We start from the raw sequence: 57,671 nt of genomic DNA on the forward strand, positions 1-57,671 counted from the left end.
GGAAGCTGGCTCATCAGGTTGGCGTGTTCCGCCGTGCTGGTAGGGGCGCATTATAGGGAGCCGCGCCGGGATGACAATAGTTTTTTTGAAGAAAATCACGAAAATTTCAAATTATTCAATTAGAAACAGCTTATTCAGTGTATATATACAATGTTATCCACAATCCGGTTATTCCACTCCCATTTTAGCGTCATTTATGTCGCCTTTAGTGACCTTGGGAATGCCATACTGGAGCCGATAACCTCTCCCGAGTGGTCCATGGTAGCGCCAATCAGGAAAGCTGGTTACCATGGAGGTGAATATAGTGTTGCACCTTTTTTGCTTTCATTTACAAAAGGTCTTTTAAGATGAATTTATCCAAGTTTCCCGTATATATGCAGGCCGCAATCCTTGCTCTGGTATTGGCAGTGGTTGGCTACCTGGTTGCCCAGGCCCTGCAGTTCTCTTTGAAAGCGGAAGTGATTTTTGCAGCAGGTCTGGCCATCGGCGGTTTCGTGGTACCGCTGTTCCTGAAGCGAACCCCGGCCAATGTCGCCGAGTCGATCGCCAATCAGGAGACTTGCACCTTATATGTAGGCAACCTGCCCTATCGCGCCAATGAGATTGCAGTGCGCGAGTTGTTTGCCGAACAGGGCCAGGTCATTTCCGTGCGGTTGATGAAAGACAAGGCAACCGGCAAGCGCAGAGGTTTCGGTTTCGTGGAGATGCCCGCCGCCGATGCCGCCAAGGCGATTGCCGCTTTGAATGATAAAGAGTACCAGCAGCGCACCCTCAAGGTGCGTGAAGCAAATGACAAACGTGATAAAGAGGAAAGAGAAGGTAGCGAAACTGACGCCTAACCGCTCGTCAGTACTTCACCTCTTCCAGTGATGACAGCCCCCATGCTTGCAAGGGGGCTGTCAGTTTTTGGGCCTCCCCATCCAGCCGGGTACAGTAGGCCCTGGCAATCACCTCTTCTATATGTACAGGCTGCATGACAGCATGCCCGCCATTGCTCAGCAACCAGGCCACCCGTTTGGCAACGGCACTGCCCGAGTCAATAAGCTGACATTGCGGCATCAGTTGCCCAATCTCTTCATTAAGTAGCGGGAAGTGAGTGCAACCGAGCACCAGCGTATCCGGCTGCTCTTCCCCATCCAGCCAGTCGGCCAATACCTCGCGCAGCAACGCCATATTGACCGGCAGGCCCGCCAGCTTGTGTTCGGCTTCTATGACCAGCTCGGTGGTGCCCTTAAGCAGCACCCGCTTGCCCGGGGCAAACTGGGCGATCAGCTCGTGGGTATAGTCGCGGCTAACGGTGCCTGGCGTAGCCAGCAGACCGATACAACCGTTGCGAGTCTGCGCAGCTGCGGGCTTGATGGCTGGCACCACCCCCACCACGGGAATATCCAGTGCCTCGCGCAGGGCCGGCAGCGCTATGGTGCTGGCCGTGTTGCAGGCAATCACCACCAGATCGATATGATGACGGGCCACCATGGTGGTCACCAAGCGGGTGCAGGCAACAATCAGGGCGGGCTCGCTCAATTCACCATAGGGGAAGTTGGCATTATCGAAGCAGTAGAAATAGTTGTGTGCCGGCAGGACGCGGCGGATCTCGCGGTAGATGGTCAGGCCACCCATACCGGAATCAAACACGAGAATATTGGCCACTTGAGCTCCCCTTTGGTGCAAGGCGGCGATCATACTCCCGCCTGCCGCCAATAGAAAAGGCCCTGCCAATGGCAGGGCCCCTGATTTTTCCACTTGGCCGGCTCCGGCTTAGAGTGAGTAATCCATCGTCACGTAGTATGCGCGCTCATCGGCTGGATACCCCACTGCAGTCTGATACTCCTTATCCAGCAGGTTGTTGATCTTGCCAGATACCTTGAGCGCCGGGGTGACCTTGTAGCCGACAGCCAGATTCCACACGCTGTAGCCACCGAGTTTGGTGGTGTTGGCCACATCGCCATAGCGCTCACCCTGATAGATCCAGCTCAACGAGCCGTCAAACTGCTGCCACTGCGCCTGCGTAATCCACTTGGCCCCTTTGCGGGAGATCAGCTGCAACTGTTTATCGGTCACCTTGTCTTTGGGATCCTTGTACTCGGCAGAGACCCTATGACTCAACCAGCCAGTGTCGAACTCCCCTTCCAGCTCGATCCCTTCAATGCGCGCCTTGCCAACGTTTTGTGGTGTCCACATCCCCTGACTGTTGGGAGCCCACTGGATCATCTGTTCGAAGTCATTGCGATAACCGGTGGCTCGCCACTCGACACCCGCAGTTTGACCATCCAGCATCAGCTCGCTGCTCTTAGACTCTTCCGGCTTCAGGTTGGGATTGCCAGAGCCCGGATAGTAGAGGTCATTAAAGGAGGGGGCGCGGAAACCGGTGCCGTAGCGGGCACTCAGGCGGTAATCCTCGACAAAACGCCAGCCTGCGCCGGTTTGCCAGGTGTTGTGACGACCAAACTGCTCGTTGTCATCACTGCGGCCGCTCAGCTCACCCTGCCATGTCTGGTTGTCGAACTGGACCAGGGCATAGACCCCGGTATTGTCCCGCTCCTTGGCCCCTGCCGGATAGGGGGAGCCAGAAGATCGCGAGCGATCGTCCAGCATGTCGCGCTGCCAGTCAGCACCGCCGCCGAGCGTCCACAGCTCGTTCAGCTTGAGGCTGTTGACCCAGTTCAGGCTGTACTGGCGGGTGTAGGTCCGGTTATTGGCCTGATCGCGGCCACTGTTGTCCTGATAGTCGTACGCATCCTGTTTGGAGAAGGCGCCACGCAACTCACTCAGATAGCGATCATCGTGATAGCGCGACCCCAGCTGATAGCTCTGGTTTTCAGTCCAGGTCTCGTTGCGTTGATGGGTGGCAGGCCCCCAGGCGGAAGCCGCAGAAGAGCGGTCGTACTGGGCGACATTGCGGAACCAGCGGGTCGTACCGAACAGATCCCAGTTGCTGCCGAGCGCCTGCTGGTAGTCCAGCATGGCGTTGTAGCCCTGATGCCCGTGACGGTCACCATCGTTGATGCCGGGCAAGGGGTGTACATTGTAACCCTCTTCATCATCAAAACCGCCAGCCACCTTGAGCTGACCCGCCTCACCTACCTGGCTGGCACTACTGAAAGCGGCCTGACGCTGTTGATGGGAACCGGCACCGATATTGAACTTGTGCTGATTTGTCCCCTTGTCGGGACGGGTAATGATGTTGATCACCCCGCCGATGGCATCAGAACCATAAATGGTGGCGCGTGGGCCACGAATATATTCGATGCGCTCCACCTGATTGAGCGGCAGGTTATTCAGTTCGGTCATCCCGGCGGTCAGGGAGGCACTGCGCACCCCATCCACCAGCACCAGCGTCTGGGAAGAGGTGCCACCACGCACCCGCAGCGAGCTGAGTTGGCCGCGGCCACCATTGCTGACCACTTCCACACCGGGCAGGGTCTTGACCACATCGGTCACGGTCTGGGCTTGCAGGCGATCGATCTCATCCCGGGTCACCACATTGACCGGGGCAAGCACGCTGGAGGCAGGTTGGGCGACGCGGGTAGCGGTCACCACCATGGTGGGATTGACGGGAATGGTCAGCTGCTGGGCAAACGCCGCCGTCGGCAACAGGGCAGCCGCCAGAAATTTCTTCGACATGAGAGATCCTTAAGTTCGCGTAAGTATCTACTTCGTGGCCGGTTTCTCTCGGCCCGAAATACGAACTCTGGCAGGTCTTCGGGCTCGGGGGCTGATAGCCTACGGCGACGGCTTCCCGCCTGATGGCAGTGCCCTGATGTCGCTTCGTTCCCCCTTACCGCTGCGCGCCAGCTCCGGATTTTCACCGGATTCCCTATTAAGCATGATGCGCCAAAGCGGGAGGATTATAGGCAGAGCTAAGCTGGATGTATAGCCATCCAGATTTCTATTTCTTGTCAGCCAGCGCTGCCAGCCGCTGCTGTGCCCCCTCCATCACCGCCTGTACCCCTGGATGGGAGAGATGGCGCCCTGCCGAGACCAGATAATAAGAGAGGGTAACGTCGGTGAGGGTCGCAATCCGCTCCACTCCGTAGAGGCGACCAATCTCGTCAGCCATCGCCAGCGGCGCCGGGAAAATCCCCATCCCCGCCTTGCCGAACGACTTCATCAGGGTGGAGTCATCAAACTGCCCCACCAGATGGGGATGAATACCCTGCTGGCGATACCACTCCAGCAGCCGATCGTGGGTGGCAGACTTCTCTCCGGGGATCAGCAGCGGCAACCCCTCCAGCGAGGCGGGAAAGCCGTCCCGCGCCCGAGCCGCCAGCTCTGGGCTGGCAAACAGCGCCAGCGGGCTGCGCCCCAGCTCGTGGTTGTAGCCGCGCACGCCGCTGTCGGGAGGAAGCGGGCGATCGATCAGCACCATGTCGAGCTTGTGACGGGCCAGCTCGCTGAACAGCTGCTCGGCCCGCTCCTCGTGGCACACCAACCGCAGCGGGGTCGCCAGCGCCATGGCGGGAGCCAGCAGCTCGAACGCCAGGGTGCGGGGTACCGAATCGGCGATCCCCACCTGCATGGTCAGCTCCTGACTGGCGTGGCGCAGGGTGTGCTCCAGCTCGGCGCCGAGCGAGAAAATCGCCCCCGCCTGCTCCTGCGCCTGCCGACCCGCAGCGGTCAGCACCAGACGCCGCCCCACCCGGTTGAACAGCGCCACCCCGAGGGACTGCTCCAGCTCGGCCACCTGACCGCTGATGGTCTGCGGCGTGAGATGCAGCTGTTCGGCGGCCTGCGTCACGCTGCCGCTGCGCGCCACATGCCAGAAGTAGTAGAGCTGTTTGTAGTTGAGCATGCCGTTCCCTATCAGTTTTTTCCGAACAACCATCAGCGAGAATCTGATTTTATCGAAACATTGCGGGCTCTAGCATGCAACCATTATCTGAACTGCCCTGCGAACCATCATGCTGGACGTTGTTGTACTCTTCTTTCTGTTTGGTCTGCTGGCCGGTCTGGTGCGCTCCGAGCTCAAGCTGCCGCCCGCCCTCTACGACACTCTCTCCCTCTTTTTGCTACTGGCCATCGGCCTCAAGGGCGGCGTCGGTCTGGCCCAGCAATCCCTGCAACCCCTGCTGCCGCAACTTGCGCTGGTGATCCTGCTCGGCGTGGTGCAGACCCTGCTCGGCTTTGCCGTGCTGCGCCTCAAGATGAACCGGGTGGATGCCGCCGCTACCGCCGCCCACTATGGTTCGGTCAGCGTCGCCACCTTTGCGGTCGGGGTGAACTGGCTCACCGAGCGGGGCATCAGCTTTGAATCCCAGCTCTCCATCTACTTGGCTGTAATGGAGATCCCGGCCATTCTGGTGGGCATAGTGCTCGCCCGCGGCATCAGTCGCGAGACCCGCTGGCGCATGCTGGCCCACGAGACCTTCCTCGGCAAAGGGGTAACCCTGCTGCTCGGCGGCATGGCCATCGGCTATCTGGCCGGGCCGGACGGGATTGCCCCGCTCAAACCGCTGTTTGTCGACCTGTTCAAAGGGGCGCTGGCGCTGTTCCTGCTGGAGATGGGCCTTATTGTCGCCCGTCAGTGTCAGGACTTACGCAAGCATGGCTTCTTCCTGCTCGGCTTCGCCCTCTTGATGCCGCTCGCCTCGGCGGGACTGGGATTGGCAGCTGGCCAGCTGATGGGCCTCTCCCTCGGCGGACTAACCCTGCTGGCGACCCTGGCGGCCAGCGCCTCCTATATTGCCGTGCCGGCTACCATGCGCATCGCCGTGCCTCAGGCCAACCCGGGGCTGTCCCTCAGCGCCGTGCTGGGGGTCACCTTCCCGTTCAACATCATGCTGGGGATCCCGCTCTACCACAGCTGGGCCCGCCACTTCACGGAGTAGCCACATGCAGACCGAGACCCGCACCCTGCTGACCGTCATTACGGAAGCCAATCTGGAGCCGACCCTGCTGCGCACCCTCACCCGCGAGGGGCTGCGCGGCTACACCATCACTGATGCCCGCGGTCGTGGCGATCATGGCGAGCGCAACGCCAGCTGGAGCGAGAGCGGCAACATCCGGCTGGAGGCCATCTGCAGCCGGGAGCAGGCGGAGCGGCTGCTGGCCCATCTGCAGAGTCGTTACTACCCCGATTACGCCATGATCGCCTTTCTGCAACCGGTCGAAATCGTGCGACCCGAAAAATTCTGAGCCGGCTTGCCGGCTCTTTTTGTTTACCAAAAGCAAACGTTTAACAGCAAGGAACCAATACACATGAACACCCCTCCCCTGATCGGCTTGGTAATGGGCTCCGACTCCGACTGGCCCGTGCTGCAGGCCGCCGCCCGCATCCTCAAGGAGCACGGCGTGCCCTACGAGGCACAGGTGGTATCGGCCCATCGCACCCCGGATCTGCTGTTCGAGTATGCCGCCACTGCCCGCGAGCGCGGTCTGCGCGCCATCATCGCCGGGGCCGGTGGCGCCGCCCACCTGCCGGGTATGGTCGCCGCCAAGACCACATTGCCGGTGCTGGGGGTGCCCATCCCCTCCCGTCATCTCAAGGGGATGGACTCCCTGCTCTCCATCGTGCAGATGCCTAAAGGCGTGCCGGTCGCCACCTTCGCCATCGGCGAGGCGGGGGCTGCCAACGCCGCCCTGTTTGCGGTCTCCCTGCTCTCGGTCGCCCGGGATGACGACGCCCCCCGCTACCGGCAGCAGCTCGACGACTTCCGCACCCGCGAGCGCGACCGGGTGCTTGCCCTCACGCTGGAGGAGCCGACATGATCCTGCCTCCCGCCACCCTCGGCATGCTGGGGGGCGGCCAGCTCGGCCGCTACTTCGTGATGGCCGCCCACCGCCTCGGCTACAAGGTGGTGGTGCTGGATCCCGATCCCGCCAGCATCGCCGGTGCCGCCGCCGATCATCATATTGTCGCCCCCTATGACGACACTGGGGCACTGGTCGAGTTGGCCAGCCGCTGCGAAGCCATTACCTGCGAGTTCGAGAACGTGCCCGCCGCCACCCTCGCGCTGCTCGAAAAACAAAAACCGGTACGCCCGGGCGCCAGCGCGGTGCGAATCTGTCAGGATCGCCGCGAGGAGAAAGCCTTTCTGCGCGGAGCTGACATCCCGGTCGCCCCCTATCTGGCGCTACTTCCGGAAGAGCCTATCCCCGCACAGGCCAGCGAACTCTTGCCCGCCATTCTCAAGACGGCCCGCGAAGGGTACGACGGCAAGGGACAGTGGCAGGTGAGTAATCTGGATGAGCTGGCGACGGCGCTGGCTGCTAGTGGCGTGCCCTGCGTGCTGGAACAACGGCTGGCGCTGGAGGGGGAGTTTGCCCTGACCCTGGCCCGCAGCCCGAGCGGCGCCATCAGCGCCCTGCCGCTGGTGCAGAACTGGCACAGCGGTGGCATTCTGGACCAGACCCGCTCCCCGGCCAATGTGCCAACGCTGGAGCGCGAGGCCAAAGGGATCGCTGAGCGACTGATTGCCGCCCTCGATTACGTCGGGGTACTGACGGTGGAGTTCTTTCTGGTGGAGGGGCGCCTGCTGGTCAACGAGCTGGCGCCCCGCCCCCACAACTCGGGTCATCCCAGCCTCGACAACGCTGCATGCAGCCAGTTCGAGTTGCAGGTGCGGGCCCTGTGCGATCTGCCGCTGCCGGAGCAAATCGCCGTGCGCCCCGCCCTGTTAATCAACCTGCTGGGGGATCTCTGGCAGAAGGGCACGCCAGACTGGGCCGCCCTGCTGGCGCTGCCCGGCCTGCATCTGCACCTCTACGGCAAGGGCGAACCCCGCCCCGGCCGCAAGATGGGCCATATCACGGTAACCGGTGATGAGTGGCCAACGGTGGAGGAGCGCTGCCGTCAGGCCCGCCAGCTGCTGGGGCTGGCGCCGTGCTGATCGACCATCGGAAATGCAAAGACCCGGGCATGGCCCGGGTCTCTGTTTTTGCTTGCTCTGGCAGGGAGCCTTATCAGGCCCGCTCCACCGCTACCGGTGCCGGCAGGCGAATGGTGAGGGAGAGCACCAGCGCTACCAGCAGCAACACCAGAATCAGGTTGAAGGTCGCCATGAAGCCGCCAAACAGGGAGGCCACGATGGAGCCGATGATGCTGCCCAGACCAAAGCCCAGATAGATGACGCCGTAGTTCTTGGTCAGGTTGTTGAGACCGAAGAAGTCGCTCACCAGCGAGGGGTAGACGGTGATGGTGCCGCCGAAACTGAAGGCCACACAGGCCACCGCCACGAAGAACAGGTTGGCATTGAGCGGCACGAACAGCAGCAGCGCCATGCCCGCCAGGGTAATCAGCTGGGCGATGGTGATGACCCGGATGCGGGACATCTTGTCGGAGAGGATACCCAGCACCAGACGGCCACCCAGGTTTGCCATAGCGATGATGGCGACGGCATTGGCAGCCACCACTGCTGGCAGACCCACCATCTTCTCGCCGATATCCTTGGCCACGCCGATGACGTAGAGGCCACTCATGCAGGCGGTGAGGAACATCAGCGCCAGCATCCAGTACTGCGGCTTGCGCATCGCCTCGGCCAGAGTGAAGTCACGGCTCTCGCTCTGCTGCACGGAGGCGGCCTGCTTGGGCGCATCCTTCATCAGCATGCCGCCCACCAGCACCATGGACATGGCGATCAGCCCCCACAGCTGGAAGGTGGTCTCAAGGCCGGAGCTGGAGAGCAGCAGCAGGTTGATATATTTGAAACCGAGACTGCCGAGGCCATAGGCACCGATGGAGCAGGCGGAGATCAGCCCCTTGCGCTCCGGGAACCACTTCACGCAGTTGGAGAGGGTCATCAGGTAGCCGGTACCGTCGGCAAAACCGACCAGAATGCCCGCGCAGAGGTAGAGCATCGCCAGATTGCTGGCATGGGCAGTGAGGAAGAAGCCGATGCCGAGCAGCACACCAGCGCCCAGGGTCACGTTGCGCACACCGAATCGCTCCTGCAGCTTGCCCGCCATGGAGGAGGCGACTGCCAGCGACAGGCTGAGCAGGCCGAAGGCGAAAGCCACCTGACTCACCGGCTCGTCCAGCTTGTCGGAGAGCTGGGCGTTGAACAGGCTCCAGGTGTAGACAGAACCCAGTGCGAACTGGGTGATGATGGTACCGATCAGTGTCAGGTACCGGGTGCGGTTCATCTCTTTGGTCATGATGCGTCTCGGTCGATGGCCTTAAGGAAATTGAGGCCACTATAGGCAAGACGCAGTTCGCGCCGATCGATTAAGGCATGAAATGCAGATCGGCGGGAATGAATGACAATCAGAGCCGCATCAGCTGACGGAACGCCTTGATGTTGCTGCGACTGACCGGTACCTCGAACGGCAGATCATGGAGCCGGATGAGATAGGTGCTGTTAAACCAGGGGACTATTTCGCGGATCTTGTTGATGTTGACGCAGTAGGAGCGGTGGCAACGGAAGAACCCCTCGGCAGGCAGGCGGCTGACAAACTCGCTGATGGTCATGGTCATCACGTAGCGGTCATCACGGGTGTAGACATAGGTGAGCTTCTCGTCGGCCTCGGCGTAGTAGATCTGCTCGCAGGGGGTGACGATGATGCGCTCCCCCTTCACCAGATTGACGGTGCGATTGTGCGGGCTGTTCCCCTCGCCGCTCGCCTCCCCCGTGGTGGCTGGCTGCGACTTGCCCGCATGCTCTAGCTTTTGCAGCAGATTGATGAGGCGCGGCTCGTTGTAGGGCTTGAGGATATAGTCGAACGCCTCCAGCTCGAACGCTTCCACCGCAAACTCCTTGTAGGCGGTGACAAAGACGATGTGGGGCGGATGGCTCGACTTGTGCAGGTTCTTGGCCAGCAGCAGGCCATCGATGGAGGGGATCTGGATATCCAGAAACACCACATCCACCTCGTGATCCTGCAGGTATTTGAACGCCTCCAGCCCATCCTCGAAGCTCGCCACTATCTCGATGGTGCTGTGCTGATTCACCAGATAGATCAACTCCTCGCGGGCCAGATACTCATCTTCGACAATAATGGCTTTCAGCATGACAACACCTCTCGCGGCACACACTTATCCTCAACCATGATGGCACTCAGCATGGCATCGACTCCTGATCCGGCAGATAGAAACTCACCTCGGTACCCGGTTCCAGCCGCTTGAGATGCAGGCCGTCGCCATAGAGCAGCTTGACCCGCTGATGCACGTTCATCAGGCCGATGCTGCGGCTCTCCACCCGCCCGGCGGCCACCCCGTCGATCACCGCCTGACTGATGCCATAACCGGTATCCCGCACCGCAACCCGGATGCCCCCCGCCAGCTGTTTCACCTCGATGGTGACCCGACCCGGCGCGCTGCGGGGCTGGATGCCGTGCAGGATGGCGTTTTCCACCAGCGGCTGCAACAGCAGGCTCGGCACCTGAATGTGCACATCGTCCACCTCGAACACCACCTCCAGCTTGTCGCCGAAGCGGGCCTGCTCGATGGCCACGTAGTCACGCACCTGTTGCAGCTCCTCCTGAATGTCGATCAGTTCATCCCCCTTGTTGAGGTTGTAGCGCAGATAATCCGCCAGATTGGCGATCAGCTGGCGCGCCTGCTGGGGCCGGATGCGGATCAGCGACGAGATGGCGTTGAGGGCATTGAACAGGAAGTGCGGGTTGATCTTGCTCTGCAGCGCGGTGAACTCCGCCTTGCGGGTCATCTCCTTGAGCTGCTCGATGCGCGACACCTCCATCTGGGTGGAGATGAGCTGGGAGAGGCCCACCGCCATCTCCCGCAGGGAGCTGGTGATGCTGTGGGTGCGGCGGTAGTAGATCTTGAGGGTGCCGCTCACCGAGCCGTTCTCCCGCAGCGGAATAATGATGACCGAGTGGAAATCGGAGAGGTGATACTGGCGCAGATCGTTGTTGATGATGATCTGGTCGAGCAGCACCGCCTGCTGGGTCATGCCGCTGATGGCGTGGTGCTCATCCAGCTCGTAATAGTCCTTGCCCACCCCGACATAGGCCAGCACGTCATGGGTATCTGTGATGGCCACCGCATCGGCGCTGATGTCGCGCCGGATCACATCGCACACCTGACTGAGGGAGTGGCGATCGATGTTCTGGAAGAAGGGCAGCGTCTTGTTGGCGATATCGAGCGCCAGCTTGGCCTGCTTGGCGGCAATCAGCTCCTTCTCGTCATCCAGATCCTGCACCAGCTTGATGATGAGGCCGATGCAGAGCGCCCCGGCGATCATCGGATAGGCGATATGGTTGACGATCTCCACCCCGACTTCATGGGGCTCGGTCAGCAGCCAGATCAGCAGCATGGTCAGCCCTTCGCATAGCATCCCCGCCAGAATGCCGTAGAGCCAGAGCCGCGACTTGCGACAGCGCAGGTGCAGCCAGGTGGCGAGCAGACCGGCAATGATGCTGGCGATAAGACAAGGGATGGAGGTGTGGCCATCCATGTCGATGAGATAGCGATGCAGGCCGGAGATGACCCCGGCCGGAATGCCGACCCAGGGGCCGAACAGGATGCCGCCCGAGATGATGGCGATGATCCGCACGTTGATCAGCGCCCCCTCCACCGGAATGCCGGTGTAGGTACTGAACACCGCAAACAGGCCGAAGATGGAGGCCACCAGCACCAGCTCCGCCGGGGTGTGATCCCGCTTCTGGAACAGCCGCTGGAACGGCCGGGTGCGGGTCAGGAAGAAGAGGGTCATCAGCATCAGCGCCGCCCGTTCGAACACCGCCAGCAGCATCATCTGATTTTCAAGCACAACTGTATTCCTGCATCAACCAAGAGTACTCCGGATCATATCCTATTTGCTGGCAATGTACTGATTTCGAAACAGGATGAAAGTGGCCTAACCGTACGAATAAAACGAAACCATGTCTATGGATAACGAGTCAGCACAAGTTACTGGCTACTAACTTGCCAGCTAAAAAAACAGCTCACGGTTAATGTAATGGCATCCGTCATCCAAGCTCCACGCACAACAAAATCCTCTATCAACCATACTTTTAGAGATAATTACCTGTACAGTGCAAAACTGAATATATTCAAAAGCCATCTCTGAATCCCAGCCTCAAAAATATCCTTTCAAAAATCATTGATGATTTATTTAACATAGGAAATAGTCTACTCAAGTAGACAATCTTAATTTCTCTACTCATCATTGAAGACTTGCCACTTTATTTTGCTATCTGTGAGATTGGTACCCTTGATACCAAGCTAACTTTTTGGAGCAAAAACATCATTTACCGCCTATAAAATGATAGGCGTGATGCACGCACCAGTAAAAATAAAACCCACTGAATTTTTAATCACCCTGATTGCTATACGCTTACTAAACACCACCAATTTAAATGAGTGACCGACTTCAGAAAGCAATTTAATATAAAAGATCTAAAAACAACATAAAATATATCAGTGCAAATAAGTTGTTATTTTCCTCGCTTTATCAAAAAAAATCACAAGTTCAAACCAACATGCCAGTCACCATCATGAATCTCCAGGTACTTTGCATGCCAACCCTAAAGGGGTGGAAAGAATACAACAAAATATATTAAATTACATAAAATACCATGACTTCCAACCCTCCTTTTCAACATCACAGGCAAAAGACAACACCCTGTTTTTATTGGTATTTTTTTGTATTTTTAAATATTTTGAAAACCATCAACCCCGGTGATTAAATAACCACCAAAATCAGTCATCAACATGTCTCTGATGACGTGACACAACAATAAATCTTCTAATAAAAATTTATTTTTTTCTCAAAACCTGTTTCATTTCTGACAACCTTAGTCTTGTCAATAATGAAACTCTCAATTCAGATTAAAAAGGTAAAATATGAAAAAGGCAATTGTAGCTTCTGTATTGCTAGCTGTATTCTCTGGCGCCAGTTATGCTGAAAATAGTGCAACTCCAGCAGCAACTGATCAAGGCCATGGCGTGATCAAATTTATTGGTGCGATTGTAGATGCCCCCTGCTCTATCTCCCCGGAAAGCGTAGATCAAACAATTAATATGGGACAAATCTCCAACAGTGTACTCGAGCATCAAGGTGAGGGTCCTCTGCGTCCGTTCGATATTCATCTTGAAGGCTGCTCTCTTGATACCGCCAAAACTGCCGCGATTACCTTCAACGGCATTCCTGATGATACTGAGAAAAAACATTTAGCCATTAATGGTTTCGCAAAAGGTGCGGCTATCGCCATGATTAGCCAACTGGATGGTTCTGAAGTTGTTTTGGGCACCCCGACCAAAGCTGCCACTCTGGTTGAGGGTGACAATCACCTGAAATTTGGTGCCAAGTTGGTAAGCAATATCAAAGCGGGTGACGGCGAAAAAGCAATCCCGGGTGAATTTAGTGCAACCACTGATTTTATCATGACCTACCAGTAAATATTTAAATTTAATCAAACATCTATCCAGTAATTACGTGCAGGGAGGCGCGTTTCCTTTTGTTTACCTTATAAATTGAAATCTATGGAAAAATCTTTATTATCGTTGGCCATTTTTTTCATTTTTATGAGTGTGGCAAAAAGTTCTCACGCAGGTGATATTGAGTTCAATACTGACCTGTTGGATGTTAAAGATAAAGAAAGCATTGAATCAGGTGCTTTTAAACAGGCGGGTTATATTGTACCCGGTGAATACACCATGCAAATGGTGGTAAACGATGCCTTTATTGGCGAGCGTAACGTCAAGTTTCAAGCAACCTCCAGCAACAGCTCACAGCTGTGTTTGACCGTTGCGCTGGCCAATGAATTGGGCCTTAAAAATCACGATCTGGAACGTCTGCTGACTAGTGGGAAGAGTGGCTCTTGCCTTAATCCTGACGTACTCGAAGGAATAGTGATCAAGGGCGATATCAGCAAAGACACGCTTCTCATTTCTGTCCCTCAAGCATATCGGGATTATGTGAGTGACTCCTGGGATCCCCCGTCACGTTGGGATGAAGGGGTCAATGGTGCCCTGCTCGATTATGGCATCAATCTGCAAGAGAACCATTCGACCCATGGTAATGGTGACACAACCAATGTCAGTGCCTATGGTGTGGCAGGTGTCAATATGGGGGCCTGGCGGCTGCGGGCTGACTGGCAGGGTCGTTATGAGCGTAACAAAGAGCAAGCAGGCTCCCAAAGTGAGCTGGATGTCAGTCGTGTGTATGCCTATCGCGCCTTACCCGAACTCAGCGCCAAGTTGACGATAGGCGAACTCGATCTGGGTAACTCCATGTTCGATAGCTTTCTGTATACAGGCGCCTCTGTAGTTAACGATGACAACATGTTGCCCCCCGACTTGCGTGGCTACGCCCCGGAAGTGGTAGGTATTGCCAAGACCAACGCCAAGGTGGTGATTAGTCAGCAAGGGCGCGTTATTTATGAAACGCAGGTGGCTTCCGGGCCATTTCGTATTCAGGATTTGAGCAGCGCAGTCAGTGGCACCCTGGATGTCAGAGTAGAGGAGCAGGATGGATCGGTGCAGACTTTTCAGGTCAACACCTCTCGCATCCCCTATCTCTCCCGACCAGGCTCGATACGCTACAAGTTCAATAGTGGCAAGATCAGCAGTCAACCCCATCGCTTGGATGGACCGGCCTTTGCCAGCAGTGAATTCTCTTGGGGCGTGAGCAATGGATGGTCACTGTTGGGAGGGGCTCTGCTCAGTGAGGGTTACGATGCACTCTCTGTCGGGGTTGGACGTGATTTGCTGCAATTAGGTGCTATCTCTTTCGATATCACTGAATCTCGTGCCCAGTTGGCAGAGGGCTCAAAAACTGGCAGCTCTTATCGAATCAACTATTCAAAGAACTTCGAAGAGTATGACAGCCAAGTGGCGTTTGCCGGTTACCGCTTCTCGGAGCGGGATTTTATGAACATGAATGACTTTATGGCCGCCCGCAAGATTGGCCAACCATACAGGGGCGGCTCCAGAGAACTTTATAACGTGAGGCTAAGCAAGCAATTCAAAGCAGCTCAGCTGGGAGCATATATCGATTACACCCATCAGTCTTACTGGTCCCAGACAGATAGTGAGCGTATCAGCCTCTCTCTGTCTCACTATTTTGATGTAATGGAGTGGCGTGGCCTGGCGACCTCGCTCACCACCTATCACAACGAGCAGGGCCGTCAGACTGATAATGGCATGTACTTCACACTGTCGATTCCCTTTGGGCTGAACAAACATGTGAGTTACAGCGCCTCAACCATGGGGGGCAAAACCACCAACAATATCAGCCTCTTCAACCGGGTGGATGACCGTAACAGTTACTCAGTCACGGCCTCAACCTCGCCAGCAGGTGAAAGCGCCAGCGGTTTCTATACCCACACTGGCGACAAAACCACCCTGATGGCCAACGTTAGTCACCAGGCAGGTAGTTCAACAGCCGCAGGGCTCTCCATCAATGGCGGAATTACTGCGACCAAAGAGGGGATTGCCATGCACCGGGTAGGCATGATGGGGGGCAGTCGTATCATGGTAGATACTGACGGGGCCAGCGGTGTGCCTGTACACACCGGCGGGCCAGTAACCTTCACGAATCAAAATGGCAAGGCGGTTGTAGCCGATATATCCAGCTACTATCGTCAACGAACCAGCATCGACATCGATCAATTGGGTGATGATGTTGAGCCTATTGGGACACCTATTTCCATGGGGACCCTGACCGAAGGAGCTATCGGTTATCGTCATTTCGATATGTTGTCGGGCGGCAAGCGCATGCTTGAACTGGTCAAAACAGATGGCAGCCCAGTTCCATTCGCCGCTGAAGTCGTCAATGACAAGGGGCAACAATTGGGGATGGTCGGTGATGATGGCATGGCCTATCTCGCAGGCCTGCATGAAGGAAGTCCTGTGGAGGCTCGCTGGGGCAGCGAGCAGCATTGCCGCTTTTATTTGCCATCACCGCTACCAGAAGTCTACACGACGGCGAGACTGACTTGTCAGTAATCGATTTTGTATAACCAGATTGAGATAAACCGATATGACCAAGAAACTGTTGTTCACTCTGCCTCTATTGCTAACCATGATGGCTAGCCAGGTTCAGGCTGCCGTCTCATTGGATCGTACCCGGGTGATCTACCCGGCGGGAGCCAATTCAATGAGCCTGACGATCCACAATAACAACAAAACACTGCCTTACCTGGCCCAGGCCTGGCTGGAAGATGCCAATGGCAACAAGATAAATAGTCCGTTCACCCTGTTGCCACCGGTTCAGCGGCTGGAGCCGGGTATGGAGAGCCTGGTCAAGGTGCAAGCATTACCCGCTGTCGCTCTGCTGCCCCAGGATAAAGAGAGCTTGTTCTACTTCAACTTGCGGGAGATTCCCCCTCGCAGCGACAAGCCAAACACCCTGCAGCTTGCACTGCAAACCCGGATCAAGTTCTTCTACCGCCCCGCAACTCTGCTGGTTGAGCCGGGCAGCAACCAAGCGCCGTGGCAAGAAAAAGTTACCCTGCAAGCGGTAGGAGGAAAATACCAGTTGACCAATCCGACCCCTTACTACATCTCCATTGTGGATGGGGCCCGCACACTCAATGCGGGTAGTACTACGGGATTTGAGCCAGTCATGATTGCCCCCAATAGCAGTGCCATGGTCAATCTTGGTGTGGCCCAGCTTGGCCAGCAACCCACTTTTACCTATGTGGATGACTACGGCGGCCGTCGAACCCTGAGCTACCGCTGCACCGGGATCTGCCATTTGTTGCCCGCTCAAGATGCAAAATAGAGAGATAAATATGTCGCCAGGCTCTTCTCCGCGCGCGGCCCACTCAGGTGTTCGTTACCTGTGGTTCATATTGATCACATTGCAGGGCATGCTTCTCCCGTCTCAAGCTCAGGCGGGGAGTGATAACTTGATGATTAATGTTGTCGCAGAGGTAGTCAATCAAGCCTGTTCGCTGCGCCCCGGTGATGAAACCATCACCGTCAACTTTGGCAATATCGTGAACAAAGAGTTATTGAGGGACAAACGCACACCAAGTAGAGAGTTTCAGCTTCATCTTGAAGAGTGTGACCCCGATATCTCCAAGGGTGTGAAGGTGACATTCAGTGGTCAAGGAGCGCCAGACAATCCGGACTTGCTGGCGCTGATGGGGGACAGTACCGCCAAAGGGATTGCCATCGGACTGGAGCATCAGGGAAAGGCATTACCCCTCAACAAAGCAAGCCGTGCATTGATGTTAACTGCTGGTGACAACGTACTGACCTTTGCGACCTATGTGCAATTGCTACCATCGGGACAAACGGGCTTGGTATCAGGTACGTTTAGTACAAGTGCCAACTTCAAGCTAGAGTATGAGTAAAGATACTGAGTTAAAATTAGAATCCACAGTGTTCCTTCTCGAGATTTTCGACGACCCCCCGTGGCTTACTAAATTTCTACATGTGGTGGTGGATAAGTCTTAAACTTAAGTTAAGCATCATGCTCCATGCTCTCTTAATAGCAATTTTTAGCACCTTATTAATATTTATGTGATACTGAGGTTATATGGTCTTTTTTTTCGAAATAATACGAGGTGTATTTAGCACCAGTGATTTTAAAAAACACCTTGGTTACTTTTGGTGCTTCATAACAAATGTTATGTTTGTTTTTTTACTTGGCATAACAAATACCTATGCATCTAGCCTTTCCATTTCTTTAACCGAAGCTCCAGGACTTACAACGAAAGGCGATCCATATATGAAAGCGGTAATTATTGGGGGAGATAATAATGATCTCACGCCTAATTTATGTGCTGGTAAGAAATGGGGTGATTGTTCCATATTAGCTTGGTTAGTTGAAAGGTCATGGCCAAACAAACAACTTGATGGGTATAAATCATATGATGCCGGTGGCATTAACTCAGAGTCATGGCGAAGCTGTGTAAATTCCAATGAAAATAAAACGTTAGGAAAGGTTATTTCTTGCTGGCGAAATAATGGCGTACTTCAGAGACCCTTATATGATACTATCGGTAGTCGTAGACTTAAATCAGGCCCTGATTTATGTCTTTTTTATGGAAGAGATATAGTACAATCAGCCTCATATCCTGGACCAATATCAAATTGCGTATCAGGTTATAAACCAGCTGAGAGTTGTAAATTTGGCCCTAACATTTCCATAAATGCAAAAGGTACAGCAAGCGAATTTAAAAATATGTCTGCAAGTGCAGAAAGTTACTTAGAGTGTACGAATACAACCTCAGGCACAATTAAATTAACCGATGAAAAAGGTCAATTGGTTTTAGATGGTGGAGGTTATTGTAATCTTGATTTAGGTTCTGGTCCAAATAAACCTCATAAGTTAACAGTGCAATATGGAATGCGGAAAAAAGTGATCGCTAAATGCCTATTTTCAGGCGTGAATACTCTAGGTTTACATCGAGGTGCGGGAATAATTGTATTTACGGTAGATTAAATGCCCAGAAAATTTGGAAGTGCTGCTTCGGCTCGTTACATATAAAGTAAAGATTAAGTTATAATTTGATATCACTTTGACGCTGATATCAGATTGTAACTTGACACATACGCTTTATATATTAGCTTTTACTTATAACTCCATATCAAAACAAGCATTATTATTCTGACTTTATTAACATCTCATTACCGATAATTCTATTTATAAAACAATGTGTCAGTCATTTCTCTATCTGGCGACAAGTAATCATCCATATTAATGAGACACTCAACTTTCTTAAAGTACTAACTATTTTTACCATTGAATACTTTTGTATAAAATAAAACCCCACCAAAAAGACTTGTTACATGAACAATCTCATTTTTTATCTTAATTGTGCGCAAATAAGCATCATCCTGTGTAAATTGATCAAAAATGGTATAAATTTGAGGATCGGCTTGCAAAATATCTTGCTGTATCGATTTGACCTTCAATGACTTATTCTCAAGATGTCTCAAACCATTCTCATAAAAATGCACGCGAGAAATCTTTTTTATTTCAAACACCATGTTTTGCTTTGCATCGTTAAACATCAAATCTTGAGCCCATGCGGCTTGTTCAACATTATCATTATCAATGCCGGTAGTTTTGATCAACATATAACCGATATAGTCTGCTTTAATCTGGCATGGGCGATAGAATCTCAAACGCACAAATCCCATCCCAGGAATATCGTGTACATTGATCGGTGAAACAGCTTCAAGATTAATATTCTGAGCAATGCATTCCAGCTGTTTCTTTATGTCCAGCCGCTCATCCATTAAAAATGTTTTTTGCCAAACTATATTATCCTTTATATTAAAGTCCAAATATGAGAATGCATCTTTTGATGCAAGAGCATAAAAGTTTCGGTCTTTTTTTATCAACTTTTCAATATATTTATACTCGTCAGGGGAACGAATATCCTCTGTATACATAACAATACGATTAACACTTGGTGTTGCTAATTCCTTTATCTTTTCAAGCTTTCTAAATTCTAATGAAACCTCATCTTTTTCTGTCAAAATATAATATGATGTAATAGCTGAAATGACAGTAACAATAAAAACAAAGAACATTAATATATATTTATCAAGTCTACCGCGATCAAAGAGTCTTTGTTCCTCGTTTGCATCAACATCATCGGATTCCTCAGTCTTTGTGATCACCTCCGTACGGTGTGACAATTCATCACCATGACCAAGTTCAACCTCCAACTTGAAAATGTAACCCACACGAGGAATTGTTTCTATAGAATTGAAAATCCCGATAGACTCAAACTTCCTACGTAGTAGAAGAATTGTTTTGTTGAGACTAATATCCCTGCTTTCTGTTTCACCCCAAATATCATCAAGTATTTTTTTTCTTTCAACAACTCGCAGACTATTATCACAAAGCACTTCCAGCAATACGGTTTCTTTTTGACTGAGCTTTATTTCTTTCTCGTCAAGAATAATTCTGTATGTCTCAGGTTCAAATATGAACGTGTCGTTATACTTATATTGCTTTGTCATGATTTTATTTAATCTCAACGTTCTGTTGAACTACATTGTATATGATTTTATATACCTTAGAGGAATTTTCTAGGGAATGCGGTAACACGTAATCATGAACAGATAACTGTAGGCACAGCCCCAAGCCGACATACTCGGCCCCCAGTATGTCGGCAATGAAAAACCACACTTATACATAATGTTCTCTTGGGCTCTCCAACAGGGGATATACCCGAATTAGCAGTACTGCCCGGCCACCCAACCGGAAGACCAGGCCCACTGGAAGTTGTAGCCACCGAGCCAGCCGGTCACATCCACCACTTCACCGATGAAGTAGAGGCCCGGTACCTTGCGCGCTTCCATGGTCTTGGAGGAGAGCTCGTTGGTATCGACGCCGCCCAAAGTCACTTCAGCGGTGCGATACCCCTCGGTGCCGTTGGGCAGGATCTGCCAGTCACCCAGCAGGTTGGTGATCGCCTCAAGTTCCCGCTCGTTGTACTGACGCATCGGCTTGCTGACCAGCTGCCCCAGCTCCACCAGCTTGTCGACGAAACGCTTGGGCAGCTCGCGCCCCAGCACGGTTTTCAGCTCCTGCGCGGGGTGCGCTTGCGCCCACTCGCGCAGGGCGGCCGGAATATCCAGCTCCGGCAGCAGGTTGATGTGGATCTTCTCGCCGGCATGCCAGTAGGAGGAGATCTGCAGGATGACGGGACCGGAGAGGCCGCGATGGGTGAACAGCATCGCCTCCTTGAAGCAGGTGCCATCCTCGGCGGTCACCGCCACCGGCAGGCTGATGCCCGCCAGATCGGCGAACGCCTCTTTCTCTGCCTGATGGAGGGTAAAGGGCACCAGACCTGCGCGGGTCGGCAGCACCTTGAGACCGAACTGCTCCGCCAGCTTGAAGCCATACGGAGTCGCGCCCAGCTTGGGCATGGAGAGACCGCCGGTCGCCACCACCAGCGAGTGGCAGCCGATCTCACCCTTGCTGGTGGTCAACACAAAGCCTTCGTCCTGCTTGCTGACGGTGAGGATTTCGGTCTGGAACTGCAGGGTCACCCCGGCCCAGTCGCACTCGGTGAGCAACACATCGACGATATCCTTGGCGCTCTCGAGACAAAACAGCTGCCCCAGGGTGCGTTCGTGATAGCTGACCCCGTGGCGATCCACCAGATCGATAAAGTCCTGCTGGGTGTAGCGGGCCAGCGCCGACTTGCTGAAGTGGGGATTCTCCGACAGGTAGGCGTGAGCGCCCGCCTGATGGTTGGTGAAGTTGCAGCGGCCACCGCCACTGATGAGGATTTTGCGGCCCGGCTTCTTGGCGTTGTCGAGCACCAGCACGGAGCGGCCACGGTAGCCCGCCTGCGCCGCACACATCAATCCGGCCGCACCGGCCCCGATCACCACCACATCGACCTGCTTCATCATCACTCACTTATCAAAATAGAAACGGCACCTGGCCAGAACCGAGATTGCCTCTGGCGGAACAGAACCATAGTGGCTGCCCACCAGAATAAACAACGGCCCTTAAAAGGGCCGTTATTGTACTGGCTGAACACTAAGTGTCCACGACTATCAGGCGTTGCTGTCCATGATGCTGGCAGGGGCGCCCTTGGCCAGTTCGGCCAGCTCCTTGTCGATGAAGTAGAGGCCTTTGCCATCTTCACCCACCAGACCCAGACGGTCGACGATGCTCTTGAACAACTTCTCCTCTTCATGCTGCTCGGCCACATACCACTGCAGGAAGTTGAAAGTGGAGTAGTCCTGAGTGGTGAAGGCTACGTGGGCCAGACCATTGATGCACTTGGTGATGTGGTACTCGTGCTCCAGGGTGGTACGGAACACGTCGCCCAGCGACTTGAACTCGTGGGGAGGGGCATCGATGGCACCCAGCTTGGGCATGGCGCCGGTCTCGCTCACATAGGTGAACAGACGCTCCATGTGCTGGCGCTCCTCGACCGCGTGCTGACGCAGGAAGGTCGCCGCCCCTTCAAAGCCCTTGTCTTCGCACCAGGCGCTCATCTGCAGATAGAGATTGGAGGAGTAGAACTCCAGGTTAATCTGCTCGTTCAACTTCTCAATCATGGCTTGGGCCAGCATCTTGTTTCTCCTCAGTGATTTGGTATCGATTGTCGCCACACTCCCGCCGCGAATCAACCCGCCAACGAGAGGGAGATCCCGTTTCTTTCAGCTCAGGGGGTCAGCTCCCCAAGGGAGGCGACATCCACGGGCGCAGCATAATCTACGCCCGGCAGCTCGAAGCCGTTGAGCTGCATGAAATCCTGCCGCAGCCCGGCAAAGTCCCCCAGCGCGTGGAAATTGTCCGGCGTCACCTTGGGCCAGAGCGCCGAGACGGCGGCCTGAATGGCCGAGTCCAGCTCGTGGTCATCCATTCGGATCAGCCGGTTGCCATCGGCCACCACCCCATTGGGCCCGTACATCTTGGCGGCAAACAGTCGCTGCATCTGCTCGATGCAGCCTTCGTGCACACCGCGCTCCTTCATCACCCCCATCAGCAGGCCCAGATAGACCGGCAACACCGGAATATAGGCGCTCGCCTTGGTTACCAACGCCTTGCAGACTGACACCCAGGCATGGCCACCAATCTCGGCCAGCTGCAGGTTGATGGTCTCGGCGGTGGCGTGCAGATGCTCCTTGGCATAACCGATGGTGCCATCCCGATAGAGGGGATAGGTGGATTCGGGGCCGATATAGGAGTAAGCGACGGTTTGGGCACCGGGGGCCAGACAATCGGCCTGCTGCAACGCCTGCATCCAGAGCTGCCAATCCTCGCCCCCCATCACGGTGACGGTATCGCGGATCTCCTCCGGCGTGGCAGGCGCCAGCGACTGCTGCACCAGAGTATCGCGCTCCAGATCCAGCCCCCAGCCGCTGAATGGCTGGCCGGTGGTCTTGAGCACGGAGCGCACCTGCGTGCCGTCGGGCAGCACCCGGATGCCGCTCGCCATCGAATAGATCACCAGATCCACCTGCCCCAGCTGCTGACGGATGGTGTCGATGGCCTGCTGACGCATGCCGTCGGAGAAGGCATCACCGATCAGGTTGATGGCGATACGCCCCTCCTGCTCCGCCTCCTTGCGAAACCAGATGTTGTTGTACCAGCCGGCGCTGCCCAATCCTTTGTCGGAAGGGCCGCGCTCGAAGGAGATACCAATGGTGTCGGCACCGGCACCAAAGGCGAGTGCAATGCGCGACGCCAGTCCAAACCCGGAGGAGGCACCCAGCACCAGCACCCGCTTGGGGCCGTTGAACGGGCCAGCGGCCTTGATCCGTTCGATCTGCTGCTGCACGGCGGCGCGACAGCCGATGGGGTGACAGTTGCGGGCAACACAACCTTGAATCTGGGGATGAATGATCATGGGAAGGCCTCCAAAGAAACTGGCTACAGCATAACCAAATCGAAGGAGATTAACTTGATGCCGGATCGCTATCAGTCAGAAAAGCCGCGGGAATTGAGGCAGAAAAACAAAAGGGAGCACGTGGCTCCCCAAAGCGGTATTCAGATGCTTTTTGTTGTTTTGTGTTCATTGCGAAGCACGGGCCCATCCTATGCCTCTCCCCCCTGATCGGCAAGCCGGGGGGTGTGACCGGCGTCAAACTCCTGTTTAATTTATAGGCAAATGGTGGTTAATAACTGAGTGGCTGACCCTGTGTCACACGTCATTAAACTCATTTAAATCCCAAAACTGTGCCTGAGGCACCATTTTAGTTTCAGCAGAGATTGGTATAGTGGGCTGAAGGATCGGTAAGGAGAACCCCCATGAGTGGAACAACCTATTACAAGCATATTCTGGCCGCGATCGACCTCTCTGAAGACAACCGCAAGGTGATCGACAAAGCAGTCGACAGAGCCCGCTCCAACGGCGCCAAGCTGTCGGTTATCCATGTCGATGTGGACCTCAAGGATCTCTACACCGAGATGATCGATATCGATATCGACAACGTGCAGGATCAGGTGATCGCCGAAGCGAAAGAGAAGCTGGAGGCCTTCCTCGCTTCGGTGGACTACCCCATCGAGAAGAAGCTGGTGATCTGCGGCGATCTGAGCGAGCGGGTCAATCAGGCAGTCAAGGAGTACGAGATCGACCTGCTGGTGTGCGGCCATCGCCAGAGCTTCTGGAGCCTGCTCACCTCCAGCGCCCGTCAGCTGATGAATACGGTGCCCTGCGATCTGCTGGTCGTCCCCTTGCAGAAGTAATGAAACCGGCGTAGTTTGATTTGCTATGAACATGACCTCATTCAATCACAACTACTGGTGGTGCTGCTCCTAAACAGGCGGCACCGCGTTTCTATTGTAAATTTCCCAAAGAAAACACCGTGACCGCCGAGAGGCGGTCAACTGTTTTTATCCCTTTGTCGCCTCCCGGCTCACCCAACTGGAGAGAGTGACATGCACAACCCCGTAATCCTGACTGGCGATCGTCCCACCGGCAAACTGCACATCGGCCACTATGTCGGCTCCCTGCGCCAGCGCGTCGAAGCCCAGCACCACTACCGTCAATTCGTGATGATCGCCGACCTGCAGGCGCTGACCGACAACGGCCACAATCCGGCCAAGGTGACCGACAACGTGCTGGAGGTGATGGCCGACTATCTGGCGGTCGGCCTCGACCCAGCCAAGACAACCTTCTGTCTGCAAAGCGCCCTGCCCGCCCTCGCCGAACTCACCTGCTACTACCTCAATCTGGTCAGCGTCGCGCGGCTGGAGCGCAACCCCACCGTCAAGGCGGAGATCCAGCAGAAAGGGTTCGAACGTACGCTGCCGGCCGGTTTTCTGGTTTATCCGGTGAGTCAGGCAGCCGACATCACCGCCTTTCGCGCCAGCCATGTGCCGGTCGGGGAAGATCAGCTGCCGATGCTGGAGCAGACCAACGAGATCGTCCGCCGCTTCAACTCTCTGGTAGGCAAAGAGGTGCTGACCGAATGCCAGCCGATCCTGAGCGACACCGGCCGCCTGCCCGGCATCGACGGCAAGGCCAAGATGTCCAAATCCCTCGGCAATACCATAGAGCTCGGCATGTCGGCGGAAGAGATCAAACAGGCGGTGTTCGCCATGTATACCGACCCCAACCACCTCAAGGTGAGCGATCCCGGTCAGGTGGAGGGAAATACGGTGTTCGCCTATCTCGATGCTTTCCACCCCGACAAGGCGCTGGTCGCCGAGATGAAAGCCCACTACCGGCGCGGCGGACTGGGGGACATGCGCTGCAAACAGGTGCTCAATGACTGCCTGCAGACCCTGCTCGCCCCGATGCGGGAGCGCCGGGCCGCGGCCATTGCCGACAAGAAGATGCTGCTGGAACTGCTCTATCAGGGCACCGAGCAGGCCCGCATCATCACCGATGAGGTATTGGCGGAGGTGAAAAGCGCCATGGGGCTCGACTACTTCGCCAGCATCCGCTGAGCGGGAGTACCGAGCGCATCGTCGCCGTAGAGGTCGAACACCAGCTGGTGCAGCAGGCTCTTGAACCAGCCGATCGCCTCGTCATGGGCGGTCAGCGGGTGCCCCGCCATCAGGTAGACGATGGGGATGGCGGGGTCGAGTTGATGCATCCGCAGCGGGTAATAGCGGCAGAAGTGGCGCCCGATCATCTCGGGCACCACCACCAGATAGCGGCCGGTCGCCATCAGCGGCGGCACCGCCATAAAGCTCGGCAACCGCACGCCCAGCTCCCGCTCCACCCCGAAACGGGCCAGCCAGAGCTCCACCATCGCCTGACTGTGACCCCAGCTGGAGGTGTGGATGTGGGGACGGCTCACCAGCTCGACCGGAGTCAGCACATCGGGCAATTCGCTGCCGAGCGGCGACAGGCAAACCAGCGGGTTGTTGAACCACTCCTCCCGCCACAAACGGGGTGAGAGATGATTCGCCCCGGCGAAACCGATCACCAGATCCAGCTCCCCCTTCTCCAGCTCCCGCTCGTAGTTGCTGTCCGCCAGCTCGCACACCTCAAGGCGACAGTGAGGGGCCTGCCGATGGAGTCTGTCCACCAGCACCGGCACCAGCCCGTGCTCCACCGAGCCCGGGGTGGCGATACGGAAAATCCGCCGTGCGGTTGCGGGATCAAACCCCTTGGCCTGCCGCAATCCCTGCTCCAGCATCGCCAGCGCCTGGCGCACCGGACCGGCCAGCGCCTTGGCTCGCTCGGTCGGCATCATCTCGCGCCGACTCATCACGAACAGCGGGTCATCCAGCGCCACCCGCAGCCTCCCCAAGGCGTGACTGACGGTGGATTGGGAGAGATGCAGCCGTTCGGCGGCACGGGTGACGTTGCGCTCCTGCATCAGCATGTCGAATACGGCGAGCAGGTTGAGGTCAAGACGGGCGAGCGAGCTATCCATCGATATTAGCCATAGTTAAATGCCAACAATTCATTTTTACCATAGTAACAGATTGCCTAGAATGCGCTGGCTTAATACATCGGAGATTCAAATGCGTAGCTATCTGTTATTGCTGGCCATTGGCCTGCTGTGGGGTTCCCAATTCATTTTCATGCACCAGGCCGTTGCCGAGTTGCCCCCCATTCTGGTGGCTGCCGGTCGTGCCCTGTGCGGCAGCCTGACCCTGGGTCTGCTCTGCCTGTTCATGCGGCTCAAGAGTGAGCACACCCCGTGGCGCACCTATATGCTGATCGCCCTGCTGGATGCCACCATCCCCTTCATCATGGTCGCCTGGGGCCAACAGTATGTGGATAGCGCCATCGCCGCCGTGGTCATGGGTTGTATCCCGTTTGTGACCATTCTGGCTGCACCGCTGTTTATTTCTGGTGAAAGAATCACCAAAACCGGTCTGCTTTCCGTGATCATCGGCTTTGCCGGTGTACTCACCCTGTTCTGGCCGAAACTCTCCCAGGGCATGAACGCCGGCCTGCTCGGTGCCATGGCCATCCTGCTGGGTGCCAGCTGCTTCGCCATCGGCCTGCTGATGATCAAGCGCTTCGCCAAGGACCATCCGGTCGTGGTCGCCCGCAATATCCTGATCTCCTCGGCAATCCAGTTGCTGCTGGTCGCCCCCTTCATGGTTGACCTCAGCAGCCTGACCCTGCCGAGCACCCAGGCCCTGAGCGCGATCACTGTACTGGGTACCCTCTGTACCGGTCTGGTCTACTTCCTCTACATGGCGCTGATCCAGAAGGCTGGCCCGACGTTCGCCTCCTTCAGCAACTATCTGGTACCGCTGTTCGGCGTGATGCTGGGTGCCCTGTTCCTCGGCGAGCAGATCCATCCCACCACAGGTGTTGCTCTGGCCCTGATCCTCGGCTCGGTCGCCATGAACCAGTGGGCGCAACAGCGTCGCATGCAGCGCGAGGTCTCCCTATGTCAGGCATCCTGACCACACTGTGCGGTGGTCTGGTACTGATTGCCGGCTGGCAGTATCGCCAGCGGCTGGCCGGGATCCTGGGCCTGCTGATGGTACTGCTGCCCTGGTTCTTCGATAGCAAGCTGCAAGCCATGCTGAGCTATGCCCTGAATGCCTGAAGTCCATCTCTGAATGTGTGACGAGAGTCTATCTCTCCTGTTTTTGGGACTGTTTTAAAAAACCTCCGATTTGTCCCCCGCTACCGGCGCTCTGCGCCGGTTTTTTTATGCCTGCCAGCCGGCGTCAGACCAGATAGCGATAGCTGAGTCGCTCGTTCTTGCGCGGCCCGGTGATCTGCCAGCTCAGTAGAAAACCGCCGTCTATCTCGGTCAACTCGGCGCTGTAGTGATCCGCCCCGCACATATGGGGCTCGGCGGTCAGCCAGCGGCCATCCCCCTGCGGCAGCAGCTCGAACAGTTCGACCGGCTCCTCATAACGCAGATGGGAGAGACGGACCCCCCGTTCGCTACGCTGCCACCAGAAGCGGTTGTGCATGGCGAGCTCCCTACCATGAGGCGTGATGTAACGGCCCTGCTCGTTAAACAGCCAGCCCCCCTGATGATCGGTCACCTGCACACGCCCCTCGCCGCGACCATTCCAGTCGGTCGCCGACCCCTCGCCATTGCTGGCGGTAAAGGAAAATGCTCCGACCTGTGGCAATCGCGCCCATAAACGCTGGATTGCCGCTTCCATCTCGGCCATCATAGCCCCCTTAAAATTGACAACTGATGACAAATCAAACACATGAACTACTTGATAGGGGTCACCCTGCTCTGGTCATTCTCCTTCAGCCTGATCGGGGTCTACCTCGCTGGTCAGGTGGATGCCTACTTCTCGGTGCTGACCCGCATCGCCCTCGCCAGTCTGGTGTTTCTCCCCTTCCTGCGCCGCCGCTGGCTGCGCCCTGATCTGGCGGCCAAGCTGATGGCGCTGGGCGCCATCCAGCTCGGCATCATGTATCTCTTCTACTACCACTCCTTCCTGCTGCTGACGGTGCCGGAAGTGCTGGTCTTTACCATCTTCACCCCCATCTACGTCACCCTGCTCCACGATCTGCTGGAGGGGCGCTTCAAGCCCACCTATCTGTGGGGCGCCCTGCTGGCGGTGCTCGGGGCTGCCGTCATTCGCTTCGACGGCCTGACCGAAAGCTATGTGCTGGGATTTCTGGTGGTGCAGGGGGCCAACCTCTGTTTCGCCCTGGGTCAAGTGGGCTACAAGGTACTGCTGGCAAGGGAGGCGGAGCAACCGCCGCAACTGGCGGTGTTCGGCTGCTTCTATCTGGGAGCGCTGGTGATCGCACTGCCCGCCTGGTGGCTGCTGGGCAAGCCGCAATACCCAACGTCAGGGTTGCAGTGGGGCATTCTGCTCTGGCTGGGGGTGGGAGCCTCCGGCCTCGGCTACTTCCTCTGGAACAAGGGGGCGACGCTGGTCACCAGCGGGGTGCTGGCCATTATGAACAATGCGCTCATTCCGGCCGGCTTGCTGGTCAATCTGCTGCTCTGGGGCAAGGATACCGACCTGACCCGACTGACCATCGGCGGCCTGCTGATGCTGGCCTCGCTCTGGATCTGCCAGCGTGACAAGCGCGGCCAACCCTGACCACACTCAGCCGACGACGGTGTTGTGCTCCCGTCTGGCCTGACTGTGACAGCTGGCCAGCCGGGCCAGCAGATGATCGAGCTGCTCGCCAGCCTGACTCTGCACCAGCCCGATGCTGACGGTGACCGGCCGCTGTGACAGCAGACTGGCGTCGGCAATCTCGAGGCGCAGCCGCTCGGCGATCTCCAGCGCACTCATCCGCTCGGTCTGGGAGAGCATCAGGATAAAACCGTCCTCATCCCAGCGGGCGAAGGGATCTTCCCGCCGCAGCTCGTGGCGCACGATACGCGCCAGCTTGGCCAGCATGGCGTCGCAAGCCGCTTCACCAAACAACTGCTGGATTTTGGCCATGTGATCGACCGAAAACTGCAGCAGACTGAAAGTGCCGCTCTCGGTCGCCAGCCGCTCTTCAAGCAGTTGCTCGAAACGGCCACGGCTCTCCAGACCGGTCAGCGGATCGGTGCCATGTCGCTCCTCCACCAGCACGGCAGCGGGATCGAGGTGACGGACGACCCCCAGCAGATAACCCCGCTCATCACGACGCATCCGCTCTTCCAGCCGGATGTAGTGACCGTGATGATGCAGAATGCGGTATTCGAGGCGCAGACCGCTGCTGCGGCCGCTCTGGCAGGCGAGCAGGGCATCTTCCAGCCGGGCAACATCGTCGGGATGCACCCGATCCAGCCAGCCGAGATCATCCGGCCAGCACTCTCCCAATCCCAACAGGCGCAGGCAGGAGGGATCACGCTGCAGTCCATGTTGGGCTGACCAGCTCCAGATCCCCGCCTCCAGCAGCGCCATGGCATCAGACAGCAGACCCGGATCAAGCCGGGCAGTCACATCGACCAAAGGTGTCTTGAGCATTTCCATGGGGCGCCTCGAAACAGGATCTGAATACCTGCTCAATAAGTAACATTGGCGTTCACGCCGAGCAACAGGGTCAGATCGCTTTTCCCTGATACCCGTTCATCAAGGTCTGCCAGTTCTCCGGTACAAAGTGGAAACTGGTATGCAGTTGAGACTCTTTATTGAATGAACGGAGCAAGCGTTCCAGATTGGCCTTCTGCCATTCGCCGGGGGAGCGGATCGCCCCCTTGTCAAAATCGATCACCCACACCTTGCCCTCTTTATCGAGCAGCAGGTTGTGGCTGTTGAGATCGGCGTGATAGACCCCGGCATCGTGCAGCTGGCGCACCGTCTGGCCTATCTTGTGCCACACCTCGGTCGCCACCGGCCCCTGCTTGAGCAGCGCCACCATATCCTTGGCACCGCGAATTCGCTCAATCAGGATATCGGCACGATAGAAGGGGCCCTGTTTGACCATGCGGGCACCAAACGGACGCGGCACCGGCAGCCCCAGCTCGCACAGCTTGGCCAGCAGGGTGTATTCGGCCATGGCGCGGCTCGACTCAACCCCTTCGAACCAAAAGCGATCCCGCACCACCTTGCCCACCATGCCGCCACGATAGTAGTGGCGCAGCACCAGATGGCGGGACTCATCCTTAACGAACCAGGTCACTCCCCGTCCGATGGAGGTTCCCACCACCTGACGGTTGTTCTGCCACCAGGCAGGATCGAATAACTGGGGAGAAGGGTCGCGAAAGGCCCCTTCGGCATACCAGCAGATCTGGTTGTGTTCGGTCTGTACTCGCATCGTGGAGATCCCGCTCGGTGGGTCATGGATCGCAATTTTTCAATTGGCGATGAGGCTGCCGCTCTGGCATGCCCGCAATAGTGGCCTTTAATCAACAACGTGCAGAGACAGGTCATGGCGCTGGGCCCGGCCTATCCCGGCTGACGATTGTGCGCAATTTTACAATCCAGAGGGGAGTTTGCATAATGCCATCCACCCTTTTTGCCAGCCGTGCGCCACAACATGCCGCTATTTCAAACGCCCCCCTCCTCCATCTGCATCCTGCGGCTCTCCGCCATCGGGGATTGCTGCCACGCACTGGCGCTGGTGCGCGTCATCCAGCGGGAGTGGCCACAAACCCGCATCACCTGGATCACCGGCAAAATCGAGGCAACCCTGTTTGCTGATCTGCCCGGCGTCGAAGTAATCCCCTTCGACAAGAGCAAGGGGTGGCGCGGCTATCGCGATCTCTGGCATACCCTCAAGGGGCGCAAATTCGATGCCCTGCTCCACCTGCAGGCGGCGATGCGGGCCAGCATTGCCACCCTCGGCATCAGCGCCAAGGTCAAACTCGGGTTTGATCGGGAGCGGGCCAACGACGGCCAGTGGCTGTTCACCAACCACAAAGTGCCTTCGCCTGCCTCCCCCCATGTGCTGGACGGTTTCCTCGCCTTCGCCAAAGAGCTTGGCATCAAGGATCTGACCCCGGACTGGCAACTGCCCATCAGCGCCGATCATCAGGCGTGGGCAAGGGAGAAGATTGGCGGCAAACCGACTCTGCTTATCTGCGCAGCCGCCAGCAAGGCATTCAAAAACTGGACGGCCGCAGGCTATGCCGCGCTGGCAGATCACGCCGCCAACAAGGGCTTTCAGGTCTATCTCTGTGGCGGGCCTGCCAAACTGGAGCGGGATCTGGCTGCCGAGATCCAGCGCTTAAGCCAGAGCAAACCGGTCGATCTGGTGGGGCAGACCAACCTCAAGCAACTGCTGGCGCTGATTGGTGAGGCGAGTCTGGTGCTGGCCCCCGATACCGGCCCCACCCATATGGCCACCATAGTGGGCACGCCGGTGATCGGTCTCTATGCCCACCACAATCCGGCCCGCACCGGCCCCTATCTGTGCCGCGACTACGTGGTCAGCGTCTATCAGGAGCTGGTCGAACAGGAGACCGGCAAGCCGCTGGCCGAATTGAGCTGGCGCACCCGTCTCAAAGACCCGGAGGCCATGCGAAAAATCACCAGCGAGCAGGTGATCACCGCCTTCGACCGCCTCTGTGCAGATCGTCAACTGCCGTAATGACAGGGCACCTCGGGAATTCCGAGCCATCAGGCAGGGATAACCTGATAGCCTCTGCCCTCAGCCAAAGGCACAATGCAGGCTGATGTGGGTTACGCTCCCGCAGCAAGCTACGAATACTTTGATCGGCTGGAATATGATTCCGGCCGTTTTTTTATTCGCCGCATTCTGGTAAAATTCGCCGCCTTTACATCACCCTGACTCAAGAATTTTCCGCGTTTTGCGTTTGGCTGTCTCCCTTTCGGGCACAAGACGGCGGTCTCTGCTACAACCAAAACAGCGGTTTCGATTAAAGGTAATAATATGGCGCAACAAGGCACACTCTATATCATCTCTTCTCCGAGCGGCGCGGGTAAATCCAGTCTGCTCAATGCCTTGCTGACCAACCACAATCAAGCTGGCAAGATGCAGCTATCGGTTTCCCACACCACTCGCGCCACCCGCCCGGGCGAAGAGCACGGCGTACACTACCACTTCGTTCAGGTGGAAGAGTTCAAGGCGCTGATCGAGCGTGGTGATTTTCTGGAGTGGGCCGAAGTATTCGGCAACTACTACGGCACCTCACGCGCCGCCATCGAAGCCTGCCTGGCCAAGGGGATCGACGTATTCCTCGACATCGACTGGCAAGGTGCCCGCCAGATCCGCGAGCAGATGCCGACCAAATCCATTTTCATCCTGCCCCCCAGCCGCGAAGAGCTGGAGCGCCGCCTGATTGGGCGCGGTCAGGACAGCGCCGAAGTGATTGCCGGCCGGATGGCGAAAGCCATTGCCGAAATGGTGCACTACGACGAGTATGACTATGTCATTATCAACGAAGACTTCGAGCAGGCGCTGTTCCAGCTCAGGTCCATTATTGAGTGCCAACGGCTGGAGATGCGTCACCAGCAACAGGCTCAAAAAAACTTGCTGCAACAGCTACTGGCAGAGTAAGCCAAAAACAAGTAAACTTTTGCGTCATTTTTAAACACTGCTTTTCTAAATACAGAAAGCCCAAACACTGGAGTCCTGCATGGCACGCGTTACTGTAGAAGATGCTGTAAAACAGGTAGGTAACCGTTTTGACCTGGTGCTGGTCGCCGCGCGCCGCGCTCGTCAAATCGCGGTACAAGGCAAAGATCCCCTGGTCGACGAAGAGAACGACAAGCCGACTGTGATCGCCCTGCGTGAGATCGAGCTGGGTCTGGTGAACAATCAAGTGATGGACACCCAGGACCGCTACGAACAGCAAGAGCAGGAAGCCGCCGAGCTGGCTGCCGTTGCTGCCATCGCCGAAGGCCGCGGTTAAGTTATTCCTCCGGTTGGCACCCGCCCGGGTGCCGACTGTTCATCCCCATTTACAACCGCTCGAAAACCTCGCAAACTCAGGGCTATACCCTCAATTCCACGAATTGCCGTTTCACCGCTGCGGGGACTGTCTTGTATTTATTTGAAAACCTTAAAGAAATAGCCAGTTCCTACCTGCCGCCAGAGCAGGTTGAGAAGCTCAAGCAAGCCTATGTGGTGGCCCGTGATGCCCACCAGGGTCAGATGCGTTCCAGTGGCGAGCCCTATATCACCCACCCTGTTGCCGTTGCCCGGATCCTGGGTGACATGCGCCTCGATCATGAAACCCTGATGGCCGCCGTGCTGCACGACGTCATCGAAGACACCTCTGTCACCAAGGCCGATCTGGCCGAACAATTCGGCAACGCGGTTGCAGAACTGGTGGCCGGGGTCTCCAAGCTCGACAAGCTGAAGTTTCGCGATCGCAAAGAGGCGCAGGCCGAGAACTTCCGCAAGATGGTGATGGCGATGACCCAGGATATCCGGGTCATTCTGATCAAGCTGGCCGACCGCACCCACAATATGCGCACCCTAGGCTCCCTGCGCCCTGACAAGCGCCGCCGTATCGCTCGGGAAACCCTCGAAATCTTCGCCCCCATCGCCAACCGCCTCGGTATTCACACCATGAAGAACGAGCTGGAAGAGCTGGGCTTCGAGGCGCTCTATCCCATGCGATCCCGCGTGTTGCGCGAATCGGTGCGCCGCGCCCGTGGCAATCGCCGCGAGATCATCGACTCCATCCAGAGCGAAATCAGCGGTCGTCTGAAAGAAGCGGGGATCGAGCATCAGGTCAGTGGCCGCGAGAAGAATCTCTTCTCCATCTACAACAAGATGGAGAAAAAAGAGCTGCAATTTCATGAGGTAATGGATATCTACGCCTTTCGAGTAAAAGTGAAGGACATAGATACCTGTTACCGGGTGCTGGGGCAGATGCACAGCCTCTACAAACCGCGCCCCGGCCGCTTCAAGGATTACATCGCCATCCCCAAGACCAACGGCTACCAGTCGCTGCACACCTCGCTGGTGGGGCCGCACGGAGTGCCGGTCGAGGTACAGATCCGCACCGAGTTCATGGATCAGATGGCCGACAAAGGGGTTGCCGCCCACTGGGCCTACAAGCAGGATGGCGACAGCTCGGGCACCACTGCCCAGATCCGCGCCCAGCGCTGGATGCAGAGCCTGCTGGAATTGCAGCAGAGCGCTGGCAGCTCGTTTGAATTTATCGAAGGGGTCAAGACCGACCTGTTCCCAGACGAGATCTACGTGTTCACGCCGGAAGGACGCATCATGGAGCTGCCCGCTGGCGCCACGCCGGTCGACTTCGCCTACACGGTGCACACCGATATCGGCCATGCCTGCGTCGGTTCGCGGGTCGACCGCCACCCCTACCCGCTCAGCAGCCCGCTGCACTCGGGCCAGACGGTGGAGATCATCACGGCGCCGGGCGCCCGCCCCAACGCGGCCTGGCTCAACTTTGTGGTGACCACCAAGGCACGATCCAAGATCCGCCAGTTCCTCAAGAACCTGCGCACCGAAGAGTCGGTGGTGCTGGGTCGCCGCCTGCTCAACCATGCGCTGGGCGCCAAGAATATCGAAGACATCCCCGAGCCACGCATCAAGCAGGTGCTGGCCGATACCAAGCATGAGAATCTGCAGGGGCTGCTGGCCGATGTCGGCCTCGGCAACGCCATGAGCGTCATGGTGGCGCGCCGCATGCTTGGGGATGAACTACCGCCGGAAGAGCAGCCCAAAACCAGCAGCAAGAAGATGCCGATCAAGGGTGCCGACGGCATGCTGGTCACCTTCGCCAACTGCTGCCGCCCGATCCCGGGAGATGCCATTATCGCCCATATCAGTCCGGGCAAGGGTCTGGTTATCCACCAGGAAGCCTGCCGCAACATCAAGGGCTACAGCAAGGAGCCGGACAAGTACCTGCCGGTGCAGTGGGAAGTGGACAAGGAGCAGGAACAGGAGTTCCGCACCGGCATCAGCATCGAGATCGTCAACCATCAGGGTGCGCTGGCCGAGCTGGCCAACGTGATTGCCGCCACCGGCGCCAATATTCACGCCATCAGCACCGAAGAGAAGGATGGCCGGGTCTATCAGGTCAGCCTGCTCATCACCACCAAGAGCCGCATCCACCTGGCCAACATCATGCGCAAGATCCGCGTGATGCCCAACGTGCTCAAGGTGAGCCGACAGAAGAACTGAACACAGGCGGCGCAAGCCGCCTGCTGCTTTTATAGAGACAAGCCATGACCCCCGAACGCTTCAAGCGCATCACCGATATGCTGGCCCAGCGTCAGCTCGATTTGACCGTCTGTATGGAAGAGGTCCATAAACCTCACAATCTGGCCGCCATCGTGCGTACCGCCGATGCCATCGGCATCCACCGGGTACACGCCGTCTGGCCCAAAACCTGGATCCACAAGCGCAAGGGCACCGCCCGCGGCAGCCAGAACTGGGTGGATGTAAAACTGCACCCGGATATCGGCACAGCCGTTGCCGAGCTGAAAGCTTCAGGCATGCAGATCCTGGCAACCCACCTCTCCGACAGCTCCGTCGATTTTCGCGCTATCGACTACACCAAACCGACCGCCATTCTGGTGGGTCAGGAGAAGCACGGCATCGGTGAAGAAGCGCTGGCGCTGGCCGATCACCATATCGTCATCCCCATGGTGGGCATGGTGCAATCCCTCAACGTCTCGGTGGCCGCAGCCGCCATCCTCTACGAGGCGCAGCGCCAGCGCGAGCTGGCCGGATGCTATCAACGCGGCTGCCCGCTCACGCTGGAGGAGCAAAGCAGCATCCTGTTCGAGGGGGGTTATCCTATCTATGCCCAGCTCTGCAAAGAGAAAGAGATGCCCTACCCCCAGCTCGGCCCGGCCGGTGAAATTCTGGCGGACGAAGAGTGGTGGCAACGGATGCAGCTGACCCGCAAAGGGTGGGCGCAGCAGAGTGAGCAGGACGATCCGCAGGAGGAGTGATGGAGAACCCTTTTGGCAGCTGGCTGGAATCGCAAATCATCCGGGATCACCTGACCAACCCGAACATAGAGGCCGGCGACTACAGCTATTACTCCGGCTACTACCACGGCAAGCCGTTCGAGGATCACTGCGTCCGTTACCTGCTCGGCGATGGCTCGACCCGCGACACCTGGGAGAGCGGCCTCTGGGGCGAGGTGGATCGGCTGATCATAGGCAAGTTCTGCTCCATCGGCTCGGGCGCCACCTTCGTGCTGGCGGGCAATCAGGGCCACCGGCTGGATTGGGTTTCCACCTTCCCGTTCAATCCCGACACCTTTGGCGAAGGGGCCCGCAGCGGCTTTCTGCGCAAGGGAGACACCCGGATTGGCAACGATGTCTGGATCGGCTCGGAAGCGATGATCATGCCCGGCATCACCATAGGTGATGGCGCCGTCATCGCCACCCGCGCCGTGGTAACCAGGGATGTGGCCCCTTACACCATAGTCGGCGGCAACCCGGCTCAGCCGATCCGCCGTCGTTTCAGCGATGAGCAGATCCTCATGCTGCAAGAGATGCAGTGGTGGGACTGGCCCCTGCCTCGCTTGCAAGCCTGCATGGCGCTGCTCTGCTCGGAGGATATCGCTGCCCTTTATCACCATTGGCAACAGGAGTGTGCCTGATGAAACCCCTCTCTCTTTCCCTGTTGGCCCTGACCCTGTTTTCTGCCGGAGCCCTTGCCGTGACCAATACCTATCAGCTCACCAGCGAAGCCGATGTACCCAGCCTCTACCAGCAAACCCTACCCGACTTCTGGCGCCAGCATGCGGTTGAAGGGGAGTTCAAGGGCAAGGACGGGGTGACCATCCGCTATGCCGCGCTGCGGCAGGAGAAGGTTGATCGCGCCATCCTCATCGTCAATGGCCGGGTCGAAAGCTACCTCAAGTATCAGGAGCTGGCGTGGGATCTGTGGCGTCAGGGCTACAGCCTCTATCTCATCGACCATCGCGGTCAGGGAATGTCTGGCCGGATGCTGAATGACCCGCAGAAGGGATATGTCGACCAATTCGACGATTATGTGCTCGATCTCAAGCAGTTTCACGACCAGATAATCATGGCGGACCAACCTGCCAAGCTGTTCCTGCTGGCCCACTCCATGGGCGGTGCCATCTCGGCCCGCTATCTGGAGCGCTGGCCCGATGATATCAAGGCGGCCGTGCTCTCCTCCCCCATGCTGGGCATCAATCTCGGCGGTCTGCCCAAGTGGCTGGCCAAGGGATTGGCGAGCACCATAGGCACGGTCGGCGGTTGGTTTGGCGAACCACCCTATGGGCCGGGTCAGAGCACCTATCAGGATCACGGCTTTGCCGACAACGAGCTGACTCACAGTCAGTCCCGCTATCAGGCGTTCCGCCAGCTCTACGAACAGCACCCGCAGATCAAGCTGGGTGGCGCGACCGCCCACTGGATTTATCAGGGGATCACCGGTGCCGATGCTGCCATCGCCGATGCGGGCGCCATCAAGACGCCGCTGCTGGTGCTGCAGGCTGGCAACGACAGCGTGGTGGACAATGCCGCACAGGATCGCTTCTGCACCATTGCCAAGTGCGAAGGGGGCAAACCACTGCGCATCGAGGGTGCTTGGCACGAACTGTTTATCGAATCCGATGACAAGCGCCAGCCCGCCCTGACCGCGATGGTCGACTTTTTCGCCCGCTTCTGAGCTGGCTATTTTTTGTAACCCTAAATAAATGGGGTGACAGTGCGGGCTAAGGTAAACTGCCCCTGTTTTCAATCGATGCCGAGGTAATGATGTTCAAGGTAGTTGTATCCGATCTCGATGGCACTCTGCTCAACAAGCAGCACCAGATCTCTCCCCGTACCCGGGATACCCTGCACCGCCTGGTAGAACAAGGTGTGAAATTCGTGGTCGCCACCGGCCGTCATCACGTTGACGTACGCAGCTTCCGCGATGCGCTGGGGATGGACATCTACCTCATTACTTCCAATGGCGCCGTGGTCCATGACAAACAGGATCAGCTCATTTTCAACCAGCCGCTGCCGACCGAAATCGCCGCCGAACTGATTGCGCTGGAGCGCGACCCCTCTATCCACCTCAATGTCTATCAGGGTGATGACTGGGTGGTGGAAGAGGAGCTGCCCTGGCTGCTGCAGTTCCACGACGAGTCAGGGTTCACCTACCGTCTGGTCGATGACCTGAAACAGGAACCGAAAGAGCAGATCAACAAGGTGTTCTACATCGGCGACCACGAAAAGCTGCTGAAGATCGAGGCGCACCTCAACCAGCGCTACGGCGATCAGCTCAACGTCACTTTCTCCCTGCCGGACTGCCTCGAAGTGATGCACGCCGGAGTGCATAAGGGCAATGCGGTGCGTGCCGTGCTGGAGCAGAACGGTTTCGACATGTCGGAGGCGATCGCATTCGGCGATGGCATGAACGACTTCGAGATGCTGACTATGGTGGGGCGCGGCATCGTCATGGGTAACGCCCATGACCGCCTGAAAATGGCGCTGCCGGAGTACGAGCAGACCCTCACCTCCGATGAAGATGGCGTCGCCGTCTATCTGGAGAAGCTGTTCGAGCTGGAGAGCGTCAGCGCAGCCTGATCCTCTTCAGACCGCCATCCGATTCAGCAAAGCCTCACCATGTGAGGCTTTGTTTTTTCAGGGTTTCCAGCCAAGGATTGGGCCGCTGCCAGCTGAAGCTCTGGTTCGCCCCGCCGTAGCATTCGGCCAGCCGCAGCGGCGTGCCGGGAGTATGGCGTCGTCCGGCCACATCGAGGCAGCGGGAGACCTTGCTGTTGAACAGCCTGTCTTTCTGCCACTCCCACTGCGCCTGACCGTCACAGGGTGCCAGCATCACTTCGCTGTCGTTTTTGGCTTGCAAACAGAGATCCTGCAGGCGCAACTCACCCAGATCCCACTCGAACAGTTGATCGTCTTTTCCGCTGCAAGGTTGTGCCAACACCTTCTGTCGGGATACTGCGACACAAAAGCCGCCGCTGGTCAGCAAGGGAGAGAGCACCCGATCTTCCGACGGTCTCGAAGCGATTGAGTCCATAATTTCATCGGTTGATGGCGGTTTGATGGTACACCCCCCCAGCAGCAAGGCAGCCAGCAGGGCGGGAGAGCAAGCAAAGGAAATTTTGTCATTCATGGAAAAATGCCTGAAATGGGCCGATGACATCCGGTTGTCAGTGACTCGAGGCTGAAGCATAACCGAAAGGCGGGGCGCGCTGCCCAAATAGAGTGTAAACAGACGTAACAGGGAGAGAGTACTGGCCCAGCGGAGGCCAGAAAGTAAAAAACCCCGCCGAAGCGAGGTTTTTCTAAATGTGGTCGGTGATAAAGGATTCGAACCTTTGACCCTCTGGTCCCAAACCAGATGCGCTACCGGGCTGCGCTAATCACCGAGGCTATTTCTTTCAAAATAGTTTACTTCAAAAAAACAAAGACGACCTTATGGTCATCCTCGTCATACAGCAAGCATGGTGCGAAGAGAGGGACTCGAACCCTCACACCCGGGGGGCACTAACACCTGAAGCTAGCGCGTCTACCAATTCCGCCACCTTCGCGTACCTGACAAGCTGTAAAATGGGGTGGCTGATGGGGCTCGAACCCACGACAACCGGAATCACAATCCGGGACTCTACCAACTGAGCTACAGCCACCACAGCTGTTTTTGTTCCACAACAACGCCCGTTTAACCGACGCACTTTTGATGGTGCGCCCGACAGGATTCGAACCTGTGACCTCTGCCTCCGGAGGGCAGCGCTCTATCCAGCTGAGCTACGGGCGCTACGCTGTCGAACGGGGCGCATTATTAATTATGGTTTCTGGTTTGTCTACACTTTTCTGTCACCGAAGGACTGTTCGTTGTTTTTTCAGGCAATCTGTGTGTTTTTCTTCCACATTCCTGCCTGTAGCCTGACAAAAGGCATACATCCCCGCATCAGTTCATCTTGCCGTCTTGACTTGATGTTGTGCCCATCTAGAATGAATGAACGTTCATTCAATCGAAAGTCACACTGATGATTCTGGATAAAAAAGAGAGCATCTTCAACGCGGCCCATGAGGTGCTGGGTGAACGGGGTTTTCATGGTCTGTCGATTGCAGAAGTCGCCAAGAAGGCCAATGTTGCCACCGGCACCATCTATCGCTACTTCGGTGACAAGGATGATCTGATCCGGCAACTGCATCAGCACACTATCTTGCAGTGTGTCCCCATGGTCATGGCAGATGTAGCGATCGATAAAGTTTCATTTCAACAATTTCGCCAATTATGGCTCAATATTCATGCCATTTTTGTTAACGAACCCAACGCTATCCGGTGCAAATTGCAGTACGAGAGCTCTCCGCTAGGGGCAGAATTGGAGACCAATCCTGTCATTCTGGCTGCCTGGGAGCCTCTGGACCGATTTTTTGAACAGGGCGTTGAACAAGGATTGTTTATTGATTTACCGATACGGGCACTCCAGGTGTTGAGTCTGGACAGTGTCATGCATCTGGCCCTGCAGTGCAGGGTGCACAACATCACGCTGACCGAATCGCAGTTGGAAACCGCGATCCAGGCCAGCTGGAATGCCATTTTATCCCCTAATCTTTCCACCTCAGGAGCCTGTTCATGAAAAAGTGGATGGCCATTATGTTGCTGATAGCGATCGCCTTGTTTGGCAGCGTCATCGGCTTCAATTTGTTCAAACAGAAGATGATTGCCCAATACATGGCCAACCGGCCGGAACCCGAGTTCCCCGTCACCGCCATGGTGACCAAGGCGCAGGATTGGGTACCGACCATCGAAGCGATCGGCTTCATCGAGCCGAATCAGGGGGTGACCCTCTCCACCGAACTGGCTGGCACCATTGATGCCATCACCTTTGAGTCGGGCAAACCGGTCAAGGCTGACCAACTGCTGCTGAGCCTGGACTCCACCGTGGAGAAGGCCAATCTGCGCGCCTCCCAGGCCAAGCTGCCAGCGGCAAAAGCCAAATTCGAACGCTTCCAGAACCTCTACAAGACCAGCTCCATCTCCAAAGAGCAGCTGGATGAAGCCGAAGCGGCCTATCGCTCGCTGGAAGCGGATATCGAGAGTCTGAAGGCGACCATTGCCCGTCGTGAAGTGCGCGCGCCCTTTAGCGGCGTGGTCGGCCTGCGCAATGTGTTCCTTGGCCAGTATCTGCAACCAGGCACAGATATCGTGCGCCTGGAAGATACCAGCGTGATGCGTCTGCGCTTCACCGTGCCCCAGACCGATATCTCCAAAATCAAGCTGGGCCAGACCATCAAGATCAATGTGGATGCCTATCCGCAAACCCAGTTTGACGGCCATATCACCGCCATCGAGCCTGCGGTCAACTTCCAGAGCGGCCTGATCCAGGTACAGGCAGACATTCCGAACAACGACGGTCAGCTCCGTTCCGGTATGTTCGCCCGCGCCAGCATCATTCTGCCGACGGTGAAAGATCAGATCGTGATCCCGCAGACCGCTATCTCCTTCACCCTTTACGGTCAGAACGTCTATGTGCTCAAAGAGGGCGAAGAGACCGACAAAGAGGGTAACAAGGTGAAAGTGCTGCGAGCCAAGCAGGTTGTGGTCAAGGCGGGTGAGCGCCGTGGCAACGATGTGCATGTGCTCTCTGGCATTCAGGCCGGTGACCAGATCGTACTGTCGGGTCAGGTTCGCCTGAGCAACGACACCAAGGTGCATGTGGTCGAGAACGATGCCCTGGCCGTTCCGGCACAAACCCCGATGCTGTAAGCGCGGAGATCTGCGATGCGATTTACTGACATATTTATAAAACGGCCTGTGCTGGCGATCTCGCTCAGCTTCCTGATCGCCTTGCTGGGCTTTCAGGCCATCTTCAAGATGCAGGTACGGGAATACCCCGAGGTGACCAACACGGTGATCACCGTCAGCACTGGCTACTATGGCGCCAGTTCTGATCTGATCCAGGGGTTCATAACCCAGCCGCTGGAACAGGCGGTCGCGCAAGCCGACAACATCGACTTCATGACCTCCTCCAGCCAGCTGGGTAGCTCCACCATCACTGCATACATGAAGCTCAATACCGACCCCAACGCCGCGCTGTCCGACATCCTGGCGAAGGTGAACTCGGTACGCTCTCAGTTGCCGAAAGAGGCGGAAGACCCCTCGGTCACCTCCTCCACCGGTTCAACCACGGCGGTGCTCTACCTCGGCTTTACCAGCCCGGAGCTCAACTCCAGCCAGATCACCGACTATCTGGAGCGGGTTATCAAGCCGCAGCTCTTTACTGTCGGCGGGGTCTCCAAGGTTGACCTCTACGGCGGTGTCGAGTTTGCCCTGCGGGTATGGCTGGATCCGGCCAAGATGGCGGCCTTCAACCTGACTGCCAGCGACGTGATGACGGTGCTCAACAGCAACAACTATCAGTCCGCGACAGGTCAGGCGACCGGTTACTTCACCCTGTTCAATGGCAATGCCGAGACCCAGGTCAAGGATGTCGACGAGCTGAAGCGACTGGTGGTGGCTACCCGCGACGGCAAGGTGATCCGTCTGGCGGACATCGCCAAGGTAACCCTTGAGAAGAGTCACGATGTCTATCGTGCCAGCGCCAATGGTCGCGAAGCCGTGGTCATGGCGGTCAACGCCGCCCCGACAGCCAACCCCATCAACATCGCCCGCGATGTGCTGGCACTGCTGCCGAGCCTTGAGCGCAATATGCCGAGCACCATGCGTCTCAACGTGATGTATGACTCCACCGTGGCGATCAACGAGTCCATCCACGAGGTTATCAAGACCATCCTGGAGGCAGCCGCCATCGTTCTGGTGGTCATCACCCTGTTCCTCGGCTCGTTCCGCGCGGTCATCATCCCGATCATCACCATTCCGCTCAGTCTTATCGGCGTGGTGATGATGATGGATATGTTCGGCTTCTCGATAAACCTGATGACCCTGCTGGCGATGGTGCTGGCGATCGGTCTGGTGGTGGATGACGCCATCGTGGTGCTGGAGAACGTCGACCGCCATATCAAAGAAGGTGAAGAGCCGTTCCGGGCCGCCATTATCGGTACCCGTGAAATTGCGGTGCCGGTTATCGCCATGACGGTCACCCTGGCGGCGGTATACGCACCTATCGCCCTGATGGGGGGTATCACCGGCTCCCTGTTCAAGGAGTTTGCCCTGACCCTGGCAGGTGCCGTGTTCGTCTCGGGCATCATCGCCCTGACCCTGTCACCGATGATGTGTTCCAAGATGCTCAAGGCCAACGAGCAACCGGGCAAATTCGAGAGCACGGTCCACCACCTGCTGGAACGGATGACCGATCGCTACGACAGCATGCTGCACGCCGTGATGAAAAAGCGCCCCGTCATCGTGGTGTTCGCCGTCATCGTGTTCGCCAGCCTGCCGTTGCTGTTCAAGTTCATCCCGAGCGAACTGGCACCGTCAGAGGACAAGGGGGTAATGGCCGTGCTGGGTACCGCACCGTCCAACGCCAACCTGGACTACATCGAAAACACCATGGCGGATGTGAACAAGATCCTGGACGAGCAGCCCGAGATCGCCTTCTCCCAGGTCTTCTCAGGGGTGTTCAACGCCAACCAGGCGTTCGGTATCGCCTCCATGGTGCCCTGGAGCCAACGTGAAGCGAGCCAGAAAGAGGTGCTGGATCGGGTCGCCAATCTGGTGAAAGACATCCCGGGTATGGCCATCACCACCTTCCAGTTCCCGGAACTGCCGGGAGCATCGAGTGGTCTGCCGATCCAGTTCGTCATCACCACCCCGAACAGCTTCGAAAGCCTGTTCCTGGTGGCCGGTGAAATTCTGGCCGCGGCGCAGAGTAACGGTCAGTTCGTCTATTCGGATCTCGATCTGAACTACGACTCCGCCACCATGAAGATCCGCATCGACAAGGACAAGGCGGGTGCCTACGGCATCACCATGCAGGATATCGGTATCACCATGGGCACCATGATGGCGGACGGTTACGTCAACCGTATCGACCTGGATGGCCGCTCCTACGAGGTGATCCCGCAGGTCGAGCGCAAATACCGTCTCAATCCGGAGTCCATCAAGGGCTACTACGTGCGGGCCGCAGATGGCAAGTCGATCCCGCTCGGCAGCCTGATCACCATTGAAGTGGTTGGCGAGCCCCGCGCCCTGCCCCACTTCAACCAGCTGAACTCCGCCACTATCGGTGCCGTTCCGGCTCCGGGTGTGGCCATGGGTGATGCGATCAACTGGTTCCAGACCACCGCCGACGAGAAGCTGCCGCAAGGCTATCGTTACGACTTCATGGGTGAAGCCCGTCAGTTCGTCACCGAAGGCAATGCGCTCTATGCCACCTTCGCGCTGGCACTGGCGATCATCTTCCTGGTGCTGGCGATCCAGTTCGAGTCGGTGCGTGACCCGCTGGTCATCATGGTCTCTGTACCGCTCGCCATCAGCGGGGCCTTGATTGCCTTGGCTTGGGGACTGGCGACCATGAACATCTACTCCCAGGTGGGCCTCATCACCCTGGTGGGTCTGATTACCAAGCACGGCATCCTGATCTGTGAAGTAGCGAAGGAAGAGCAGCTGCTGCGCGGCATGAACCGGATGGAAGCCGTGATGCAAGCCGCCAAGGTGCGTCTGCGTCCGATCCTGATGACCACCGCCGCCATGATTGCCGGTCTGATCCCGCTGCTCTACGCCGCAGGCGCCGGTGCAGCACAACGGTTCAGCATCGGTATCGTCATCGTGGCAGGCCTTGCCATCGGTACCCTGTTCACCCTGTTCGTACTGCCGGTGATCTACACCTATCTGGCTTCCGAGCACAAACCCTTGCCGGTATTCGATGAAACCATTCCGCCCAAGGCAAACGGCGGACACTGATCATCAATCACTTGCCAAGGCCCCGATACGGGGCCTTTTTTATGGTTCGCAGGAAAGACGACATAAGTGCATGAAGCAGTTAAACTAAAAAACACAACATCCAGACCGCAAGGACGCCATGTCAGGACTCATCTCCAAGACCGCCGAGGCCGTAGGCCGCAACGGACTCTCATACCGCCTGCTCTCCTATATTCTGGTGTGTAGTACCGTATTGGCGATGATCATTACGGTGCTGCAACTCGCCTGGGATTACCGCAAGGATGTCGCCGTCATCGAAGACAGCATCGGCCAGATCGAAGCCTCCTTTTTGCAACCTATTGCCGCCAGCTTGTGGAACCTCGATGAGGAGCAGGTCAAAGTGCAGATCGAAGGGATCATGAACCTGCCCAACATGCAGTTTGTGATGGTCAAGGAGATGCTCGGCAACTCCGAAGTGCCACTGTTGACCCAGGGAGTGGAACGGGAAAGCTATGACATCTCCCAGGAGTTCAATCTCACCTATCAGGGGGAAATTGTCGGCAAGCTGTTTGTCGCCGCGTCGCTGGAGCAGATTTACCAGCGTCTGATTGAGAAGTCAGTGCTGATCATGGTCAGCCAGACCATCAAGACCCTGGTGGTCTCATTTTGTATCCTGATCATCATTTACTATCTGGTGGTCAGACACATCAACCGCATCGCCAACTACGCCCAGAAGTTCAACCTCGATCGGCTCGACATGGAGCTGGTGCTGGAGGGGCGTCCGCAACCACGCAAGAAACCCGACGAACTGGATACCCTGGTCTCCACCCTCAACCAGATGCGCACACGGCTACGTGACGAGCTGGTCGCTCGTCATCAGGCGGTGGAACAGCTGCAACAGGAGCGGGATTTCTCCGCCACCCTGATCAACTCCGCCAACATGGTCATCTGCTGCATGGAACCAGACTTGACCATCGCCAGCATCAACCCGGCAGCCATACTGCTGACCGGCTACCACCAGCAGGAGCTGTTGCAACACAACTGGCTGGATCTCTTTGTCAGCCCGGCGCAACGGGAAGAGCTGAACGATATTCTGGCGGCGGAAGGTTCACTGGCGGACAAAGAGGTCATCATGCATGACCAGCAGGCCCACGAGCTGGTGCTGCAGTGGACCTTCGTACCCTTCTATGAAGGGCCGAACCTCAAGTACCAGATCGGCTTCGGCTACGACATCACCCAGCTGAAAAAGGTCGAGCGGGAGATAATCCAGCTCAACGAGCAGCTGGAAGGAAAAGTGGTGGAGCGTACCCGCAGCCTGAGCGAAGCCAACAACCAGCTGGGCAAGGCGTACGACGACCTGAAACAAGCCCAGCAAACCCTGGTGGAGTCGGAGAAGATGGCCTCCCTCGGCTCGCTGGTGGCCGGGGTGGCACACGAGATCAATACCCCAATAGGCATCAGTGTGACCGCCTCCTCCTACCTGCAGGAACGGGTTGCCGATTTCAAATCTCATATAGAGTCAAAACAGCTGTCGCGTTCCTATCTCAACGAGTTCACCGTCAACCTCGACGAGTCGATGCAGCTGCTGCAGAGCAACCTGCGGCGCGCCTCCGAGCTGATTGCCAGCTTCAAGCAGGTGGCGGTCGACCAGTCATCGGAAGCACGCTACAACTTCAGCCTCGCCGACAACCTCCATCAGGTGGTGGTCTCGCTTGGCCACAAACTGAAGAAGAGCCAGTGCGAAGTGGATATCCAGTGCGATCCCAAGCTGTCTATATTCTCCTTCCCGGGCAGTTTTACCCAGATCTACTCGAACCTGATCCTCAACTCCATCAACCACGGGTTCGACAACTGGGACAAACCGAAGAAGATCACCATCAAGGTGGAACAGCAGGGAGAGGAGCTGTTTATCGACTATTCGGACAATGGCCGCGGCATCCCGCCCGAAATCTTGCCGCGCATCTTCGATCCCTTCGTCACCTCCAAGCGGGGTCAGGGTGGCAGCGGTCTGGGCACCCACATCATCTACAACCTGGTGGTGCAACTGCTGAAAGGCCGTATCAGCTGTGCCAGCGAACCGGGCCAGGGCGCCCAGTTCCATATTCGCCTGCCGATCCAACATAACTGAGTGCTGGCTCTTGTGAGCCAGCCGCTTTATCCCCATCATGCTGTGATTGCATTCTTAATGAGCGGAGAACCTCGCAATGGCACAGCATTTTGACTATATCGCCATCGGCGGCGGCAGCGGCGGTATTGCTTCTGCCAACCGGGCTGCCATGTACGGTAAGAAAGTTGCCCTGATTGAAGCCAAAGAGTTGGGTGGAACCTGCGTCAACGTAGGCTGCGTACCGAAGAAGGCTATGTGGTATGCAGGCCAGATCGCCGATGCCCTGAAATATGGCGCCGACTACGGCTTTGACACCACCCTCAACCACTTCAACTGGGCCAAGCTGGTCGAGTCCCGCCAGGCCTACATAGGCCGCATTCACCAGTCCTATCAGAACGTGCTGGGCAAGAACCAGATCACCGTCATCAAGGGCTTCGCCCGCTTCGTCAGCAGCAACACCATCGAGGTTAATGGCGAGCACTACACGGCCGATCATATCCTGATCGCTACCGGTGGCCGCCCGGAAATTCCGGCCATCCCGGGTGCCGAGCTGGGTATCGACTCCGACGGTTTCTTTGACCTGCAAAGCCAGCCCAAGCGGGTTGCCGTGGTTGGAGCTGGCTACATCGCAGTCGAGATCGCTGGCGTGATGCAGGCACTCGGCTCAGAGACCCATCTGGTGGTGCGCAAGCACGCGCCGCTGCGCAACTTCGACCCCATGATCCACGAGACTCTGGTCGAAATCATGGCGCAGGAAGGGCCCAAGCTGCACACCCACGCCATTCCCAAAGCCGTGATCAAGAACGCTGACAACAGCCTGACCCTGCAACTGGAAGATGGTCGCCACCTCACCGTTGACTGCCTGATCTGGGCCATCGGCCGGGTACCGGCTACCGACAACCTCAACCTGGCTGCCGCTGGCATCACGCTGGACGAGAAGGGCTTTATCCCGACCGACAAGTTCCAGAACACCGCCGTCGCCAACATCTATGCAGTGGGTGACAACACGGGGCGCATCCAACTCACCCCGGTGGCTGTCGCCGCGGGCCGTCGCCTCTCCGAACGGCTGTTCAACAACAAGCCGAACGAGCACCTCAACTACGATCTGGTGCCGACCGTGGTGTTCAGCCACCCGCCCATAGGTACCATTGGCATGACCGAACCGGAAGCCATCGCCGAATACGGCGAAGATCAGGTGAAGGTCTACCGCAGCCAGTTCACCGCCATGTACTCGGCACTGACCCAGCATCGCCAGCCCACCCGGATGAAGCTGGTCTGTGTCGGCCCGGAAGAGAAGGTAGTCGGTCTGCACGGCATCGGCTTTGCGATGGACGAGATCCTGCAAGGCTTCGGCGTCGCCATGAAGATGGGTGCCACCAAGGCCGATTTCGACAACTGCGTGGCGATCCATCCGACCAGTGCAGAAGAGTTCGTGACAATGCGATAGGTACGTTTGAAGTCGGCCTGTCATTATCAGGCCAACTTCAACAACTAAGTTCCCACGCCTCATCCCACCAGCGCTGAAGAGTTCGTGACGATGCGATAGGTACGTTTGAAGTTGACCTTTCACGAGGAGCCAGCTTCGACAACCATCTAACCCCTTCTCCCAAACCCGGCTCAGGCCGGGTTTTTTGATCCCTCCTCGCTATTTCTCTCGCAAATCCGCCGTTCTTTACGCCGATTTTACGCCTGCCACATGGCGCTTTATGGCGCCTTTACGCCTGTTTTACATACCCTTTTCAGCGTCAATGACACCAACAGAGTCGATATGGTCTTACATCGGCTCTCGCAGCTAATTATCTCAATGGAGTCGATATGAATTGGTTATATCTGCTGCTCGTCCTCGCCTTGATGGCCTATCTGATGCGCGCACTCACGCGCAGTCACGAGTGAGGGACTACCTATATGCAGCAAGAAATTATCTACCCGGTGGCCAGCAAACTGCCGAGCCTCGTGAGCAATCCAATGCGTGCCCTGACGCACCGTGACCACGAGTGAGGAACTAGAACATGTGGCAAGAAATAATCTATCCGGTGGCCTTCGTGCTGCTGGTTCTGCTGCCGGCACCGCTGCTGGGTAACTACATCTACCGGGTATTTGAAGGCAAAATCCACTGGCTGGCGCCGGTCGAGCGCGCCACACTGGCTTGCTGTGGCACCGATGGACGGGAGCAGGACTGGAAGTCCTACGCCCTCAGCTTGCTGGCCTTCAACGGCGCCGGTTTCGGTCTGCTGTTCCTGATCCTGATGGCGCAGGGGTTGCTGCCCCTCAACCCGCAGCAACTGCCGGGTCTGAGTTGGCAACTGGCATTCAACACCGCGGTCAGCTTTATGACCAACACCAACTGGCAAGCCTATTCCGGTGAGGCCAGCCTCTCCTACTTCAGCCAGATGGTGGGCCTGACCACCCAGAACTTCGTCTCCGCAGGGACGGGCGCCGCCGTCGCCATTGCCCTGTTCCGCGGTATCGCTCGTCAGCAGACCATCAACCTTGGCAACTTCTGGCAGGATCTGGTGCGTTTCTGCCTCTATGTGCTGCTGCCCATCGCGTTGATCATGGCGCTGGTGCTGGTATGGCAAGGGGTGCCGCAAAGCCTCTCCGCCTATCTGCCGTTCCACGGTGTGGAGGGTCAGGAGCAGCTGCTGCCCCTCGGCCCGGCGGCCTCGCAGATCGCCATCAAGCAACTGGGCTCCAACGGCGGCGGCTTCTTCGGCATCAACTCGGCACATCCGTTCGAGAACCCGACAGCCCTCTCCAACTGGCTGGAGATGGTCGCCCTGCTCACCATCGCCGCTGCAATGGTCTTTACTCTGGGCCGCTATGTGAAAGACATGGCCCACAGCCGCGCCATTCTCGGCGCCATGACCCTCATGCTGGTGCTGGGGCTCTTCGTCTCACTCTCTCAGGAGTTGAAACCGGATCCCACCCTCGCCCAGCTCACCACTGACGCCAGCAACATGGCTGGCAACTGGGAAGGCAAGGAGAGCCGCTTCGGCCCTGTGCTCTCCAGCATCTGGGAAGTGGCGACTACTGCCGCCTCCAACGGTGCCGTCAACGCCATGCACGACAGCTTTACTCCGCTCGGCGGCATGGTGGGCATGATCAACATGCTGCTGGGTGAGGTCATCTTCGGCGGGGTCGGCTCCGGTATCTACGGCATGATGCTGTTCGTACTGCTGACCGTGTTCCTGTGCGGCCTGATGGTGGGACGTACCCCGACCTATCTGGGCAAACGCCTCGGCATCACCGAGATGAAGTGGGTCGTCGCCAGCATGTTGGTCATGCCGGTGGGGGTTTTGGTGATCGGTGGTGTCACCCTGCTGATGCCGGATGCCAGCACCATCATCGGCCATGATGGCCCGCACGGTCTGTCACGCCTCATCTACGCCTACGCCTCGGCTGCCGGCAACAACGGCTCCGCCTTCGCCGGTTTTGCCGCCGGTGACAACTGGCAGTGCATCGCCATCGGTCTGGCCATGCTGCTCGGTCGCTTCGGCTACATCATTCCGGTACTGGCCATCGCCGGTCAGCTGGCCCGTGCGCCCCGTCAGGAGACGAGCGAAGGGGACTTCCCCATCAGCGGCCCGCTGTTCGTTACCCTGCTGATCATCACCGTCCTGCTGATAGGTGGCCTCTCCTTCCTGCCGGTGCTGGCACTGGGCCCGGTGGCCGAACATCTGAGCCTGATCGGAGGTGCACTCTGATGAACCTGACCCTGTCGATCACCATCAGGATGCCAATAGCCAACTATCTGATGCTGGGAGCTTTCCAATGAGCAAGTCCACTGCAATGAGCACCGACACCATGTTGGTGAAGGGCAAAAAACAGAAATCACAGATCATCCAGGCAATGGTTGAGGCCCTCTATCGCTTCAATCCCAAGGCACTGTTTGGCAGCCCCATCCTGTTCACCCTCTGGCTGGCCGCAGTCATGGCGACCGTGGAGTCCCTGCTGGGGCAGCCTTTCTCCGGCGTCGCCCCCTCGCTGGCCTGGCAGCTGACCGCCTGGCTCTGGCTGACCCTCTGGTTTGCCAACTTCGCGGAAACCCTGGCCGAGGGGCGCGGCAAGGCGCGAGCCGACAGCCTGAAAGCGGGCATGAGCCAGCTCAAGGCCCGCCGGGTGGCTAATGCCAAAGATGGTCAGGGCGAGTGGGTACCCGCTACCAGCCTGATGAAGGGGGACCTGGTGCTGGTACGCAGCGGCGAGATGATCCCGGCCGACGGCGAAGTGGTCGCCGGCATCGCCTCAGTCAACGAGGCGGCCATCACCGGTGAATCCGCCCCCGTCATTCGCGAGTCGGGGACCGACCGCAGTGGCGTGACCGGCAACACGACGGTCGTCTCCGACGAGATCTGGGTGCGCGTCAGCAACAATCCGGGCGAGAGCACACTGGATCGGATGATTGCACTGGTGGAAGGGGCCAAACGCCAGAAGACCCCCAACGAGATGGCGCTGGACGCCCTGCTGGTGGGTCTGACCCTGATCTTCCTGTTGGTGGTCGCCACCCTGCCCTGGTTCCTCGACTACAACGGCACCCAGGTACCGCGTCTCTACCTGATTGCCCTCTTTATCACCCTGATCCCGACCACCATCGGTGGCCTGCTCTCCGCCATCGGCATTGCCGGTATGGATCGATTGGTGAAGCTGAACGTCATCGCCAAGTCTGGCCGTGCCGTCGAAGCGGCCGGTGACGTGCGCACCCTGCTGTTGGACAAGACCGGCACCATCACCTTCGGCAACCGGATGGCCGACGAGTTGATCCCGGCACCGGGTGTCGACCCTGCCCTGCTGGCACAAGCGGCCATGCTGGCCTCGCTGGGTGACAACACCCCGGAGGGCAAATCCATCCTGACTCTGGCCAGCAAGAGCATGGCCAAGCCGAGCCAGCTGGAGAGCGACAAGGTGATCCCCTTCAGCGCCGAAACCCGGCTGAGCGGACTGGATCGCAACGGTCATCAATATCGCAAGGGTGCGGTGGATGCCGTGTTGAACTACCTCAGCCTCGACCGCAAGGCGGTGCCGGAGCTGGTGCTCAAGTCGGTCGACAGTATCGCCCGTCAGGGTGGGACTCCGCTGCTGGTCTGCACTCAGGAGAAACTGCTGGGGGTGGTCTACCTCAAGGACATCATCAAGCCCGGTATCAAGGCTCGCTTCCAGATCCTGCGCCACATGGGGATCCGCACCGTGATGATCACCGGCGACAACCCGAAAACCGCCGCCGCCATCGCCGCCGAAGCCGGGGTGGATGACTTCATCGCCGAAGCAACGCCGGAGAAGAAGCTCGCCTATATCCGACAGGAGCAGGCCGATGGCCGTCTGGTCGCCATGTGCGGTGACGGCGCCAACGATGCGCCCGCGCTGGCGCAGGCTGACGTGGGTCTGGCCATGAACGAGGGTACCCAGGCCGCCAAGGAGGCGGGCAACCTGGTGGATCTCGACTCCAACCCCACCAAGCTGCTGGACGTGGTGCTGGTCGGCAAACAGCTGCTGGTGACCCGTGGCGCCCTGACCACCTTCTCCATCGCCAACGACGTGGCCAAGTACTTTGCCATCCTGCCAGCCCTGTTCATCGCCGCCTACCCGCAACTGGGGGTACTGAACCTGATGCAGCTGGGCAGCCCGCAGAGCGCCATCCTGTCGGCCATCATCTTCAACGCCCTGATCATTGTGGCGCTGGTGCCGCTGGCCCTGCGTGGTGTCGACCTGAAAGGCTCGGCCGCCAGTCTGCTGCGCCGCAACCTGTTGATCTACGGGGTCGGTGGTCTGCTGGTGCCGTTTATCGGCATCAAGCTGATCGATCTGGTCATTACCGGCCTGGGTCTGGTGTAACGACATAACCGGGATGCGGGGCAGACCCGCATCCCCAGCCATCCATTTGGAGCAAGAGAATCATGATAGCAATCAGAACCCTGTTGACCCTGACCCTGCTGCTGGGAGTGGGTTATCCGCTGGCGGTCACCGGACTGGCCCAACTACTGTTCCCCTGGCAGGCCAACGGCAGCCAGCTGACCGACAGCAAACAGCAACTGATCGGTAGCGCCCTGCTGGGGCAGAAATTCGAGCGAGCTGACTACTTCCATCCCCGCCCCTCAGCCAGCGATTTCAACACCATAGGCGGCAGCGCCAGCAATCTGGGGATGAGTTCGCCACTGCGGGCAGAGTTTGCCGAACAGGCCGCCAAGGCACAGCCGGGAACCAGCTCCCCCGCCATGCTGACCCGCTCCGCCTCCGGCCTCGATCCCCACCTGCCGCTGGATGCGGTGCTGGCTCAGGTCGACCGCGTCGCCAAAGAACGTGGACTGGATCCCGCCCAACTGACGGAGCAGGTCAAGTCGGCCACACAAGCTGGTATCCTTGGCCCGCAGGTGGTCAACATTCTCCAGCTGAATCTACAACTGGATCATCAAAAGGGCGCCTGATGGTGCCCATTCCGATTTGGTGATGACCTCGATTTTCGCAACGGGCAGTTGGCTCGATAGGGATAACAATGGCTGATGTAGCAAGCGCTGATGCCCTGCTGACGAGTCTGATGCAGGAGCATGGTGATGCGTGATGAGGTAAGGGCCGACGCCCTGCTGGCGAGCCTGGAACAGGAGCACAAGGGCAAGCTGAAGGTGTTTCTCGGGGCAGCTCCCGGCGTGGGCAAGACCTACGCCATGCTGCAGGCAGTGCGGGAACAGGCCAAAGAGGGGGTCGACATTCTGATCGGCGTGGTGGAGACCCATGGCCGTCAGGAGACCCTGGCTCTGCTCGACAAGCTCGCCATCATGCCGCGCAAGATCCACATGCACCGCCAGCAGCGACTGGAGGAGATGGATCTCGACGGCCTGCTCGCCCGCAAACCGGCCATCGCCGTGGTGGACGAGCTGGCCCACAGCAACGCCCCCGGCAGCCGCCACGAGAAGCGCTGGCAGGATGTGGAGGAGCTACTCAACGCCGGGATCGACGTCTACACCACCCTCAACGTGCAGCATCTGGAGAGCCTCAACGATCTGGTGTGGCAGCTGACCGGGGTCAGGGTGAAAGAGACTCTGCCAGATCAGGTGCTGCTGGAAGCCGACAGTCTGGTGCTGATCGACCTGCCCCCCAAGGAGCTGCTCGGCCGCCTCAAGGAGGGCAAGGTCTATGTGCCCCATCAGGCCAAGGCGGCGCTGCAATCCTTCTTCTCCCTCAACAACCTCACCGCATTGCGGGAGCTGGCGATGCAGACTGCTGCCAGCCATGTGGAGGGCGATCTGCAACTGCAGTGGCAGGCAGCAGGCAAGAGCACCTTGCCGCTGCGGGGCAAGCTGATGGTTTGCCTCGGTGACCTGCACGGCTCGGCGCTGGTGCGCTACGGCCACCGCTTTGCCCAGCGCCGTCAGCTCCCGTGGCTGGTGGTGCATGTCGACAGCAATGGCCGCCGCTCGGCCGATGTGGAGCAGGCGCTGGCGCTCGCCTCCCACCTCGGCGCCAAGGTGCTGACGCTATCCAGCCCGGCGGTCGCCAACACCCTGCTGGAGACCGCCGAACAGCAGCAGGTCTCCCAGCTTCTGCTCGGCAAACCTCACAAGGCGCCGTGGCGTCGCTCGCTGGTGCAACACCTGCTCAAGCAGGCGCAGGGGCTCGAAATCACGCTGGTCGATACCGAGAAGCAGAAGCCCGAAGTGGGGATGCGCGTCCCGACCCCGAAGGATATTCACCACAGCCTGCTGGCAGTGGTGATCATGGGGATCACCTCGGCCGCCGCCTGGGGGCTCTCCTACTGGCTGCCCCCCGCAGCGTTGCCGCTCATCTTTGTACTGGGGGTGCTGGCGACTGCCCTCACCACCAGCCTGGTACCCGCCACACTGGCGGCTGTGCTGGGATTTATCGCCCACAATCTGCTCTTCACCGCACCCTACTTCTCCCTGAGCGTCGCCAACCACAGCGACCTGCTCACCCTGTTTGTGCTGCTTATCGTCGGCATGACCGCGGGGCGGCTCGCCTCCCGTCAGCGCCAGCAGTTGATCGGTCTGCGAGAGACCCAGCAGCTGGGCAATGCCCTGCTCTCCCTCAGTCAGGGGCTGGCGACCGCCAGCAGCCCGGAGGAGGTGCTTAGACAAGGTGCCCAGGCCATTTCACTGGCGCTCGGCCAACCGACCGTGGTGATCGACAAGGAGTTCAACGACAGGCTCGGCAACGAGAAGCACAGGCCCGGGCAGACCGACAAGGCGGCCATCGACTGGTGTCTGGCCCAGAAGCAGAGCGCCGGAGCCCACACCGCCACCCTCAATGCTGCCGAGGCCCAGTATCACCATCTCAGCGACGATCTGGTGATCGGCATAACGCTGGCCAATCCTCTCTCCTCCTCTGCCGAACACCAGCTGCAGGCGCTGCTCACCGACATTCGCGCCGCGCTGGCGCGGATCGACCTCAACGAGCGGCTGGCCGATAGCCAGCTACAGGCGGAGACCGACCGGATGCGTGCCGCTCTGCTCTCCTCGGTCTCCCACGATTTGAAAACACCGCTGGCCACCATCATGGGGGCTGGCAGCACCCTGCTGGAATATGGTGACCGGATCCCCGCCGAAGACCGCGACGAACTGCTCCACTCGGTGCAGGAGGAGGCGCGCCGCCTCCACAGCTATGTGCAGAATCTGCTGGATATGACCCGCATCGGCTCCCCCGACTTCCAGCTGAAACGGGACTGGGTCGATCTGGCGGATCTGGTGGAAAGCGCCCGCAAGCGGCTCGACTCCTCCTGGCGCCAGCACAAGCTGCTGGTCCATTTCGATCAGCATGTGCCCCAGCTCTATGTGCACGGCGCCCTGATCGAGCAGGTGCTGGTCAATATTCTCGACAACGCCTCCCGCTACTCGCCGGCTGGCACCCCCATCGAGTTCAAGGTGATGGTGGCCGAACCCGACCTCATCATTGACATCATCGATATCGGGGTCGGTATCGCCGAGTCGGATCGGGAGAAGATCTTCAATCTCTTCTACACCCAGCCGGTGGGCGATTGCGGCAGCCGTGGCACCGGGCTTGGCCTCGCCATTTCCCGCGCTATGATAGAGGCCCACGGCGGCAAGATTTGGGCCTTCTCCGGCCCCAATGGCAACGGCACCTGCATGCGCATCTCTCTGCCGCTAGCCCTCAATTCACCGGAGGTTTGATGGCTGAAAGCCTGCTCGGGTCACTCAGCCCCTCCCACCATTCGCCTCTGGAGGTTCGATGGCGCACATTCTGGTCATAGATGATGAAGCGGCGATCCGTCGCTTTCTGCGGATCAGCCTGATTGCCGAGGGGCATCAGGTGAGTGAGGCGGTGGGGGTCAATGAAGGGCTGGAGCAGTATCGCCACCTCAACCCCGATCTGGTGATCCTCGATCTCGGCCTGCCTGACGGCGATGGCATTCAGGTGTTGCAGGCCATTCGCGAACACCACCCCAACCCGGTGCTGGTGTTGTCGGCCCGTGATTCGGAGCAGGAGAAGGTGCGCTTGCTGGATGCCGGCGCCAACGACTACATGAGCAAGCCGTTCGGCATCGGCGAGATGATGGCCCGCATTCGCGTGCTCTTGCGCCAGCGTGCTGGCGTCAGCAGTGGCGAGCGGCGCCACTTCCCCCAATGCGGCCTGACGCTGGATATCAGCAGCCACAAGGTGACCATGAAGGAAGAAGAAATCCCCCTCTCCCGCAAGGAGTTCGCCCTGCTGCAGGCGCTGGTGTGCCACCCCGGCAAGCTGGTGATGCAGACCCAGTTGCTCAACGACATCTGGGGGCCGAGCCACAAGGAGGACACCCACTACCTGCGCATCGTTATCGCCAGCCTGCGTAAAAAGCTGGGGGATAACCCCCAGCAACCAACGCTTATCGAGACCGAATCCGGTATTGGCTACCGCTTTATCGGCAACTGACGTTTCACGTGGAACGACGCCCGCAGCAAATCAGCGCCAACAGACCGCAGCCACTCAGCAACAGGCCGAGATCCTGCAATCCGGCCGCCACCGCCAACCCCAGACTGAGCAGTAGGTAGTAGCCAAGTCCGAACAGGGCGCCAGCACTGCCCGCTACTTCGCGATAGGCCAGCAGCGCCTGACTCAGCACATTGGGAATAGCCAGCCCGAAAGCGACGACGACACCCATCATGGGCAACAGGAACCAGAGGCTGGCCTGACTCGCCCATACCAGCAGCCCGGTAACCAGCGCCAGCACGCTAGCCAGTTGGGTCAGAGATGACGGCAGCCACCCCCTCCCCAGCAGATGCTTGTTGAGCAGGCTGCCGAGCAGAGTCGCCAGCGCCAGCAAGATCCCCGAATAGCCAAACTCGCCGGTGCTCAATCCCAATCCGGCAAACAGGAAGGGGGCCAGACTGTAGTAGCCAAACAGCATGGTGTTGAACAGGGCGACCAGCATGGCACTGCGCCAGAGTCCGCCATCCTTCATCATCCGACACGCCAGCGGCCAGAGCGCGACTCGCTGGCTGGTGGCCGGGCGGGTTTCCGGCAACTGCCAGCAGGTAACCAGCAGCAAACCTACCGCCAGGACCAGCAGACCGCTGAACACTCCGAGATAGCCGAACCCGCTCGCCAGCTGGCCACCACTGAGCAGCCCCAGCACTGGGCTCAGTGAGAGCGCAATGCCCATCACCGAGAAGACCCGCGCCAGATCGCTACCCTGATAGCTGTCGCGCAGCATGGTCTGGGTCACCACGGAGCCCACGGCGGCGCCAAAAGCCGAGATAACCCGGGCCAGCAGCAGGGTTTCAAACTG

49 protein-coding genes, 4 tRNA genes and 1 riboswitch (1 of these 54 running past the window's edge) are annotated in these 57,671 nt (G+C 57.8%); of the genes, 33 read left to right on the forward strand and 20 right to left on the reverse strand.

Annotation, left to right across the window (positions count from 1 at the left end):
- Positions 1–347 precede the first annotated feature (347 nt).
- Complete coding sequence (locus G5287_RS13055; protein WP_005339200.1) at positions 348–839, forward strand: RNA recognition motif domain-containing protein; 492 nt, start codon at positions 348–350, stop codon at positions 837–839.
- A 7-nt stretch (positions 840–846) separates the two neighbouring features.
- Here G5287_RS13055 and murI read toward each other — a convergent pair whose 3' ends face one another.
- The 3 genes from murI to nhaR all read right to left on the reverse strand — a co-directional run bounded on the left by murI (position 847) and on the right by nhaR (position 4,792).
- Positions 847–1,650, reverse strand: coding sequence for a glutamate racemase (gene murI, locus G5287_RS13060; protein WP_129503012.1), 804 nt, complete (start codon positions 1,648–1,650; stop codon positions 847–849).
- A 108-nt stretch (positions 1,651–1,758) separates the two neighbouring features.
- Positions 1,759–3,624 (reverse strand): TonB-dependent receptor domain-containing protein, encoded by a 1,866-nt coding sequence (locus tag G5287_RS13065; protein WP_227341719.1) that lies wholly within the window; start codon positions 3,622–3,624, stop codon positions 1,759–1,761.
- Between the two features lie 51 nt (positions 3,625–3,675).
- A riboswitch (cobalamin riboswitch) is annotated at positions 3,676–3,854 on the reverse strand.
- 35 nt (positions 3,855–3,889) lie between these two features.
- Positions 3,890–4,792: a transcriptional activator NhaR gene (nhaR, locus tag G5287_RS13070; RefSeq protein ID WP_227341718.1), complete on the reverse strand. Its 903-nt coding sequence runs from the start codon at positions 4,790–4,792 to the stop codon at positions 3,890–3,892.
- 109 nt (positions 4,793–4,901) lie between these two features.
- Between nhaR and G5287_RS13075 the strand changes: the two genes are divergently transcribed.
- The 4 genes from G5287_RS13075 to G5287_RS13090 all read left to right on the forward strand — a co-directional run bounded on the left by G5287_RS13075 (position 4,902) and on the right by G5287_RS13090 (position 7,829).
- Positions 4,902–5,828: a sodium-dependent bicarbonate transport family permease gene (locus G5287_RS13075; protein ID WP_421231411.1), complete on the forward strand. Its 927-nt coding sequence runs from the start codon at positions 4,902–4,904 to the stop codon at positions 5,826–5,828.
- Between the two features lie 4 nt (positions 5,829–5,832).
- Positions 5,833–6,135, forward strand: coding sequence for a P-II family nitrogen regulator (locus G5287_RS13080; protein ID WP_005321666.1), 303 nt, complete (start codon positions 5,833–5,835; stop codon positions 6,133–6,135).
- A 63-nt stretch (positions 6,136–6,198) separates the two neighbouring features.
- Positions 6,199–6,708 (forward strand): 5-(carboxyamino)imidazole ribonucleotide mutase, encoded by a 510-nt coding sequence (gene purE, locus G5287_RS13085; RefSeq protein ID WP_139732797.1) that lies wholly within the window; start codon positions 6,199–6,201, stop codon positions 6,706–6,708.
- On the forward strand, positions 6,705–7,829 hold the full coding sequence (locus G5287_RS13090) for a 5-(carboxyamino)imidazole ribonucleotide synthase (protein WP_421209852.1): 1,125 nt from the start codon (positions 6,705–6,707) through the stop codon (positions 7,827–7,829). The genes purE and G5287_RS13090 overlap by 4 nt, the downstream gene beginning before the upstream one ends.
- A gap of 73 nt (positions 7,830–7,902) precedes the next feature.
- Here the strand turns inward: G5287_RS13090 and G5287_RS13095 are convergent, their stop codons facing one another.
- The 3 genes from G5287_RS13095 to G5287_RS13105 all read right to left on the reverse strand — a co-directional run bounded on the left by G5287_RS13095 (position 7,903) and on the right by G5287_RS13105 (position 11,666).
- Positions 7,903–9,093, reverse strand: a complete 1,191-nt coding sequence (locus G5287_RS13095) for an L-lactate MFS transporter (protein WP_227341714.1) — start codon at positions 9,091–9,093, stop codon at positions 7,903–7,905.
- A 109-nt stretch (positions 9,094–9,202) separates the two neighbouring features.
- The gene (locus G5287_RS13100) at positions 9,203–9,946 is read right to left on the reverse strand and encodes a LytR/AlgR family response regulator transcription factor (RefSeq protein ID WP_108613331.1); all 744 of its coding nucleotides are present in this window, start codon (positions 9,944–9,946) and stop codon (positions 9,203–9,205) included.
- 46 nt (positions 9,947–9,992) lie between these two features.
- The gene (locus G5287_RS13105; protein WP_005357096.1) at positions 9,993–11,666 is read right to left on the reverse strand and encodes a sensor histidine kinase; all 1,674 of its coding nucleotides are present in this window, start codon (positions 11,664–11,666) and stop codon (positions 9,993–9,995) included.
- 1,076 nt (positions 11,667–12,742) lie between these two features.
- Between G5287_RS13105 and G5287_RS13110 the strand changes: the two genes are divergently transcribed.
- The 5 genes from G5287_RS13110 (at position 12,743) to G5287_RS13130 (ending at position 18,296) form a co-directional block, all read left to right on the forward strand.
- Positions 12,743–13,297 carry a fimbrial protein gene (locus tag G5287_RS13110; protein ID WP_216952575.1) on the forward strand — a complete coding sequence of 185 codons (555 nt, stop codon included), beginning with the start codon at positions 12,743–12,745 and terminating at the stop codon, positions 13,295–13,297.
- Positions 13,298–13,381: 84 nt separating this feature from the next.
- Positions 13,382–15,847 (forward strand): fimbria/pilus outer membrane usher protein, encoded by a 2,466-nt coding sequence (locus G5287_RS13115; RefSeq protein WP_227341713.1) that lies wholly within the window; start codon positions 13,382–13,384, stop codon positions 15,845–15,847.
- 34 nt (positions 15,848–15,881) lie between these two features.
- On the forward strand, positions 15,882–16,625 hold the full coding sequence (locus tag G5287_RS13120; RefSeq protein WP_216952570.1) for a fimbria/pilus periplasmic chaperone: 744 nt from the start codon (positions 15,882–15,884) through the stop codon (positions 16,623–16,625).
- A 130-nt stretch (positions 16,626–16,755) separates the two neighbouring features.
- Positions 16,756–17,202: a fimbrial protein gene (locus G5287_RS13125; RefSeq protein ID WP_216954480.1), complete on the forward strand. Its 447-nt coding sequence runs from the start codon at positions 16,756–16,758 to the stop codon at positions 17,200–17,202.
- A 185-nt stretch (positions 17,203–17,387) separates the two neighbouring features.
- On the forward strand, positions 17,388–18,296 hold the full coding sequence (locus G5287_RS13130) for a hypothetical protein (RefSeq protein ID WP_216952568.1): 909 nt from the start codon (positions 17,388–17,390) through the stop codon (positions 18,294–18,296).
- A gap of 284 nt (positions 18,297–18,580) precedes the next feature.
- Here the strand turns inward: G5287_RS13130 and G5287_RS13135 are convergent, their stop codons facing one another.
- The 4 genes from G5287_RS13135 to fabV form a co-directional block, all read right to left on the reverse strand.
- A complete protein-coding gene (locus tag G5287_RS13135) occupies positions 18,581–19,828 on the reverse strand; it encodes a winged helix-turn-helix domain-containing protein (protein WP_216952567.1) in 1,248 nt (415 codons plus the stop codon).
- A 216-nt stretch (positions 19,829–20,044) separates the two neighbouring features.
- Entirely contained in the window at positions 20,045–21,229 is a 1,185-nt protein-coding gene (locus G5287_RS13140) for an NAD(P)/FAD-dependent oxidoreductase (protein WP_421172825.1), read from the reverse strand.
- 150 nt (positions 21,230–21,379) lie between these two features.
- A complete protein-coding gene (gene ftnA, locus G5287_RS13145) occupies positions 21,380–21,904 on the reverse strand; it encodes a non-heme ferritin (protein WP_005339225.1) in 525 nt (174 codons plus the stop codon).
- Between the two features lie 92 nt (positions 21,905–21,996).
- A complete protein-coding gene (fabV, locus tag G5287_RS13150; protein WP_227341711.1) occupies positions 21,997–23,184 on the reverse strand; it encodes an enoyl-ACP reductase FabV in 1,188 nt (395 codons plus the stop codon).
- A gap of 401 nt (positions 23,185–23,585) precedes the next feature.
- Between fabV and G5287_RS13155 the strand changes: the two genes are divergently transcribed.
- Together G5287_RS13155 and trpS are read left to right on the forward strand one after the other, a co-directional pair.
- A complete protein-coding gene (locus G5287_RS13155) occupies positions 23,586–24,023 on the forward strand; it encodes a universal stress protein (protein ID WP_005339229.1) in 438 nt (145 codons plus the stop codon).
- A gap of 192 nt (positions 24,024–24,215) precedes the next feature.
- Positions 24,216–25,229 (forward strand): tryptophan--tRNA ligase, encoded by a 1,014-nt coding sequence (trpS, locus tag G5287_RS13160; RefSeq protein WP_069529120.1) that lies wholly within the window; start codon positions 24,216–24,218, stop codon positions 25,227–25,229.
- On the opposite strand, the gene G5287_RS13165 is transcribed toward trpS, so the two are convergent.
- The gene (locus G5287_RS13165) at positions 25,208–26,167 is read right to left on the reverse strand and encodes a LysR family transcriptional regulator (protein ID WP_042656845.1); all 960 of its coding nucleotides are present in this window, start codon (positions 26,165–26,167) and stop codon (positions 25,208–25,210) included. The two genes, trpS and G5287_RS13165, sit on opposite strands and share 22 nt — an antisense overlap.
- A gap of 91 nt (positions 26,168–26,258) precedes the next feature.
- Between G5287_RS13165 and G5287_RS13170 the strand changes: the two genes are divergently transcribed.
- Both G5287_RS13170 and G5287_RS13175 read left to right on the forward strand, forming a co-directional pair.
- Positions 26,259–27,158, forward strand: coding sequence for a DMT family transporter (locus tag G5287_RS13170; RefSeq protein WP_005355734.1), 900 nt, complete (start codon positions 26,259–26,261; stop codon positions 27,156–27,158).
- Positions 27,143–27,304 carry a hypothetical protein gene (locus G5287_RS13175; protein ID WP_005339236.1) on the forward strand — a complete coding sequence of 54 codons (162 nt, stop codon included), beginning with the start codon at positions 27,143–27,145 and terminating at the stop codon, positions 27,302–27,304. The genes G5287_RS13170 and G5287_RS13175 overlap by 16 nt, the downstream gene beginning before the upstream one ends.
- A gap of 124 nt (positions 27,305–27,428) precedes the next feature.
- On the opposite strand, the gene G5287_RS13180 is transcribed toward G5287_RS13175, so the two are convergent.
- A complete protein-coding gene (locus G5287_RS13180) occupies positions 27,429–27,887 on the reverse strand; it encodes a DUF6314 family protein (RefSeq protein ID WP_421231442.1) in 459 nt (152 codons plus the stop codon).
- A gap of 42 nt (positions 27,888–27,929) precedes the next feature.
- Between G5287_RS13180 and G5287_RS13185 the strand changes: the two genes are divergently transcribed.
- A complete protein-coding gene (locus tag G5287_RS13185) occupies positions 27,930–28,784 on the forward strand; it encodes a carboxylate/amino acid/amine transporter (protein WP_021230468.1) in 855 nt (284 codons plus the stop codon).
- 6 nt (positions 28,785–28,790) lie between these two features.
- Here G5287_RS13185 and G5287_RS13190 read toward each other — a convergent pair whose 3' ends face one another.
- Together G5287_RS13190 and G5287_RS13195 are read right to left on the reverse strand one after the other, a co-directional pair.
- The gene (locus G5287_RS13190) at positions 28,791–29,654 is read right to left on the reverse strand and encodes a GGDEF domain-containing protein (protein ID WP_040069586.1); all 864 of its coding nucleotides are present in this window, start codon (positions 29,652–29,654) and stop codon (positions 28,791–28,793) included.
- A gap of 70 nt (positions 29,655–29,724) precedes the next feature.
- Positions 29,725–30,438 (reverse strand): 3-deoxy-D-manno-octulosonic acid kinase, encoded by a 714-nt coding sequence (locus G5287_RS13195; protein ID WP_005357122.1) that lies wholly within the window; start codon positions 30,436–30,438, stop codon positions 29,725–29,727.
- Positions 30,439–30,660: 222 nt separating this feature from the next.
- On the opposite strand from G5287_RS13195, the gene G5287_RS13200 reads away from it, so the two are divergent.
- The 8 genes from G5287_RS13200 to G5287_RS13235 all read left to right on the forward strand — a co-directional run bounded on the left by G5287_RS13200 (position 30,661) and on the right by G5287_RS13235 (position 38,627).
- Positions 30,661–31,713, forward strand: a complete 1,053-nt coding sequence (locus G5287_RS13200) for a glycosyltransferase family 9 protein (RefSeq protein WP_421172827.1) — start codon at positions 30,661–30,663, stop codon at positions 31,711–31,713.
- Between the two features lie 303 nt (positions 31,714–32,016).
- The gene (gene gmk, locus G5287_RS13205) at positions 32,017–32,643 is read left to right on the forward strand and encodes a guanylate kinase (RefSeq protein WP_005339253.1); all 627 of its coding nucleotides are present in this window, start codon (positions 32,017–32,019) and stop codon (positions 32,641–32,643) included.
- A 79-nt stretch (positions 32,644–32,722) separates the two neighbouring features.
- Entirely contained in the window at positions 32,723–32,998 is a 276-nt protein-coding gene (gene rpoZ, locus G5287_RS13210) for a DNA-directed RNA polymerase subunit omega (RefSeq protein WP_005307060.1), read from the forward strand.
- 131 nt (positions 32,999–33,129) lie between these two features.
- On the forward strand, positions 33,130–35,247 hold the full coding sequence (gene spoT / locus G5287_RS13215; protein WP_005339255.1) for a bifunctional GTP diphosphokinase/guanosine-3',5'-bis pyrophosphate 3'-pyrophosphohydrolase: 2,118 nt from the start codon (positions 33,130–33,132) through the stop codon (positions 35,245–35,247).
- Between the two features lie 44 nt (positions 35,248–35,291).
- Entirely contained in the window at positions 35,292–36,023 is a 732-nt protein-coding gene (gene trmH, locus G5287_RS13220) for a tRNA (guanosine(18)-2'-O)-methyltransferase TrmH (RefSeq protein ID WP_421231412.1), read from the forward strand.
- Positions 36,023–36,682, forward strand: coding sequence for a CatB-related O-acetyltransferase (locus tag G5287_RS13225; RefSeq protein ID WP_266135177.1), 660 nt, complete (start codon positions 36,023–36,025; stop codon positions 36,680–36,682). Before trmH ends, G5287_RS13225 begins: the two co-directional genes overlap by 1 nt.
- On the forward strand, positions 36,682–37,722 hold the full coding sequence (locus G5287_RS13230) for an alpha/beta fold hydrolase (protein ID WP_421172829.1): 1,041 nt from the start codon (positions 36,682–36,684) through the stop codon (positions 37,720–37,722). Before G5287_RS13225 ends, G5287_RS13230 begins: the two co-directional genes overlap by 1 nt.
- A gap of 89 nt (positions 37,723–37,811) precedes the next feature.
- Positions 37,812–38,627 (forward strand): Cof-type HAD-IIB family hydrolase, encoded by an 816-nt coding sequence (locus tag G5287_RS13235; protein WP_005339262.1) that lies wholly within the window; start codon positions 37,812–37,814, stop codon positions 38,625–38,627.
- Between the two features lie 34 nt (positions 38,628–38,661).
- On the opposite strand, the gene G5287_RS13240 is transcribed toward G5287_RS13235, so the two are convergent.
- The 5 genes from G5287_RS13240 to G5287_RS13260 all read right to left on the reverse strand — a co-directional run bounded on the left by G5287_RS13240 (position 38,662) and on the right by G5287_RS13260 (position 39,819).
- The gene (locus G5287_RS13240; RefSeq protein ID WP_266135175.1) at positions 38,662–39,177 is read right to left on the reverse strand and encodes a ricin-type beta-trefoil lectin domain protein; all 516 of its coding nucleotides are present in this window, start codon (positions 39,175–39,177) and stop codon (positions 38,662–38,664) included.
- Between the two features lie 179 nt (positions 39,178–39,356).
- Positions 39,357–39,433 (reverse strand) — tRNA-Pro (locus tag G5287_RS13245).
- 76 nt (positions 39,434–39,509) lie between these two features.
- Positions 39,510–39,595: transfer RNA gene (locus G5287_RS13250), tRNA-Leu, on the reverse strand.
- A 20-nt stretch (positions 39,596–39,615) separates the two neighbouring features.
- Positions 39,616–39,691, reverse strand: a tRNA-His gene (locus tag G5287_RS13255).
- A 51-nt stretch (positions 39,692–39,742) separates the two neighbouring features.
- Positions 39,743–39,819 (reverse strand) — tRNA-Arg (locus tag G5287_RS13260).
- A gap of 232 nt (positions 39,820–40,051) precedes the next feature.
- On the opposite strand from G5287_RS13260, the gene G5287_RS13265 reads away from it, so the two are divergent.
- The 10 genes from G5287_RS13265 (at position 40,052) to G5287_RS13310 (ending at position 56,815) form a co-directional block, all read left to right on the forward strand.
- Positions 40,052–40,648: a TetR/AcrR family transcriptional regulator gene (locus G5287_RS13265; RefSeq protein WP_421231413.1), complete on the forward strand. Its 597-nt coding sequence runs from the start codon at positions 40,052–40,054 to the stop codon at positions 40,646–40,648.
- Positions 40,645–41,778, forward strand: a complete 1,134-nt coding sequence (locus tag G5287_RS13270; protein WP_216952544.1) for an efflux RND transporter periplasmic adaptor subunit — start codon at positions 40,645–40,647, stop codon at positions 41,776–41,778. The genes G5287_RS13265 and G5287_RS13270 overlap by 4 nt, the downstream gene beginning before the upstream one ends.
- Before the next feature lie 15 nt (positions 41,779–41,793).
- Entirely contained in the window at positions 41,794–44,874 is a 3,081-nt protein-coding gene (locus G5287_RS13275) for a multidrug efflux RND transporter permease subunit (protein WP_216952542.1), read from the forward strand.
- A gap of 118 nt (positions 44,875–44,992) precedes the next feature.
- Positions 44,993–46,960 carry an ATP-binding protein gene (locus tag G5287_RS13280; RefSeq protein WP_421231414.1) on the forward strand — a complete coding sequence of 656 codons (1,968 nt, stop codon included), beginning with the start codon at positions 44,993–44,995 and terminating at the stop codon, positions 46,958–46,960.
- 76 nt (positions 46,961–47,036) lie between these two features.
- Positions 47,037–48,386, forward strand: a complete 1,350-nt coding sequence (gene gorA, locus G5287_RS13285; RefSeq protein WP_421231415.1) for a glutathione-disulfide reductase — start codon at positions 47,037–47,039, stop codon at positions 48,384–48,386.
- A 562-nt stretch (positions 48,387–48,948) separates the two neighbouring features.
- A complete protein-coding gene (kdpA, locus tag G5287_RS13290) occupies positions 48,949–50,643 on the forward strand; it encodes a potassium-transporting ATPase subunit KdpA (RefSeq protein WP_421231416.1) in 1,695 nt (564 codons plus the stop codon).
- A gap of 67 nt (positions 50,644–50,710) precedes the next feature.
- Positions 50,711–52,768 (forward strand): potassium-transporting ATPase subunit KdpB, encoded by a 2,058-nt coding sequence (kdpB, locus tag G5287_RS13295; protein ID WP_421231417.1) that lies wholly within the window; start codon positions 50,711–50,713, stop codon positions 52,766–52,768.
- Between the two features lie 62 nt (positions 52,769–52,830).
- On the forward strand, positions 52,831–53,358 hold the full coding sequence (locus G5287_RS13300; RefSeq protein WP_201991000.1) for a potassium-transporting ATPase subunit C: 528 nt from the start codon (positions 52,831–52,833) through the stop codon (positions 53,356–53,358).
- 126 nt (positions 53,359–53,484) lie between these two features.
- Entirely contained in the window at positions 53,485–56,073 is a 2,589-nt protein-coding gene (locus tag G5287_RS13305; protein ID WP_021230454.1) for a sensor histidine kinase, read from the forward strand.
- A gap of 58 nt (positions 56,074–56,131) precedes the next feature.
- Positions 56,132–56,815 (forward strand): response regulator, encoded by a 684-nt coding sequence (locus tag G5287_RS13310; RefSeq protein WP_005355774.1) that lies wholly within the window; start codon positions 56,132–56,134, stop codon positions 56,813–56,815.
- A gap of 4 nt (positions 56,816–56,819) precedes the next feature.
- On the opposite strand, the gene G5287_RS13315 is transcribed toward G5287_RS13310, so the two are convergent.
- Positions 56,820–57,671 carry the 3' portion of a multidrug effflux MFS transporter gene (locus G5287_RS13315; RefSeq protein ID WP_421231418.1) on the reverse strand. It continues 276 nt past the right edge of the window, so only the last 852 of its 1,128 coding nucleotides appear in the window; its start codon lies beyond the right edge, outside the window; it ends in the stop codon at positions 56,820–56,822.

The organism is Aeromonas sp. 603079 (assembly GCF_049172135.1).
Taxonomy (GTDB): Bacteria; Pseudomonadota; Gammaproteobacteria; order Enterobacterales; family Aeromonadaceae; genus Aeromonas; species Aeromonas veronii.

What these genes read in the sequence shown, in the direction of transcription:
- G5287_RS13055 (WP_005339200.1), top strand. Translation starts at nt 348, where the DNA reads ATGAATTTATCCAAGTTTCCCGTATATATGCAGGCCGCAATCCTTGCT.
- G5287_RS13065 (WP_227341719.1), bottom strand. Translation starts at nt 3,624, where the DNA reads ATGTCGAAGAAATTTCTGGCGGCTGCCCTGTTGCCGACGGCGGCGTTT.
- nhaR (WP_227341718.1), bottom strand. Translation starts at nt 4,792, where the DNA reads ATGCTCAACTACAAACAGCTCTACTACTTCTGGCATGTGGCGCGCAGC.
- G5287_RS13075 (WP_421231411.1), top strand. Translation starts at nt 4,902, where the DNA reads ATGCTGGACGTTGTTGTACTCTTCTTTCTGTTTGGTCTGCTGGCCGGT.
- G5287_RS13080 (WP_005321666.1), top strand. Translation starts at nt 5,833, where the DNA reads ATGCAGACCGAGACCCGCACCCTGCTGACCGTCATTACGGAAGCCAAT.
- purE (WP_139732797.1), top strand. Translation starts at nt 6,199, where the DNA reads ATGAACACCCCTCCCCTGATCGGCTTGGTAATGGGCTCCGACTCCGAC.
- G5287_RS13090 (WP_421209852.1), top strand. Translation starts at nt 6,705, where the DNA reads ATGATCCTGCCTCCCGCCACCCTCGGCATGCTGGGGGGCGGCCAGCTC.
- G5287_RS13095 (WP_227341714.1), bottom strand. Translation starts at nt 9,093, where the DNA reads ATGACCAAAGAGATGAACCGCACCCGGTACCTGACACTGATCGGTACC.
- G5287_RS13100 (WP_108613331.1), bottom strand. Translation starts at nt 9,946, where the DNA reads ATGCTGAAAGCCATTATTGTCGAAGATGAGTATCTGGCCCGCGAGGAG.
- G5287_RS13110 (WP_216952575.1), top strand. Translation starts at nt 12,743, where the DNA reads ATGAAAAAGGCAATTGTAGCTTCTGTATTGCTAGCTGTATTCTCTGGC.
- G5287_RS13115 (WP_227341713.1), top strand. Translation starts at nt 13,382, where the DNA reads ATGGAAAAATCTTTATTATCGTTGGCCATTTTTTTCATTTTTATGAGT.
- G5287_RS13120 (WP_216952570.1), top strand. Translation starts at nt 15,882, where the DNA reads ATGACCAAGAAACTGTTGTTCACTCTGCCTCTATTGCTAACCATGATG.
- G5287_RS13125 (WP_216954480.1), top strand. Translation starts at nt 16,756, where the DNA reads ATGATTAATGTTGTCGCAGAGGTAGTCAATCAAGCCTGTTCGCTGCGC.
- G5287_RS13130 (WP_216952568.1), top strand. Translation starts at nt 17,388, where the DNA reads ATGGTCTTTTTTTTCGAAATAATACGAGGTGTATTTAGCACCAGTGAT.
- G5287_RS13135 (WP_216952567.1), bottom strand. Translation starts at nt 19,828, where the DNA reads ATGACAAAGCAATATAAGTATAACGACACGTTCATATTTGAACCTGAG.
- G5287_RS13140 (WP_421172825.1), bottom strand. Translation starts at nt 21,229, where the DNA reads ATGAAGCAGGTCGATGTGGTGGTGATCGGGGCCGGTGCGGCCGGATTG.
- ftnA (WP_005339225.1), bottom strand. Translation starts at nt 21,904, where the DNA reads ATGCTGGCCCAAGCCATGATTGAGAAGTTGAACGAGCAGATTAACCTG.
- fabV (WP_227341711.1), bottom strand. Translation starts at nt 23,184, where the DNA reads ATGATCATTCATCCCCAGATTCAAGGTTGTGTTGCCCGCAACTGTCAC.
- G5287_RS13155 (WP_005339229.1), top strand. Translation starts at nt 23,586, where the DNA reads ATGAGTGGAACAACCTATTACAAGCATATTCTGGCCGCGATCGACCTC.
- trpS (WP_069529120.1), top strand. Translation starts at nt 24,216, where the DNA reads ATGCACAACCCCGTAATCCTGACTGGCGATCGTCCCACCGGCAAACTG.
- G5287_RS13165 (WP_042656845.1), bottom strand. Translation starts at nt 26,167, where the DNA reads ATGGATAGCTCGCTCGCCCGTCTTGACCTCAACCTGCTCGCCGTATTC.
- G5287_RS13170 (WP_005355734.1), top strand. Translation starts at nt 26,259, where the DNA reads ATGCGTAGCTATCTGTTATTGCTGGCCATTGGCCTGCTGTGGGGTTCC.
- G5287_RS13175 (WP_005339236.1), top strand. Translation starts at nt 27,143, where the DNA reads ATGTCAGGCATCCTGACCACACTGTGCGGTGGTCTGGTACTGATTGCC.
- G5287_RS13180 (WP_421231442.1), bottom strand. Translation starts at nt 27,887, where the DNA reads ATGGCCGAGATGGAAGCGGCAATCCAGCGTTTATGGGCGCGATTGCCA.
- G5287_RS13185 (WP_021230468.1), top strand. Translation starts at nt 27,930, where the DNA reads ATGAACTACTTGATAGGGGTCACCCTGCTCTGGTCATTCTCCTTCAGC.
- G5287_RS13190 (WP_040069586.1), bottom strand. Translation starts at nt 29,654, where the DNA reads ATGGAAATGCTCAAGACACCTTTGGTCGATGTGACTGCCCGGCTTGAT.
- G5287_RS13195 (WP_005357122.1), bottom strand. Translation starts at nt 30,438, where the DNA reads ATGCGAGTACAGACCGAACACAACCAGATCTGCTGGTATGCCGAAGGG.
- G5287_RS13200 (WP_421172827.1), top strand. Translation starts at nt 30,661, where the DNA reads ATGCCGCTATTTCAAACGCCCCCCTCCTCCATCTGCATCCTGCGGCTC.
- gmk (WP_005339253.1), top strand. Translation starts at nt 32,017, where the DNA reads ATGGCGCAACAAGGCACACTCTATATCATCTCTTCTCCGAGCGGCGCG.
- rpoZ (WP_005307060.1), top strand. Translation starts at nt 32,723, where the DNA reads ATGGCACGCGTTACTGTAGAAGATGCTGTAAAACAGGTAGGTAACCGT.
- trmH (WP_421231412.1), top strand. Translation starts at nt 35,292, where the DNA reads ATGACCCCCGAACGCTTCAAGCGCATCACCGATATGCTGGCCCAGCGT.
- G5287_RS13225 (WP_266135177.1), top strand. Translation starts at nt 36,023, where the DNA reads ATGGAGAACCCTTTTGGCAGCTGGCTGGAATCGCAAATCATCCGGGAT.
- G5287_RS13230 (WP_421172829.1), top strand. Translation starts at nt 36,682, where the DNA reads ATGAAACCCCTCTCTCTTTCCCTGTTGGCCCTGACCCTGTTTTCTGCC.
- G5287_RS13235 (WP_005339262.1), top strand. Translation starts at nt 37,812, where the DNA reads ATGTTCAAGGTAGTTGTATCCGATCTCGATGGCACTCTGCTCAACAAG.
- G5287_RS13240 (WP_266135175.1), bottom strand. Translation starts at nt 39,177, where the DNA reads ATGAATGACAAAATTTCCTTTGCTTGCTCTCCCGCCCTGCTGGCTGCC.
- G5287_RS13265 (WP_421231413.1), top strand. Translation starts at nt 40,052, where the DNA reads ATGATTCTGGATAAAAAAGAGAGCATCTTCAACGCGGCCCATGAGGTG.
- G5287_RS13270 (WP_216952544.1), top strand. Translation starts at nt 40,645, where the DNA reads ATGAAAAAGTGGATGGCCATTATGTTGCTGATAGCGATCGCCTTGTTT.
- G5287_RS13275 (WP_216952542.1), top strand. Translation starts at nt 41,794, where the DNA reads ATGCGATTTACTGACATATTTATAAAACGGCCTGTGCTGGCGATCTCG.
- G5287_RS13280 (WP_421231414.1), top strand. Translation starts at nt 44,993, where the DNA reads ATGTCAGGACTCATCTCCAAGACCGCCGAGGCCGTAGGCCGCAACGGA.
- gorA (WP_421231415.1), top strand. Translation starts at nt 47,037, where the DNA reads ATGGCACAGCATTTTGACTATATCGCCATCGGCGGCGGCAGCGGCGGT.
- kdpA (WP_421231416.1), top strand. Translation starts at nt 48,949, where the DNA reads ATGTGGCAAGAAATAATCTATCCGGTGGCCTTCGTGCTGCTGGTTCTG.
- kdpB (WP_421231417.1), top strand. Translation starts at nt 50,711, where the DNA reads ATGAGCAAGTCCACTGCAATGAGCACCGACACCATGTTGGTGAAGGGC.
- G5287_RS13300 (WP_201991000.1), top strand. Translation starts at nt 52,831, where the DNA reads ATGATAGCAATCAGAACCCTGTTGACCCTGACCCTGCTGCTGGGAGTG.
- G5287_RS13305 (WP_021230454.1), top strand. Translation starts at nt 53,485, where the DNA reads ATGCGTGATGAGGTAAGGGCCGACGCCCTGCTGGCGAGCCTGGAACAG.
- G5287_RS13310 (WP_005355774.1), top strand. Translation starts at nt 56,132, where the DNA reads ATGGCGCACATTCTGGTCATAGATGATGAAGCGGCGATCCGTCGCTTT.